At 37.0% G+C, this 57,671-nt stretch carries 45 protein-coding genes, 5 tRNA genes, 10 pseudogenes and 1 riboswitch (1 of these 61 running past the window's edge); of the genes and pseudogenes, 29 read left to right on the plus strand and 31 right to left on the minus strand.

What is annotated here, in order from left to right:
• The 6 genes from H3Z85_20515 to H3Z85_20540 all read left to right on the plus strand — a co-directional run.
• Nucleotides 1-580: the 3' portion of an HPP family protein gene (locus H3Z85_20515; GenBank protein ID QPQ51606.1), read on the plus strand. It extends 29 nt beyond the left edge of the window; the window shows 580 of its 609 coding nt (coding positions 30-609); its start codon lies beyond the left edge, outside the window; it ends in the stop codon at nucleotides 578-580.
• A gap of 13 nt (nucleotides 581-593) precedes the next feature.
• Nucleotides 594-938 (plus strand): hypothetical protein, encoded by a 345-nt coding sequence (locus H3Z85_20520; protein ID QPQ51607.1) that lies wholly within the window; start codon nucleotides 594-596, stop codon nucleotides 936-938.
• A 31-nt stretch (nucleotides 939-969) separates the two neighbouring features.
• Nucleotides 970-1,878 carry a TIGR01777 family protein gene (locus tag H3Z85_20525; GenBank protein ID QPQ51608.1) on the plus strand — a complete coding sequence of 303 codons (909 nt, stop codon included), beginning with the start codon at nucleotides 970-972 and terminating at the stop codon, nucleotides 1,876-1,878.
• 32 nt (nucleotides 1,879-1,910) lie between these two features.
• The gene (gene nudK, locus H3Z85_20530) at nucleotides 1,911-2,492 is read left to right on the plus strand and encodes a GDP-mannose pyrophosphatase NudK (protein ID QPQ51609.1); all 582 of its coding nucleotides are present in this window, start codon (nucleotides 1,911-1,913) and stop codon (nucleotides 2,490-2,492) included.
• Nucleotides 2,493-2,774: 282 nt separating this feature from the next.
• Nucleotides 2,775-3,266 (plus strand): DUF2306 domain-containing protein, encoded by a 492-nt coding sequence (locus tag H3Z85_20535; protein QPQ51610.1) that lies wholly within the window; start codon nucleotides 2,775-2,777, stop codon nucleotides 3,264-3,266.
• A gap of 228 nt (nucleotides 3,267-3,494) precedes the next feature.
• Nucleotides 3,495-3,890 carry a VOC family protein gene (locus tag H3Z85_20540; GenBank protein QPQ51611.1) on the plus strand — a complete coding sequence of 132 codons (396 nt, stop codon included), beginning with the start codon at nucleotides 3,495-3,497 and terminating at the stop codon, nucleotides 3,888-3,890.
• Between the two features lie 61 nt (nucleotides 3,891-3,951).
• Here H3Z85_20540 and H3Z85_20545 read toward each other — a convergent pair whose 3' ends face one another.
• Both H3Z85_20545 and H3Z85_20550 read right to left on the minus strand, forming a co-directional pair.
• A complete protein-coding gene (locus H3Z85_20545; protein QPQ51612.1) occupies nucleotides 3,952-6,414 on the minus strand; it encodes an SEL1-like repeat protein in 2,463 nt (820 codons plus the stop codon).
• Between the two features lie 10 nt (nucleotides 6,415-6,424).
• The gene (locus tag H3Z85_20550; GenBank protein ID QPQ51613.1) at nucleotides 6,425-8,725 is read right to left on the minus strand and encodes a hypothetical protein; all 2,301 of its coding nucleotides are present in this window, start codon (nucleotides 8,723-8,725) and stop codon (nucleotides 6,425-6,427) included.
• A 635-nt stretch (nucleotides 8,726-9,360) separates the two neighbouring features.
• Here H3Z85_20550 and H3Z85_20555 point away from each other — a divergent pair.
• Nucleotides 9,361-10,127, plus strand: a pseudogene (locus H3Z85_20555) (hypothetical protein).
• A gap of 65 nt (nucleotides 10,128-10,192) precedes the next feature.
• On the opposite strand, the gene H3Z85_20560 reads toward H3Z85_20555, so the two are convergent.
• Nucleotides 10,193-10,654, minus strand: a complete 462-nt coding sequence (locus tag H3Z85_20560) for an Lrp/AsnC family transcriptional regulator (GenBank protein QPQ51614.1) — start codon at nucleotides 10,652-10,654, stop codon at nucleotides 10,193-10,195.
• Nucleotides 10,655-10,808: 154 nt separating this feature from the next.
• A riboswitch (cobalamin riboswitch) is annotated at nucleotides 10,809-10,994 on the plus strand.
• Nucleotides 10,995-11,175: 181 nt separating this feature from the next.
• On the opposite strand from H3Z85_20560, the gene metE reads away from it, so the two are divergent.
• The 5 genes and pseudogenes from metE to H3Z85_20585 all read left to right on the plus strand — a co-directional run bounded on the left by metE (nucleotide 11,176) and on the right by H3Z85_20585 (nucleotide 16,382).
• Nucleotides 11,176-13,485, plus strand: coding sequence for a 5-methyltetrahydropteroyltriglutamate--homocysteine S-methyltransferase (gene metE / locus H3Z85_20565; GenBank protein ID QPQ51615.1), 2,310 nt, complete (start codon nucleotides 11,176-11,178; stop codon nucleotides 13,483-13,485).
• 134 nt (nucleotides 13,486-13,619) lie between these two features.
• Nucleotides 13,620-14,688, plus strand: a pseudogene (locus H3Z85_20570) (beta-lactamase family protein).
• Nucleotides 14,689-14,723: 35 nt separating this feature from the next.
• Complete coding sequence (locus H3Z85_20575) at nucleotides 14,724-15,053, plus strand: hypothetical protein (protein ID QPQ51616.1); 330 nt, start codon at nucleotides 14,724-14,726, stop codon at nucleotides 15,051-15,053.
• A 26-nt stretch (nucleotides 15,054-15,079) separates the two neighbouring features.
• Nucleotides 15,080-15,859 carry a hypothetical protein gene (locus H3Z85_20580; GenBank protein ID QPQ51617.1) on the plus strand — a complete coding sequence of 260 codons (780 nt, stop codon included), beginning with the start codon at nucleotides 15,080-15,082 and terminating at the stop codon, nucleotides 15,857-15,859.
• A 76-nt stretch (nucleotides 15,860-15,935) separates the two neighbouring features.
• The gene (locus H3Z85_20585) at nucleotides 15,936-16,382 is read left to right on the plus strand and encodes a KTSC domain-containing protein (GenBank protein QPQ51618.1); all 447 of its coding nucleotides are present in this window, start codon (nucleotides 15,936-15,938) and stop codon (nucleotides 16,380-16,382) included.
• Between the two features lie 449 nt (nucleotides 16,383-16,831).
• Here H3Z85_20585 and H3Z85_20590 read toward each other — a convergent pair.
• The 5 genes and pseudogenes from H3Z85_20590 to H3Z85_20610 form a co-directional block, all read right to left on the minus strand.
• Nucleotides 16,832-20,016, minus strand: a pseudogene (locus tag H3Z85_20590) (efflux RND transporter permease subunit).
• Between the two features lie 7 nt (nucleotides 20,017-20,023).
• Entirely contained in the window at nucleotides 20,024-21,085 is a 1,062-nt protein-coding gene (locus H3Z85_20595) for an efflux RND transporter periplasmic adaptor subunit (GenBank protein ID QPQ51619.1), read from the minus strand.
• 6 nt (nucleotides 21,086-21,091) lie between these two features.
• On the minus strand, nucleotides 21,092-22,459 hold the full coding sequence (locus H3Z85_20600; protein ID QPQ51620.1) for a TolC family protein: 1,368 nt from the start codon (nucleotides 22,457-22,459) through the stop codon (nucleotides 21,092-21,094).
• Nucleotides 22,460-22,546: 87 nt separating this feature from the next.
• Nucleotides 22,547-23,140: a TetR/AcrR family transcriptional regulator gene (locus tag H3Z85_20605; GenBank protein ID QPQ51621.1), complete on the minus strand. Its 594-nt coding sequence runs from the start codon at nucleotides 23,138-23,140 to the stop codon at nucleotides 22,547-22,549.
• Between the two features lie 201 nt (nucleotides 23,141-23,341).
• Nucleotides 23,342-24,166, minus strand: a complete 825-nt coding sequence (locus H3Z85_20610; GenBank protein QPQ51622.1) for an RNA-binding protein — start codon at nucleotides 24,164-24,166, stop codon at nucleotides 23,342-23,344.
• A 138-nt stretch (nucleotides 24,167-24,304) separates the two neighbouring features.
• Here H3Z85_20610 and H3Z85_20615 point away from each other — a divergent pair, with 138 nt between their 5' ends.
• Nucleotides 24,305-24,754, plus strand: coding sequence for a hypothetical protein (locus H3Z85_20615; protein ID QPQ51623.1), 450 nt, complete (start codon nucleotides 24,305-24,307; stop codon nucleotides 24,752-24,754).
• Between the two features lie 183 nt (nucleotides 24,755-24,937).
• Here the strand turns inward: H3Z85_20615 and H3Z85_20620 are convergent, their stop codons facing one another.
• From H3Z85_20620 to recQ, 6 genes and pseudogenes are all read right to left on the minus strand, one after another.
• Nucleotides 24,938-25,777, minus strand: coding sequence for a DUF4476 domain-containing protein (locus H3Z85_20620; protein QPQ51624.1), 840 nt, complete (start codon nucleotides 25,775-25,777; stop codon nucleotides 24,938-24,940).
• 101 nt (nucleotides 25,778-25,878) lie between these two features.
• Nucleotides 25,879-27,282 (minus strand): dihydrolipoyl dehydrogenase, encoded by a 1,404-nt coding sequence (gene lpdA, locus H3Z85_20625; protein QPQ51625.1) that lies wholly within the window; start codon nucleotides 27,280-27,282, stop codon nucleotides 25,879-25,881.
• 126 nt (nucleotides 27,283-27,408) lie between these two features.
• On the minus strand, nucleotides 27,409-27,756 hold the full coding sequence (locus H3Z85_20630; GenBank protein QPQ51626.1) for a hypothetical protein: 348 nt from the start codon (nucleotides 27,754-27,756) through the stop codon (nucleotides 27,409-27,411).
• 103 nt (nucleotides 27,757-27,859) lie between these two features.
• Complete coding sequence (locus H3Z85_20635; protein ID QPQ51627.1) at nucleotides 27,860-28,249, minus strand: cupin domain-containing protein; 390 nt, start codon at nucleotides 28,247-28,249, stop codon at nucleotides 27,860-27,862.
• 11 nt (nucleotides 28,250-28,260) lie between these two features.
• Nucleotides 28,261-29,343 (minus strand): annotated as a pseudogene (locus H3Z85_20640) (glycosyltransferase).
• A 143-nt stretch (nucleotides 29,344-29,486) separates the two neighbouring features.
• Nucleotides 29,487-31,690: pseudogene (recQ, locus tag H3Z85_20645) on the minus strand (DNA helicase RecQ).
• A 157-nt stretch (nucleotides 31,691-31,847) separates the two neighbouring features.
• Here recQ and H3Z85_20650 point away from each other — a divergent pair.
• From H3Z85_20650 to H3Z85_20675, 6 genes and pseudogenes are all read left to right on the plus strand, one after another.
• Nucleotides 31,848-32,807: a KpsF/GutQ family sugar-phosphate isomerase gene (locus H3Z85_20650; protein QPQ51628.1), complete on the plus strand. Its 960-nt coding sequence runs from the start codon at nucleotides 31,848-31,850 to the stop codon at nucleotides 32,805-32,807.
• Nucleotides 32,808-32,815: 8 nt separating this feature from the next.
• Nucleotides 32,816-33,380, plus strand: a pseudogene (locus tag H3Z85_20655) (Crp/Fnr family transcriptional regulator).
• Between the two features lie 96 nt (nucleotides 33,381-33,476).
• The gene (locus H3Z85_20660) at nucleotides 33,477-34,163 is read left to right on the plus strand and encodes a type 1 glutamine amidotransferase domain-containing protein (protein ID QPQ51629.1); all 687 of its coding nucleotides are present in this window, start codon (nucleotides 33,477-33,479) and stop codon (nucleotides 34,161-34,163) included.
• Nucleotides 34,164-34,368: 205 nt separating this feature from the next.
• Entirely contained in the window at nucleotides 34,369-35,196 is an 828-nt protein-coding gene (gene tatC / locus H3Z85_20665; protein QPQ51630.1) for a twin-arginine translocase subunit TatC, read from the plus strand.
• Between the two features lie 154 nt (nucleotides 35,197-35,350).
• A complete protein-coding gene (locus tag H3Z85_20670; GenBank protein QPQ51631.1) occupies nucleotides 35,351-36,982 on the plus strand; it encodes a M1 family metallopeptidase in 1,632 nt (543 codons plus the stop codon).
• Nucleotides 36,983-37,182: 200 nt separating this feature from the next.
• Nucleotides 37,183-39,038, plus strand: a pseudogene (locus H3Z85_20675) (PDZ domain-containing protein).
• A 58-nt stretch (nucleotides 39,039-39,096) separates the two neighbouring features.
• Here H3Z85_20675 and H3Z85_20680 read toward each other — a convergent pair.
• From H3Z85_20680 to pepE, 4 genes and pseudogenes are all read right to left on the minus strand, one after another.
• Nucleotides 39,097-40,212 carry a HAMP domain-containing histidine kinase gene (locus H3Z85_20680; protein ID QPQ53964.1) on the minus strand — a complete coding sequence of 372 codons (1,116 nt, stop codon included), beginning with the start codon at nucleotides 40,210-40,212 and terminating at the stop codon, nucleotides 39,097-39,099.
• 60 nt (nucleotides 40,213-40,272) lie between these two features.
• Nucleotides 40,273-41,645: pseudogene (gene dacB / locus H3Z85_20685) on the minus strand (D-alanyl-D-alanine carboxypeptidase/D-alanyl-D-alanine-endopeptidase).
• 106 nt (nucleotides 41,646-41,751) lie between these two features.
• Nucleotides 41,752-42,615: a hypothetical protein gene (locus tag H3Z85_20690; protein ID QPQ51632.1), complete on the minus strand. Its 864-nt coding sequence runs from the start codon at nucleotides 42,613-42,615 to the stop codon at nucleotides 41,752-41,754.
• Nucleotides 42,615-43,308, minus strand: a pseudogene (gene pepE, locus H3Z85_20695) (dipeptidase PepE). Before pepE ends, H3Z85_20690 begins: the two are co-directional and overlap by 1 nt.
• 189 nt (nucleotides 43,309-43,497) lie before the next feature.
• Between pepE and H3Z85_20700 the strand changes: the two are divergent.
• Nucleotides 43,498-44,058, plus strand: a complete 561-nt coding sequence (locus H3Z85_20700; GenBank protein ID QPQ51633.1) for a hypothetical protein — start codon at nucleotides 43,498-43,500, stop codon at nucleotides 44,056-44,058.
• 63 nt (nucleotides 44,059-44,121) lie between these two features.
• Here the strand turns inward: H3Z85_20700 and H3Z85_20705 are convergent, their stop codons facing one another.
• The gene (locus H3Z85_20705; GenBank protein ID QPQ51634.1) at nucleotides 44,122-44,610 is read right to left on the minus strand and encodes a YdeI/OmpD-associated family protein; all 489 of its coding nucleotides are present in this window, start codon (nucleotides 44,608-44,610) and stop codon (nucleotides 44,122-44,124) included.
• Between the two features lie 208 nt (nucleotides 44,611-44,818).
• On the opposite strand from H3Z85_20705, the gene fsa reads away from it, so the two are divergent.
• Entirely contained in the window at nucleotides 44,819-45,472 is a 654-nt protein-coding gene (fsa, locus tag H3Z85_20710; protein ID QPQ51635.1) for a fructose-6-phosphate aldolase, read from the plus strand.
• A 67-nt stretch (nucleotides 45,473-45,539) separates the two neighbouring features.
• Here the strand turns inward: fsa and H3Z85_20715 are convergent, their stop codons facing one another.
• The 6 genes and pseudogenes from H3Z85_20715 to H3Z85_20740 form a co-directional block, all read right to left on the minus strand.
• The gene (locus H3Z85_20715; GenBank protein ID QPQ51636.1) at nucleotides 45,540-45,806 is read right to left on the minus strand and encodes a hypothetical protein; all 267 of its coding nucleotides are present in this window, start codon (nucleotides 45,804-45,806) and stop codon (nucleotides 45,540-45,542) included.
• On the minus strand, nucleotides 45,769-46,407 hold the full coding sequence (locus H3Z85_20720) for a GLPGLI family protein (protein ID QPQ51637.1): 639 nt from the start codon (nucleotides 46,405-46,407) through the stop codon (nucleotides 45,769-45,771). Before H3Z85_20720 ends, H3Z85_20715 begins: the two co-directional genes overlap by 38 nt.
• Nucleotides 46,408-46,429: 22 nt before the next feature.
• Nucleotides 46,430-46,996 carry a sugar O-acetyltransferase gene (locus tag H3Z85_20725; protein ID QPQ51638.1) on the minus strand — a complete coding sequence of 189 codons (567 nt, stop codon included), beginning with the start codon at nucleotides 46,994-46,996 and terminating at the stop codon, nucleotides 46,430-46,432.
• Between the two features lie 163 nt (nucleotides 46,997-47,159).
• Nucleotides 47,160-48,064 (minus strand): annotated as a pseudogene (locus tag H3Z85_20730) (GLPGLI family protein).
• A gap of 53 nt (nucleotides 48,065-48,117) precedes the next feature.
• Nucleotides 48,118-49,989 carry a hypothetical protein gene (locus tag H3Z85_20735; GenBank protein QPQ51639.1) on the minus strand — a complete coding sequence of 624 codons (1,872 nt, stop codon included), beginning with the start codon at nucleotides 49,987-49,989 and terminating at the stop codon, nucleotides 48,118-48,120.
• A gap of 5 nt (nucleotides 49,990-49,994) precedes the next feature.
• A complete protein-coding gene (locus tag H3Z85_20740) occupies nucleotides 49,995-50,360 on the minus strand; it encodes a BlaI/MecI/CopY family transcriptional regulator (GenBank protein QPQ51640.1) in 366 nt (121 codons plus the stop codon).
• 333 nt (nucleotides 50,361-50,693) lie between these two features.
• On the opposite strand from H3Z85_20740, the gene H3Z85_20745 reads away from it, so the two are divergent.
• Nucleotides 50,694-51,278 carry a hypothetical protein gene (locus tag H3Z85_20745; protein QPQ51641.1) on the plus strand — a complete coding sequence of 195 codons (585 nt, stop codon included), beginning with the start codon at nucleotides 50,694-50,696 and terminating at the stop codon, nucleotides 51,276-51,278.
• A 330-nt stretch (nucleotides 51,279-51,608) separates the two neighbouring features.
• Here H3Z85_20745 and H3Z85_20750 read toward each other — a convergent pair whose 3' ends face one another.
• Nucleotides 51,609-52,055 (minus strand): GNAT family N-acetyltransferase, encoded by a 447-nt coding sequence (locus H3Z85_20750; GenBank protein ID QPQ51642.1) that lies wholly within the window; start codon nucleotides 52,053-52,055, stop codon nucleotides 51,609-51,611.
• Between the two features lie 173 nt (nucleotides 52,056-52,228).
• On the opposite strand from H3Z85_20750, the gene H3Z85_20755 reads away from it, so the two are divergent.
• Together H3Z85_20755 and H3Z85_20760 are read left to right on the plus strand one after the other, a co-directional pair.
• Nucleotides 52,229-52,942: a 2OG-Fe(II) oxygenase gene (locus tag H3Z85_20755; GenBank protein ID QPQ51643.1), complete on the plus strand. Its 714-nt coding sequence runs from the start codon at nucleotides 52,229-52,231 to the stop codon at nucleotides 52,940-52,942.
• Between the two features lie 56 nt (nucleotides 52,943-52,998).
• A complete protein-coding gene (locus H3Z85_20760; protein QPQ51644.1) occupies nucleotides 52,999-53,277 on the plus strand; it encodes a metal-binding protein in 279 nt (92 codons plus the stop codon).
• Between the two features lie 265 nt (nucleotides 53,278-53,542).
• On the opposite strand, the gene H3Z85_20765 is transcribed toward H3Z85_20760, so the two are convergent.
• The 5 genes from H3Z85_20765 to H3Z85_20785 all read right to left on the minus strand — a co-directional run bounded on the left by H3Z85_20765 (nucleotide 53,543) and on the right by H3Z85_20785 (nucleotide 54,059).
• Nucleotides 53,543-53,615: transfer RNA gene (locus H3Z85_20765), tRNA-Met, on the minus strand.
• A 38-nt stretch (nucleotides 53,616-53,653) separates the two neighbouring features.
• A tRNA-Met gene (locus H3Z85_20770) sits at nucleotides 53,654-53,726 on the minus strand.
• A 38-nt stretch (nucleotides 53,727-53,764) separates the two neighbouring features.
• Nucleotides 53,765-53,837: transfer RNA gene (locus tag H3Z85_20775), tRNA-Met, on the minus strand.
• 38 nt (nucleotides 53,838-53,875) lie between these two features.
• Nucleotides 53,876-53,948, minus strand: a tRNA-Met gene (locus H3Z85_20780).
• 38 nt (nucleotides 53,949-53,986) lie between these two features.
• Nucleotides 53,987-54,059 (minus strand) — tRNA-Met (locus H3Z85_20785).
• A 101-nt stretch (nucleotides 54,060-54,160) separates the two neighbouring features.
• Between H3Z85_20785 and H3Z85_20790 the strand changes: the two genes are divergently transcribed.
• From H3Z85_20790 to H3Z85_20810, 5 genes are read left to right on the plus strand one after another with little or no spacing between them, the layout of a single operon-like run.
• Nucleotides 54,161-54,772 (plus strand): threonylcarbamoyl-AMP synthase, encoded by a 612-nt coding sequence (locus tag H3Z85_20790; protein ID QPQ51645.1) that lies wholly within the window; start codon nucleotides 54,161-54,163, stop codon nucleotides 54,770-54,772.
• Nucleotides 54,773-54,806: 34 nt separating this feature from the next.
• Nucleotides 54,807-55,514: a CPBP family intramembrane metalloprotease gene (locus H3Z85_20795; protein QPQ51646.1), complete on the plus strand. Its 708-nt coding sequence runs from the start codon at nucleotides 54,807-54,809 to the stop codon at nucleotides 55,512-55,514.
• Between the two features lie 4 nt (nucleotides 55,515-55,518).
• Entirely contained in the window at nucleotides 55,519-56,277 is a 759-nt protein-coding gene (gene yaaA / locus H3Z85_20800) for a peroxide stress protein YaaA (protein ID QPQ51647.1), read from the plus strand.
• The gene (gene prmC, locus H3Z85_20805) at nucleotides 56,277-57,125 is read left to right on the plus strand and encodes a peptide chain release factor N(5)-glutamine methyltransferase (GenBank protein ID QPQ51648.1); all 849 of its coding nucleotides are present in this window, start codon (nucleotides 56,277-56,279) and stop codon (nucleotides 57,123-57,125) included. Before yaaA ends, prmC begins: the two co-directional genes overlap by 1 nt.
• 51 nt (nucleotides 57,126-57,176) lie before the next feature.
• Nucleotides 57,177-57,536: a DUF4180 domain-containing protein gene (locus H3Z85_20810; protein QPQ51649.1), complete on the plus strand. Its 360-nt coding sequence runs from the start codon at nucleotides 57,177-57,179 to the stop codon at nucleotides 57,534-57,536.
• The last annotated feature ends 135 nt before the right edge of the window (nucleotides 57,537-57,671 follow it).

Below are 57,671 nucleotides of genomic sequence, written 5' to 3' on the forward strand. Positions count from 1 at the left end.
AGTTTCAAAATATGTCATCTATAAAGAGACGCTCGTTGACTATAAAGAACATTTCTGGTCATTTCTGGGAGCATTTTTTGGAATTGGTATCATCGCTTTTATACAGTCGCATTCTTTAGCGCAGACTGAAAATATATTTCTGATCGGTTCTTTCGGAGCATCAAGTGTCTTGATTTACGGGGCTATTCAAAGTCCGTTGGCACAACCCCGAAATCTTGTTGGCGGTCATGTTCTTTCGGCGTTGGTTGGAGTTACCGTTTATCAGATTGTTCCTGATATCATCTGGCTTTCGGCACCACTCGCTGTGGCATTTTCTATTGTATTGATGCAGTATACCAAGACTCTTCATCCGCCGGGAGGTGCTACGGCCCTCATTGCGGTAAGCTCAACCGGAAAAATTCCGGAATTAGGATACTGGTACGTTATCTCCCCTGTTCTGTCGGGGTGTATTATCCTGCTGCTTGTGGCCTTATTTTTCAATAATATAACGCCCAACAGAAGCTATCCGTCTCACAGCAGGTTTAAAAGATTGCTAAGAAAAAAGCATATACACGGTCATACAAATCCACATAAAAAATGAAAAAATAAAAATCATGAACTGTCTGGAATGTGGCGAAAAAATAATCGGGAGGTCTGATAAAAAATTCTGCAATGACGCCTGCCGTAATGCCTTCAATAATAAGCAGAATAAGGATTCCAGTAATCTGATGCGAAATATCAATAACAAGCTTCGTAAAAACTACCGTATTCTTGTGGAAGTAAATGTAGAGGGTAAAGCAAAGGTCACCCGGGCTAAGCTTGAAAGTCTTGGCTTTGATTTTGATTATTTTACTAATGTGAAAGTCTATAAAAATGGCTCAGAATATAAGTTTATTTACGATTACGGTTATAAACTTTTGGAAGATGATTTCGTTCTGATTGTCAAAAATCAGGCTTAACATCGTCTATACACCACTAAAATCTATTATTATGAAAGAAGTTGTTCTGATTACCGGCGGCGGCGGCATGATCGCCAAAGAACTGGCTAAAAGAATCGGGAATGAGTATGAGCTGAGGTTCCTGACCCGCAAAAAAAAACATGCCCATGAATTTGAATGGGATATTAAAAAGAAAACTGCTGATGAGAAAGCGTTTGAAAATGTTTCTCATATTATTCACCTGGCAGGTGCCAATATTTCTGAGAAACGCTGGACGGATGAGCGAAAAAAAGAACTGATATCAAGCAGGATAGACTCTGCCGCTTTGCTTCGAAATATTTTAGCTAAGAAAGAGATTAAACTGAAATCCTTTATTTCAGCTTCGGGAATCAATTTTTATGGTACCCGCACAAGTGAGAAAATTTACACTGAAAGTGATCCTCCGGGACATGATTTTTTAAGTGAGGTCGTGGTTTTATGGGAAAATGCAGCGGATCATTTCAAAGAACATAATATTGCAGAAAGAGTAGTAAAAATTCGTACCGCAGTCGTGCTTTCGGAGACAGACGGAGCCCTAAAGAAAATGATTACTCCCATTCAGTATTATATCGGATCACCTTTGGGAAGCGGAAAACAGTATATGCCGTGGATTCATATTGAAGATATTTGTTCAATCTATGAATTCGCTTTAAAAAACCCGGGTATACACGGTGCTTACAATGCCGTTTCTCCACAACATATCACCAATGCAGAACTGACAAAAGAAATTGCCAAAGTATTACAAAAACCCTTATGGATGCCTAATGTTCCTTCTTTTATTTTAAAGTTGATATTTGGAGAACTTTCTACCGCTGTATTGGAAGGATCAAGAGCTTCGTCACAAAAAATCCGGGAAGCAGGATTCCGGTTTACATTCGGTGATCTCCAAGAGGCTTTACAGGATTTACTTAGAAAAAAATAAATATTAATATCTAAATACAGAATATCGCTCTTATGCACAATCCTACTATTACTATTCTCAAAACAGAAATATTATCAGACAACTGGTATACTTTAAATAAAGTAACCTATACTATTCAAAAAAAAGACGGAACTACGGAAACCCAAAGCAGAGAAGCCTATGACAGAGGCAATGGAGCGGTTATCCTTTTGTATAATACCGATTCCCAAACGGTTATTCTGACAAGACAATTCCGGTTACCAACCTACATCAACGGAAATAGTACAGGAATGCTTATCGAAGCCTGTGCCGGACTTCTTGATCATGATAATCCCGAAGATTGCATAAAACGGGAAACAGAAGAAGAAACGGGATATAAGATTTCAAAAGTTGAAAAAGTATTCAATGCCTATATGTCTCCGGGTTCTGTCACAGAAATTCTTCACTTTTTTATCGCTGAATATTCCAATGAAATGAAAGTTGCAGAGGGTGGCGGGCTTGAAGAAGAAGGAGAAAATATTGAAGTCCTGGAATTAGATTTCGAAAAAGCTCTTGCTATGATAGACAGCGGGGAAATCAATGATGCCAAGACCATTATACTGTTACAGCATTTAAGAATTAAGAGCATTTTATAAAGGTATCACGATATGAAAATTCAAATCAGGATTATTCCGGGAGATTAAGATACTGCTGCTAAAAACCGATAACCGATGACCAAATCTCTGGCAATAAAGATCATTCAGATTATAGCGGTATGCTTAGTGATCTTCTTCAGTATTATAATGCTGAAAACGATTTCTCAGTATACTTCTTTTGAAAAAAATGTGGGCTTTCTGATGTTTAAACAGCAAGTGGTTAATCATCCCTGTTGGCTAACTTTTTTTTACATTCATATTTTTTCCATAACGTTTTGTCTTTTGGCAGGTTTAACGCAGTTTTCGAATCGGTTTTTATATGAAAACAGAAGTTTGCATCGGTTGATCGGGAAAATATATGTTTACAATATCCTGATCATCAATGTTCCGGCCTGTTTTATTCTTGGAATATTTTCCAATGGCGGCCTTATCGGGATCACGGGATTTCTTGTGCAGGATATTCTTTGGGCTTACCTTACCATAGCAGCCGTTACTTCCATCAGGAAAGGAAATATAAACAGACACAAAAACTATATGATTTCAGGCTATGCAGTAACAACGACAGCCATTACATTCAGAATTATTAAAAATTTGTTTTATAATGAAGAATACCATGATTACGAATTATTCTATGGTATTACCGTATGGCTTTCGCTATTTATAAACCTTTTGATCGCCTATGGGTTGATCATGAAAAAAGACAATTTCTTATCGTTGAAAGCTAAGGTTAGCAACAACCATAATAAAAGCAATACCCATGATCACGGAAAATGAAATGATAAGTATTAAAAAATTCAGAAGATGCTTGTATCTGCTGTTTTCAGTCCATCTTCTGCACAGACGCATAATAAGGTAAGAAATTGCGGCAAAAATAGCCAATGTAGAAACGAAAAAAATTAAATCCCAATTCATGTTATTAGTGTATCCTGTATTATTTTAAACTAAAATACAATATTTACTGTAAAATGATGTATTTGAACTTCAAATTTAAATAGATTATATATGAAAATTAAAAACCTGGACCACCTTGTACTCACCGTTGCAAGTATCGATAAAACGGTCGAATTTTACACCCAAATACTGGGATTTGAAGTAATAACTTTTGGAGATAACAGAAAAGCGCTGAGCTTTGGGAATCAGAAAATCAATCTTCATCAAAAAGGGAATGAGTTTGAGCCCAAGGCAGAGTTTCCTACCTGTGGTTCTGCCGATCTTTGTTTTATTGCACAAACTGATATTCATGAGGTTACAGCAGAGCTGCGAAATAAAAGCATCCTGATCATCGAAGGACCTGTAGCCAGGACCGGAGCTTTGGGAAAAATAATGTCAGTATATTTCCGGGATCCTGATCAAAACCTCATCGAAGTAAGTAATTACATAGATGTGCCCTCGCAATAGCGTACTTTTGACCTGTCATTTCTTCAGCAAAAACTATCCCGTTATTGGGATAGTTTCGTTATCATTCCATATCATTTTCCTCACCATATCTTTTCCAATATTGATATTTTTCAGGATCGGCAAAGGCAGGATCTTCTTTATAATAATATAATAATCTTCTCAAAGCATGGTCATACGTAGAATAGGCCAGAGCTTTTTCAAAATGTTTAATTGCTTTTTTGGGATTTTGTTTAACGCCCAATCCTTCGTCAAAAAGGATTCCGTAGTAAATATTGGAATAGGTGTTTTCGGTATCCTTCCTTAAATAGCGCTGAAGGTTTGCAAAATCACTTTGCTGATAATAAATTTCAGCAATCTTATCCGGATTGAAATATAATTTCTTTTCTGCCTGTTGATAATATTCCAACGCCTTATTATAGTCTTTGAGAACATAATCTCCATAAAAATACAGCAGTCCCAGATTCTGCATCGCCAGCCCATCTCCCAGCTCTGCCGATTTTTTGAAGCATTGTAAAGCTTTTCTAATATCCTGCGGATATCCGATACCCTGCTGATAATGATATCCCAGATTGTTCCACGCAACAGGCTGACCTTGTAGAGATGCTTTTTCGTACAAAGTCAGCGCTTTACTGAGATCGTAAAATTCGGGATAATCATCGTGAGCATAAATATAGCCAAGTTCAACCATCATGTCTGCATTACCACGACTAACGCCTATTGTATACAACCGTACTGCTTCTTGTATGTTTTCTTCCTTTACATATTCTTCTGCACGTTCTGTAAGTGTTTTGTCATCAAAGTATTCTTCGTATCCGGAACCTTTTTGTTCAACCCATTGATTGTAGAAATTTATAAAGAACTGCAGATCTTTTCCACGAAGATTATATTTTTTGCTAAATACGGCCCCCATCTGATAATCGGACACCTGATGAAGCCTTCTTTCAATATCCAGAATGAACATCTCATTTCCTTTAAAAAGACATAATAAATCTTCGGTATAGTCTATTCCCTCACAGATATAATCATAGATTGCACTATGAGCATCTGATTTCTGGTCATAATAAAACATACCTCGGTCTGTAGTAATACGAAAAACTTCAAGTTTACATGATTCTACTTTTTTATGTGCTTCAGAAAGGGGAAGAAGCCATCGGTCCCGGGCAGACTGATACAAACCCCAGCCTTTTCCATCAGAAATCATGAATACATCACGCATATATTGGGTAAACCAATCTCTGTGAATATTTACTATTTTATATTCTTTTAACCTGAATTCTCCGGATTGTATATCATAAATAAACCATTCTTTATCTTTTCGGTACGTAAAAGAGGTATATCCATAATCGCCAAGCGCCATTACAAGGTCTATTTCTTCATCCAGAAGGGTTCCGTCCGGTTTAATGATGTTTGTCTTTTTCTGAAATTTATTGGGTTTGGCAAAATAAAACCCGTTTGAAATAGCAGATAAAACATCTTCAGGATACTCACCCATGAAAATACCATCAAGACTGTAATAAGCTCTTTTTGAAGTTCCTTTCAGGTGACGATAAAGGAGTCCGGAATAATCATAATGAAAGGGTTTGTCCGAATGATCTGCGACAACCTGTTTGCCTTTTATATTAATTACACAATACACTTCGTCTTTTTTAGCATTGAAGAGTCCGGTATATCTTAACAATTCAAGCTCATCATATTCGCAGGAAATAATCAGTTCTGTGGTAGTAATATCTAATAAACCTGCTTTGTTGCCAATAAATACAGGTCCGTAATTTTTTTCTTCTATGAAATAAGCATCATTGGCATCATCATATACACATTCTGTGAGAGTCTTTCCGTCGTTTGACAGATATCCGAATTTGCCGTTTTTTTGTACCACAGCTACTCCATCCTCATTTGCTTCGAAAATTTCTTCATACACTGGCGGAGCTAATATATCACCTTTATAGCTTTTTAATCCCCAGAGTCCGTTCACTTCATACACCCCTGACGGATTTTTACAGAGTTCTTCATTCCAATATCCAAGTCCGTATTTAACCCAGTCTGTTTCCAGTAGTTCTAAAAAAGAATCATATCCGTGCCTTGAAAAAAGTGCTCTTTCAAGCTTTGCCAGGTCTCTGTTGCGGATTGCCTTCTGATATAGTTTGCTTTTCTCTTTGATTTCCAGCACCCAATCTTTTGCCTGATCACTATGTTTTTCCTCACTCATATTGAAGACATCCCTTGCGTTCATTACAAAAGTATCATAAGGAAGTTCATTTAAAATTTCAAACATTTTATTGACAGGCTCATAGAATACCTTTTTATAAGTCAGCCGATAATGCTCCCCTAACAGATCATAAAAACTTCTCAACATTGAAATTCCGCTTTCTTTGTCAAAGACCAATGCTTTTCCTTTTGATCTCGGATTACCTGAAAATAAAGGAAGTAACAGCTCCGGGATCTCATAATTCCATTCCCCAAGATAATGTGGAAACTCATCCAGAGTAGTAGAATCAACATTATAAGTGTAAATACGATGTGCCATATTCTATCTCTTAAAATCCAAACTTAGAAAACAATCCCGGCTTCTTCCATGAATTTTTATATTCATCTGCGAGAGGATTATAATCTGAAAACGAACGTATATATTCTAAAACTGCGTGAGCTTCTTTAAGATTTCCCGAATGATACAACACCCCTGCCTTGGCAAGTTCAACATCTTCCATCAGACTGTCATATCCCCACTCTGCATTTTGGTAGATGCCGGAAAATCTGTCAGCAAGCAATAAGGTCTGCTCTTTATTATTCAATTTTTCAAAGATCTGAACACCATAGCGCAGCCAAAGTACATAATCTTCAGGATTCATTATTTCACCACTTTCAGCATCACATTCACTGAATAATGAGGCCGCATCCGCATATCTTCCGTTCAGATAATCACTTTTAAGAATCATATACAGAGTCTTGACTTTATCAAAAGGATCTAAAAGGAAATTCTTTTTGTTGTCAAGATAACTTTTTGCTGTTCTGGCAACCCCTTCATAATCTTCATTTTCGTTAAAAATCTGCATCAGGACATATTGTGGATTAGGCTCCAGAGGGAATTGTTTGGCTATATTTTCATAATAGGATTGGCGGGTTATGCTTTCTTCGGTTTCAAAACGCTCGTAGAGAATTCTTTCTAAAGTATTCTTGGCCGACTCGAGGTCCCTGTAGTCGTCTTCATCTATTTCAGAGTTGTCTATTGTATGCTTATAAAGAGAAATAAGCATTTCTTGGGCATCAGCATAGATATCATAGGTTCCTAAAATACCGTGTACCTCAAGCTGCCGTGCCCTGTTATAGAGATTTTTATAATAAAAATCTTCGCATTCATCGTACAGATGGAAATAATTCTTCAATGCCACCGCTCCGTTTTCATAATCTTCACCATCCAATAAGGCATCGATCAGGACAAGATGCAACTCTCCGAACTCTGAATACTGCAAACCTTCAGAAGCCGTGACAGCCGCAGCATGGGCGTCTCCCGACAGGGAATATCTGATGGCCAGATTATTACAGCACATCGCCCTGGTATGAAGATCATTATAATAATCACTTTCAAACTTGCCTTCTTCATAATACCTCCTGAATGCATGGTAGGCCCTCTCATATACCTGGCGGCTTACGTCCACCCATTCTGTTGTCTCTTTATCATTCTCTATTTCATCAATAAAGTCTGAAATAAAAACACCTTCGTTATAGATATCGGATGGATAATCTGTGAAAGCCGGGACTTCAGCAGGCACCGATCCGTAAAGGTAATATTCTGATTCCACTTTCCTTCTCCAGGATGTTGCATTGAAAGATAGCTGCACGGCTTTTTCCAGTAAAGGAACCGCTTCCGAATATTGTTCTTTTTCATACAAATACGTCCCTGCAAAATGATAGCCCGAAAAATTTTCCGGATGGATATTGATGACTTCAAGAGCATGGTGGTAGTAGAAATCTTCAGTAATATTCAACAGATCAGGATAGCTTCTTTCGATAATCAGCTGGTAATAAAAAACATCCGGATGATTAAACCCTTTTTGAACCATCTCTGTAAAACGATGGTACCAATCTACCAGTTTTTCTTGAATATGCACAGCAGAATTCTCTCCTTTAATGGCTTTCAGCATCATTTTCAAAGAAAGATCCCCGGCACCGTTTTCATAGGCAATATCAGCAAGATTCATAAAATCATATTCATTTCTGCTTACAAATGTTGTATGATCTCTTTCAATCATGGCCGTAAGGTCAGCTCCTGAAATCATTTTCTCGCGGTCAAGCAGATATATTTTCTTAATCCAGAACAGGGATGTATTTCGATCCCTCAGTTCCCGATTATCTGCAAATTCTTTTTGAAAAAAGTAAATGCCGGCTTCCAGACTATTTAAAAGGGCTTTATTATGTTCTAGAGACTCATAAATTTTAACCAGAAAATCATATCCGAAGACTGCATTTTCAGAATCGTCGAGCATCTGTTCAGCATATGAAATAAATTCTTCCTTATTGTCTTCAGTAATATGCTTTTTTCTTTTACCGATCTGCGCCAGCGTATATTGATTATCCAAAGGATAGCTCAAAATACTGTAAAGTGTTTTCTGATGATTGGGATTAAGTTGTAAAACTCTGCGGAAGTAAGGAAGCATTTTTTCCTGTATAGCATCAAAAACGGCCTCATGACCATCATAATAAACGTTATCATGACTGGCTATTGCCATTAAAAATAAAATTTCTTCATCATCAGGATGAGATAATAAGTATGCCTCTCCTTCTGCAATACACTGCTCCAGTTCACCCCTGTAAAACAGTTGTTCTAATTTGTCGTACATATTAATATTTGTTCTGTAATTTTTTGGTTACATTCACTGACCCGCTATCTGAAGTCAGTTTAAAATTTTGTGGTGTGCAAAATAAAACAAAACAAAATTAAAAACATACTAAAAAGCTTATAAAATCAGGAAAATTTGTAATACACTCCTTTTCTGCAATTGTCTATTTTGGAAACAAAAGCATCATTTTAATTCGAAATAGGCAATACAGATCAGCATATCAAAAAAATCTGCATTTCTTACTTCACTTCATCGGAAAAAAAAATAATTGATATTTCTGGCGTTCGGCTTTTACCTGTACAAAAGTTTCGGGATGCAATACCAGGTTGTATAGGACCTGTTGTTTTTAAAAGTTGTGTCATAAAAAACTTTCCGGCTGATAGCGACAGAAAAAGTTGAATCAATGGTATTTGCTACATCCTCTTTAAAATTAAATCCAGATATAACAAAGCGCAAACTACCTCATAATACATTAATTTTCAATAAAATATCAAACCTTACAAGATGGTCTCATTGAAAATATTATCACATTGAGAAAATAAATACATAAATTTGGTCTAATCCTTTAATTTTCAAATTTAAAGCCTTAATTTTGAACGAAATTTAAACATTCGGATTCTTCAATTACTATGTACATGAAAAAAATGATGGTCGGGCTTTCGTTAGCTCTATCTGTTACTACCATATGGGGGCAGAAAGCTCCTGCAAAAAACACCAGTCTGACCCTTTATAATTATCAGACTTTCAATTGTGACAACAAAGGATATTTTGACGCTGCCAAATACAAAAAGAGGAAATAGACGGCGTGAATAAGCTGTTGTATCAGTTCAATGGAGTACAGTTTGATATCCAGCCGGTGTTTAAGCTTTCCAATCTTGAAGAAATACGTAAAAATAAAGAGGAGTACCTGAAGCAGCTGGAACAACAATATCAGGATAAGAAAAAAGAATTGTACAGCCTTGAAGTAATTAACCTGCCGATGTGGAAAAAGCTGCAGCAGCAAACCATCGAATCTTTTGAAAATGAGTATCAGCTTAACAAAGAAGAAATTCTTGCCTACTCCGACCCTACCACATTAAAAGACAGCAAATTCTACTCTACCTGCAGAGAGCATATTGATGCGATATCATCTCCCGACAGGGAAAAAATGTTTGAAGCATGGAAAAATTATATTGAACTGAAAAGTAAAAGCAATGCCGACCCTAAAGGTGTTATGGCAAGATTCAATACAAAATTAAACGATCCTCAGAAGGAAGATTATGCCCTGATCGATATGATTGGATTGAGCTTCCACAACTGCGCCAACAGCAGCTTCAGACAGAAACGCGATGCTGAAACCAATATGTATAAAGACTTTGATAAAATATTTACAAAGCTGAAAAGAACCTGTGATGAGCCGTAAGCTTGTCGCAAGAAGTAAAAAATATTGACAGTACCTAAGTAGGGTACTGTTTTTTTAGTTTTATTTTATATCGTCACGCCATGTGTGTTCTTGACCTCAGCCATTACAAAAGTACTGTGTGTACTGCCGATAGAATCTACTGATCCCAGTTTATTGAAAACAAAATCCTGATAGTGCTTCATATCCCGTACCTGAACTTTAAGCAAAAAATCAAAATCACCGGAAATATTATAACATTCTGCCACTTCTTCAATCTCCACAATATCCTTCACAAACTGATGTCCTACAGACCGGTCATGAATTTTCAATTTAACCTGGCAAAACACGGTAAATCCACGATTCAGTTTTTCAGCTTCTAAAACAGCTGCATAATGTTTGATATATCCTTCCTGTTCCAGCCTTTTTACTCTTTCAAAAACGGGAGAAGGTGACAGGTTTATTTCTTTAGCAAGCTCCTTTACGGTCAGTTTTGCATTCTTTTGCAGGATTCTTAGCAGTTGAAGATCCTTTTCATCAAGTCTTTCCACAGGATATTATTCTTTTTACAATTGATATTTTCAAAAATAAAGAATATTTACCTTTTAAAATAATCAAAAACAAAATTTTATCCTTAAATTTTAAAACAACACCAACCAAACACCTTAATTATCTATCTTTACGCCATATTTTGTTCTTTAAAATACTTCATCAACCGGAAGAGGTTTTACCTAATGTAAATTAATAGGGAATCGTGTGAAAATCACGAGCTGTCGCGCAACTGTAAGTAACATCCAAAGGTTTTTATCCCAGAATATCCACTGCCAATAGCGGGAAGGATGATAAAAACTGTTACAAGCCAGGAGACCTGCCTGTTCTGAATTGACAATGCTTTCGCGGTCTGAAGCTTTTGGGTCATACAGATGATACATTGAACGTATTTCACCGTTAACAGGAAAATTACGTCCTTATTGTACCTCTCCCACAAAGATTCTTCTCACTTTCGAAAGTATTGTGAAGCATTCAAAAGAGCTTTTAAAAACCAGAGTTTAATTTAAAAGTTGAAAAGAAAATGCAAACACACATTCTTGGCTATCCGCGTATTGGTAGCAACAGAGAGCTAAAAAAGGCCTGCGAACAGTATTGGGCAGGGAAAATTTCTATTAATGAATTAGAAGAAGCAGGGAAAACCATCAGTGAACAAAACTGGAAATTACAACAGGAAGCAGGTATTGATCTTATTCCGTGCAATGATTTTTCATATTATGATCAGGTATTGGACATGACTTTAGCAGTGGGTGCCATTCCGGAGCGCTATCAGGACATTGCCACCGATCGTAAATATTCAGAGCTTGATCTGTATTTTGCGATGGCAAGAGGACATCAGAAAGATGGCCTGGATATTACTGCTATGGAAATGACCAAATGGTTTGACACCAACTATCATTATATCGTTCCTGAATTCCAGAAAGATCAGCAATTCCGGTTGTTTTCAAACAAAATCATTACCGATTTTATGAATGCGAGACAAACAGGGATCAATGCCAAACCCGTTATTATCGGTCTTATTACCTACCTTCTTCTGGGGAAAGAAAAAGAAAAAGACTTTGATAAATTAGACCTGGTTCAAAATCTTCTTCCTGTTTATCTTGAAATCATTAAAGAACTGGAAAACCAGGGAGCAGAATATATCCAGTTTGACGAACCGTTCCTTGCCTTAGATCTTAACGAAAAGGCAAAAGAAGCCTTTGAGTTAGTATACAGCACAATCAGAAAACAATTTCCAAAGTTGAAATTGATTGTCGCGACTTACTTTGAAGGATTAAATGATAATCTTTCTCTAGCCGTTTCTCTTCCCATCGATGTTTTGCATATTGACCTGGTGCGGGATCCTGAACAATTGGATGAGGTATTATCGACAATTCCTGATACTTTAAGTCTTTCTTTAGGAATCGTAGACGGAAGGAATATCTGGAAAAATGACTTCGAAAAATCATTACAATATATCAGAAAAGTCATCAACAGGATCGGGTCTGAAAGAGTGTTTATTGCTCCGTCGTGTTCATTACTTCACTCGCCTTTTGATCTTGATTCAGAAAAAAATGAGGATATTTTATCTCCCGAAATCAAGCAGTGGCTGGCTTTTGCGAAACAGAAAGTCCATGAGATTGTTGTATTAAAAAAATTAGCCTCTGAAAATCCGGATTATCCTACTTTACAGCTATTGGCTGAAAATAAAAAAGCCCTGGAAAACCGTAAAACCTCAACATTAATACATAGTCAGGAGGTAAAAAACCGTGTCGAACTAACGACAGAAAAAGATGCGCAGAGAAAAAATCCTTTCAGTATCAGAAAAGAGGTTCAGCAAAAAGTATTACAGCTTCCATTATTTCCAACCACCACGATCGGATCATTTCCACAAACGAAAGAAGTAAGAAGCTGGAGAGCTAAATTCAAAAAAGGGGAACTTACTGCAGAACACTATGATCATTTATTGAAGAAAGAAACTGAAAGAACCATCCAATGGCAGGAAGAAATCGGGATTGATGTATTGGTACACGGGGAATTTGAACGCAATGATATGGTGGAATATTTCGGAGAACAACTGGCCGGGTTTGCCTTCACTCAAAATGGCTGGGTACAAAGCTACGGAAGCCGTTGTGTAAAACCTCCGGTGATCTATGGGGATGTTCACCGCCCTCATCCGATGACGGTTTATTGGTCACAATATGCCCAATCACTGACCAATAAATGGGTAAAAGGAATGCTGACAGGACCTGTAACGATTCTTCAGTGGTCTTTTGTACGGGATGACCAGCCTCGTTCCTTAACCTGCAAACAGATTGCCTTGGCAATTCGTGATGAGGTTACAGATCTTGAAAAGGCAGGTATCAGAATTATACAAATCGATGAACCGGCGATCAGAGAAGGTCTTCCTTTAAGAAAATCAGAATGGCAAAACTATTTACAGTGGGCGGTAGAAGCTTTCAGAATTTCGGCGAGTGGTGTTGAGGATTCTACACAAATCCACACCCACATGTGTTATTCCGAATTCAACGATATTATCAAGAATATTGCTGATATGGATGCCGATGTGATCACGATTGAATGTTCCAGAAGCCAGATGGAATTATTAAATGCTTTCGCAGACTTTAAATATCCGAATGAAATCGGTCCGGGTGTTTATGACATCCACTCTCCAAGGGTACCATCCAAAGAAGAAATGGTTGAGTTGCTGAAAAAAGCACAGGCTGTAATTCCTGCTCAGCAACTTTGGGTAAACCCTGACTGCGGATTGAAAACCCGTCACTGGGATGAAACGGAGAAAGCATTAAAAGCAATGGTGGAAGCTTCAAAGGAAGCCAGCCTTGCCTTCGCATAAATTCACTTAGTTTTTAATTATATATTTCTTGAAGCAGGAGTTCTCTCCTGCTTTTTTATTGGATACTATTTGCCGCTATTTCAGGTTGATCTGCAAAAATTTGATGTACATTTGTGTTGCAAATAACCCATCCAATGAAATCTATTATCCTCAGCATTAGTCTTCTGTTTAGCTTTTCGAGCTTATGGGCTCAAACTGGCAAAACAGAGAAGGAGATCACGAAACCGGCATCTTCATCAGAACAGGATTATAAGCTTGAACAATGGTTAAAAGAAAGTAAAATTCCTACCCTTGGACTCGGAGTCATCAGGAATGGAAAGCTCGAAAAAGCAAAAGTATACGGAGATTACCAAAAAGGAATACCCTCACCTGATAATACGCGTTTCAATGTTGCTTCATTAACTAAACCCGTTACCGCAATGATTGCTCTAAAACTGGCCAGCCAGGGACAATGGGATATCGATGAGCCTCTTTATCATTATTGGACGGATCCGGATATTGCTGAGGATCCAAGGAATAAAAAACTGACGACCAGAATTGTGTTAAGCCATCAGACAGGTTTCCCGAACTGGCGCATTTTGAATCCCAACGGAAAATTAGGTTTTCAGTTTGATCCGGGAACAAAATATCAGTATTCAGGGGAAGGTTTTGAATACCTGAAAAGAGCTTTGGAAAATAAGTTTCAACAACCACTCAGCCAACTCGGAGAAGAACTTATTTTCAAACCTTTGAAAATGAAAGATACTTCTTATATCTGGGGACCCAATACCGACCCTTCCCGTATCGCTACCGGCTATGATAAAGATGGAAAACCCTATGATCCGGTAAAAGAGAAACCGCCAGCGGTGCGGATGACCTCATGACAACAGTGTCAGATTACGGTCATTTTCTCATCAGTGTAATGAATGGTGAAGGTCTTTCAAAAAGATCTTTGCAGAAATGCAAACTGGTCAGGTCGCATCAGAAAAAGGAAAATATTTTGGATTAGGTTTTGAGATCTACAACCTTGGAAATGGAAACATCGCCTTATCTCACGGAGGCTCAGATGATGGGGTACGCACGCTGTTTGTTATTATTCCCAAAACAAAACAAGGACTGGTGATTCTTACCAATACTGACGAAGGAGCTAAAGCCTATGAAAAACTGATCATTGATTATCTTGGTGAGGAGGGAAAAAGAATTGTTGATATTGAAATGAAGTAATTAGCCAATCGAATAAATAATTAATATTAAGAATTATGACAGCTGAAGAGTTTGTAAAAAATTTCTATTTAGAAAAACAAAACATTGTCGATTCAACTTTTGAAACTAAGTCAGACCATAGAACTCTTATTTCAAAAAAAATTGAAGAATTAAAATTAAATAAAATACAAACCGAACAATTAAAAGCAATAATTTCTGATCTTGTAACAGATACTTTTTATACTATCTTACTAGGTTTGGACGGTTCTGCAAGTATTGGAAATTCACAAGAGAGTTTTAAAATATTTGACGAAGAAAATAATCTAATCGCTGAAAGTGGAGATTTAGAAGGATTTGCTTATGATTATTTTCACGGAAATCACTAACCTTAAAAACTTAAATAAAACAACAAATGAAGAAAACTATTCTGGTTATTATTCTAGCATTAACTCAAAATATTTATAGCCAAAACAAGCTTTTAAAATCTGATAAGATAACGACAACAGACTCCGTAAAAATAATTGGAATGTATGTTAAATGGGATAAAAATAAAACTTATGAAAAGTTTAATTTTTTTATTACAGATAAAAAAGTCGTGGATTCCCTATTCGAATCTGTTGAATATGGTGCCAGTTCCGAAAACGAATGGGAGCACAACAACTTCAACATTATCTTGACAAAAGCGAATAAACAATTTCATCAGGTTTCCATCAGTCCGGCTCTTCACAACGCTCATATTAATGGTAAAAGCTATAAGTTTGATGTTTCAATTTTAGAAAAATTGGCGAAGAAATATCCTTTAACCTATAAATGGTATGAAAAGGAATTTAAAAGTGAACAGGAATTCAATAAATTCAATTCAAAAATTTTAAAACAAGAAAAAACTTTATACGTAAACAAACCCACTTTTCTTTATGAAGGATCTTTTGAATTACAATTTCCAAAAAATGATACCTTTCTTCATCCTAAGGCTATCGATGGTTATTTAAGACCACAAATTGAAAAAATTGTTAAAGGAAAAGAGTTCAGTATTTCTTATGCTGCAAATACTTTCAATTTACAAAATCGTGATCAATATACAATGACAATCAATGGCCCTTATACTTTATTCAAAGACTTAAAAGATAAGAACAGTAAAAAAGGGGATTGGGTTCCTGCTAAATTTATTGCTATCATCTACGAAAAAGAATAATAAATTAATAATCAAAAACTTATATATTCTCAATTAAAAACCTTAATTTTGCACCCCGAAAATAAGGATAGACCCTATGAAAAAAATTGGCGAGCACAGAACACTTCTTGGAGTAGATAAAAACGTTACTTTAAAAGAATTAAAAACGATTTACAGAAATGTGATGAAAGATACACATCCTGATAAATTTATCAATGACGAAACAGGAAAGCAGGAAGCTGAAGAAAAAAGCAAGTCTGTGATTGAAGCCTATCATTTTTTGGTAAGCATTAATCCTGAGACCCAGGAAAAGTATAAAGAAGAATATACTGAAACCATTACAAAATCTAATATTCAGGATTTTTACCTTGAAAAATCGATTTTGACGGTTCAGCATCTGAACGGAAATATGTATGAATACATGGGAGTTCCGAGAAATACCTACATTAAAATGGTCAATGCTGACTCACCAAGCCGTTTTGCAAGAAGACATATCTATGGAAACTTCATCTACAGAAAGTCCGGAGAGGCAATGGCAGATTAATTTTTTTCATATAAAAATATACAGAGACTTTCGGCTGATTCCGGAAGTCTTTTTTTGCAACACAAGAATAAAATTAGACATTAGTACGGGAATTTATTAGTATCCGAGTATTAGCGGCTAGCAAAAATTTCTCAAATTTTCTTGGAGTTTTTGGTTTGTTCCGAAAGCTTTTTTCATTAAAAAATGACACAATAGTATGTTTAGGCTAAAGCCAATATCCATGCTATTTTATTAAGCGGTCTAAAATCCGCTCCTATTGATATGACATTGCATTATAAAACGTTGTGAGTTTTTTTGTAATTTGTCTTCATAAAATATTACAAATTCACAACTCATATCTTTTCAGCCAATATTTACAGGTCATCTTTTGTCTTTTTTATTCTACAACACATACTAAAAAGCGCCTCAGAAAATCTGAGGCGCTTTCGGTTAATTAATAAGGTTTGATTTTATTTGTCTAAATGTTTAGGAGTAAATCCGTCTTCATTTAATTCTCTGTGTACGTAATCGGCTTTCATTTCAGCTTCATAGTCTACTTTATTGTCTTTACCCATTCTTCTTAAAATAGAGTCAAACAGGGAGTATACTACCGGTACAATAATCAAGGTCAGGAATAAAGACGATGTCAGACCACCGATAACTACCCATGCAAGACCTTTATTCATCTCCGCTCCTGCTCCGGTTGCCAATGCGATCGGTAACATACCGAAGATCATCGCAATCGTTGTCATCAGGATCGGACGAAGACGGGCGTGGTTGGCCTGGATCAATGCATCATGAGTGGTTGCACCTGCTGCTTTTCTTGCATTGGTAAAGTCAACGATCATAATTGCGTTCTTCGCTACAAGACCGATCAACATGATCATCCCCAGCATGGTAAAGATGTTCAATGAATTCGCAGTCAGGGCAAGGATTACCATTACTCCGATCATTGCCAGCGGAATAGAGAATAATACCACAAACGGATATACGAAACTGTCATACAGTGACACCATTACCAGGTAAACCAATACGATAGCCGCCATTAATGCAATCCCTAAAGTACCGAAACCTTCCTGCTGGTTTTCCATATCACCACTCCAGATGTAATCTACACCGATAGGTTTTTTACCTTTCATAAATTTGTCTGCCCATTCGTTGGCAACATCTCCTACAGGTCTACCTACGGCTTTAGCTCTTACTTTTACGGAAGGAGATTTATCTCTACGTTCAAGCAAACTCGGTCCTGAGCCCATTTTAACATCAGCAAACTGGGTCAGACGAACCTGTTGCCCCTGTGCATTGGTAAATATCAGGTTTTTAACATCATCAATAGATTGTCTGTTAAGATCTCCGAAACGGATATTGATATCATATTCATATTCTCCGGCTTTGAATTTTCCGTCGGTATTTCCGTTGAATGCTGTTTGCATCGTCTGTCCTACGCTGGAAACATTCAGGCCTAAAGAAGCCATTTTATCTCTGTCAAGCGTTACCTGTACTTCCGGGTTACCAGAGTCTGTAGATAATTCCGCATCCACTGCTCCTGGAACTTTTTTCAGCAATTCAAGAATTCTTGTCGCTTCTTTTACAGCGGTTGCATTATCAGGTGCTGTTACTACCATTTCAATCGGAGCATTCTCCGCTCCCATGATACCAATTGGAGCTGTCTTGAACTCGACACCTGTGAATTTCTCTTCTAAAGCTCTTTTTACTTTTGCAGCTTTGATGTTTGTACTTTCAGAACGCTCAGACTTATCAGTTAAGTTTACCTGAACCTCCGACTGATACGTTGTAGCCTGGGCTCCACCAAAACCTGTTGACTGCTGACCAACTGTAGTAATCAAGTCTACAACATCTTTATCATTTCTTAAATACTTCTCAACATCTAATGTCAACTGGTTAGTTTTCTCAATTGTGGCATCTTTTGAAAGCTCCATCTGAACCAAGAACTGACCACGGTCAATCGGTGGGAAGAACTCTCCTCCGATGAAACCGAAGATCACCAACAGGAATGAACTTATCAGAATAATAAAGGTAACAATCACTGTTGTAACTCTTCTTAAGGTTGTTTTCAAGCACCATTCAAGGATGTCAGTAATCCAGTGAGTAAATTTGTCGATAAGGCTTTCAAACCATAAGATAAATTTCTCAAACCAGTTTTTACCGGTTAAATGCTCCAGTTTACCAAATCTTGATGATAACCAAGGAATAATGGTAAATGATGCTAACAATGAAAGTAAGGTTGCAATGACTACGGTGACGCAGAACTGAGCCAGGATATTGGCAACAAGCCCTGAACTCATCGCAATCGGTAAGAATACCACCACAATTACAAGAGTAATCGCCGCTACGGTAAATCCGATTTCCGAAGCTCCGTCGTAGGCTGCCCTGATCTTACTTTTACCCATCTCCATGTGACGGTAAATATTCTCCAGTACTACAATCGCATCATCCACAAGAATACCCACCACAAGGGAAAGCCCCAATAAACTCATTAAGTTCAGCGTATATCCCATCAGGTGCATTCCAATGAACGCCGCTACCAATGATGCCGGGATGGAAACCATTACAATAAATGCGTTTCTGATACTGTGAAGGAACAATAACATGACGATAGCCACAAGGATAATCGCTAAGAATAAGTCGAAAATTACGTGGTTTGCTGATTCCAGGGTAAAATCTGTCGTATCGTTTACGACTTTTACTTTTACTCCCTGAATTTTATATGCTTCTTCTACAGTTTTAATGGTTTTGCGAACACTTTCAGATACTGCTACGGCATTGGCGTCAGACTGCTTTTTAACCTGCATTAAGATCGTCGGAAACTGATTGAATCTTGCTACTTTTTCAACATCTTTCTGAGAGTCAAAAACCGATGCCACATCAGATAAACGGACCTGAGCCCCGTTTTTATTGGAAACCACCAGGCTGTTCATTTCTGCAATCGACTTATATTTTCCTGACAGTCTGATCGTAGATTTCGTCGTTCTGGTTTTCAAACTTCCTGTAGGGAAATCTAAGTTTGAGGAAAGAATTGCCTGTTGTACATCACCAATAGAAAGGCCGTACCCCTGTAATTTTTTCTCATCAAGATTCACCTGAATTTCTCTTTCCTGACCTCCTACAAGATCTACTTTTGCTACTCCGTTTACACGGGAGAAAATAGGTTCGATCTTTTTATCCAACAGGTCATAAAGGTCTTTACTGTTCAGTTTATCGGATGAGATACTCATGGTAATAATCGGTAAATCATCCAGTGAGAATTTATTCAGTGACGGTGCTTTTACGTCTTTAGGGAAATCTGCCAGAATAGCATTTACCTTACGTTGTGCATCATTCAAAGCAAAGTCAACATCTGCACCATTGTTCAGCTGAACCATGATCACGGATAAACTTTCGTAGGAAGAAGATTCTACTTTTTTACATTTTCCAGAGAACCCACGGCATCTTCAATCTTTCGGGTAACCGAAGTTTCCACCTCTGCTGGTGAAGCTCCGGGATACACTGTAGAAATGGTTACCATATTGGTTTCAAATTTCGGAATCAATTCGTATCCCATGAGCGTATAACTCAGGATACCTCCCAGCGTCAGAATTGTAAATAATACAATTACCAGCGAGGGTCTTTTAATCGATATTTCTGCTAACTTCATAGACCTTCTACTTTATAATGTTCACTTTAGATCCGTTATCCAGGTTGATCTGTCCGCTGGTTACTACCTGTTCGCCACCGTTCAATCCGCTTAATACCTGAACTTTATTTCCGTAGATTTTTCCTACGGTTACTTTGATCATCTTAGCAACTCCGTTTTCAACGATAAACAGCTGTCCTGAGCTTACCCCATTTACAAAAGCTTCTGCCGGCACTGTCAGCATATTCTGAGTTTCCGCACCATGGTTTGTCTTAAATGTTGCTGTGGCATACATTCCTGCTTTTAAATTTCCTCTGTTCTGAACTTCAATTTCAACCGGGAAATTTAAAGAAGCATCACTTTTAGGAGCGATAAATGTAATTCTTCCCGAAAAAGAATCTTCAGGTAACACATTCACTTTAACAGGTACTTCCTGCCCAAGTTGTATTCTTCCGATCTGGCTTTCATCCACAAATACAGAAAGTTTTAAGCTGTTGATATTCACAATTTCAAACATCGCTGTCCCCGGAGAAACCACTGTTCCGGGCTCTACCATCTTTTTGTTGATCGTTCCGCTGATCCCTGCACGGATGCTTGTGTCATTCACTTTTACTCCCTGAGCTCTTACGGCAGCCTGCATATTTTTAAGCTGCAATCTCGAGTTGTCAAGTTGTTGTTTGGTAACTCCACCGGTTTTATAGGCGTTTTCGTAACGTTGGTTATCAATAATAGCGTTCTGCAAATTATTCTGAGCCTGAGCCACATCTACTTCAATCGCATCTCTTTTGATGGTAGCCAATACCTGGCCTGCGCCTACTCTGGAACCTTCTTTCACCAACACGTTAACGATACGGCCGGAAATCTCAGAAGCCTGGTTCATTTCCTGTTTGGGAAGAAATGTTCCGTTTGCGGAATAGTCGGTGTCAATATTTTCTCTTGAAACGGTTACGATATTGACATTGATTTTATCTACCTGCTTGGCAACTTCTTTTACTTCCTGAGTCTGTTTTTCTTTGTTACCGGCAATTTTATAAGCAGCTAAACCTACGAGTACAGCGGCTACGATGATATATATTAAAGTTTTTTTCATTGTTTATTATAAGTTTTGTAGTGTGTTTAACTCTCCTTTTGCTTTAATGACTTTGATCTCAGCCTGCTTATAGTCCAGTAGTGCATTGGCATAGTTCTGTTTTGCCTGGGTAAGTGCATTTTCAGTATCCAGGACCTCAGTAAGTGTTGCTAAACCGTACTGGTAGTTAGACTGAGTATTTTTCTGTACTTTTTCCGCCAGATCCACATTATCCTTCATGCTCTGGATATTGATAATGGCATTTTCCATATTGGTAATGGCATTTTTATAATCCAGGCTCAGGTTAAGCTTTTTGTTTTGGATATCCTGATCCAGATCCTGAATATCAATTTCAGCCTGTTGGATCTGAGCTTTGGTAGCACCACCCATAAAAATCGGGATCTTAATAGCGACTCCGATTGATGCATAATCTCCCCAGTTTGTTCCCTGGCTTGATCCTGTTGCATAGGGGAATTTATTTCCTAATCCCTGCCATCCGTAATTTGCTGAAAGGCCTACAGTAGGATAAAGATTGGCTACCGTTGCTTTTTTGTTATATTCTAAAAGCTCTCTTTGTTTGTTTAAAACTTTTAACTCAGAACGGGTTTCCAGATTCACGTTTGTGCCTAACAGTTCAGGATTGGGTACAATTTCTTTTTCCTCCAGCTCAATTGAGTTCTCAATAGGAACACCCATATAAAACTTCAACGAATTTTTTGAAACTTCAACGGCATTGATCAATTGCTGCTTATTGGATTTAATATTGGTAAGCTGAACATTGGTACGGTCGAGATCAATTGGCTTAGCCAAACCGTTATCTACCAGACTTTTAATAACATTTCTTACTCTTTCCGTATTGGCATAACTTTCTTCAACAGTTTTAAGATTCTCTTCCTGAACAAAAACCTGATAATAAGCTGTGGCTACATTTTCAATGATTTGCTCATTCGTTAATTCAGAGTTTAAAAGGTAAAACTCTCTTGTTGATTTTGCGGCTTTAAGGCCAATAAAAACCCGCTGATCAAAAATATTCTGATTAAGAGTTACCACGTTTACAGATTGCCATTTTGTACCGAAAGCAACCGGAATAAGCTCACCCGGCTTTCCTATAATCTCTCCCGGAAGAACAGATTTCTGCAAAATGGGGTTGTAAGTGTTACTGATGGTAGCACTGATCTGAGGTAAAGCCCCGGCTCTGGCCTCATCAATCTTATATTCAGCTTTTTTAACCTGTAAGGCCGCTTTTTTAGCTTCTGCCTTATTCTGAAGTGCCTGTTTGATTGCTTCCTGCAGAGAAACCTGCTGCTGAGCAGACACTGATGAAAAGCTGAAAATCATAAATGCTGCAGCTATCCCAATTTTTAGCTTTTTAGCAGTTATACGTTTTCTTTTCATAATTTTATACTTCGTTTATTTTCTTATTCAGTTCAGTCTTTATTTTTTTCTAAATGACGAATCATTTTCAGAAATACTTTAGTTTTTTTAATTTTTAAACAACATATTGATGATAATCTCTTTTCTTTCCGAAATAATTTTATCATATTCCTGATCACTGATCATCAGATTTTCCATAAACAAGGGTCTTATAGCACTTGGAAAGACTAATAATGAAACCATATTCAGAACAAACTGAACGGGTGCCATTTTCTCTACATTTCCCAATTCCATTTCTTTTTCAATATCGCTGTACAGCTCTTCCAGAACATCTTCTTCAATTTCTCTGCTGTGGCAGGTCCCTTTATTAATCTGTGAAACGATATAGGTTTCCAGATATGGGTACTGAAGACTTGTAGCAAGGCTGCTTTCTATAAATTTGCTGATCTTTTGCTTAAACGGCAGATCGGATCTCTGAATAATAGTAGACTTTTCCTGTTCTACTTTCTGGGCTTCATCAAAGATGATCTGAATCAGCTTATCTCTTGATCGGAAATAATAATTAATCAGAGTTCTATTAACTCCCGCTGCATCGGCAATCTCCTGCGTAGTAGCATCAAATTTTCCTTTCACAAAGAACAAATTCTTCGCTGTCTCCTTGATCAATTCCTGTGTTTGGTCTTTTTTTGCTTGATTTGACATTTTTGTTAAACAAATTTGTGCAAAATTACACTTTTTTCATTTTTGACAAAATTGTTAAACAAAAAAATTAAACAAATTTGTTATGATTTGCATCATGTTTTTGTTTTTATGTACAACCATAGGTTACGAAAAAAAAAAGAGACTGCTGTGGGCAATCTCTTTTTATAAATATCTTTAAATTCCTGTTTGTAAGCAATATGACTATAACAACCTGATCTTATCGTCTGAAATATCAATAATTTTATCTTTATAAAGTCCTCCGATGGCTTTTTTGAAGTTCTTTTTACTCATCTGAAGTTCGTCTTTGATTTCTTCAGGAGAAGATTTATCCGATACGTACAAAAGGCCGTAATTTTCTTCCAGTTTATTAAGAATTTTCTGTTTGAATTCATCAATATTTTCAAAACCGTCGGGTTGTAAAGACACGTCAATCTTGCCGTCTTCACGAATGGCTTTAATGTATCCTGATTCTTCGGATAAAGGGTACAGCTTTTTGAATACATCAGATGCGTAGATAAGGCCGATATATTTTTTATTAATGATAACGTTCCAGCCCAGCTCACTTTCATTCATCATAATGAGATCTACTTTATCTCCGGTCTGAAAAGGAACATCCTGATACTGAGGATTTCGCTTGAACTTTGTGGTTCCAGTAATCAGGTCCATATCCTTATCTACATAAATGTAAACCAGGTATCTTTTCCCTTCAATAATTTTGGTTTTCTGCTGTTTGTACGGGATAAATAAATCTTTAATGATTCCCCAATCCATAAAGGCCCCGCTTGGAAGACTCTGCACACAACTCATTACAGCAAATTCCCCTACTTCGGCCAAAGGAATTTCGGTGGTAGCCTTTAATTTATCATCATCCTGATAAACGAAAACCTCAACATACTCACCTACTTCTTTTTCTTCCTGAATGAAGATTTTAGGTAAAAATGCCTTTTCACCGGATCCGTCGGTAAGGATCCATCCTGAATTAATTTTTTCTGAAATTTCTAAACTTTGGGTTTTTCCGAGTTGCATTGATGATAAAATTAGCTGACAAAGGTACGGAAATTTGAAGATTTCAACCTATTTAAACATGACCTAATCTTTTCAAAGCTATCATTAATCTTTCAACAAGCCGATAAAACCTGTACATTTGAATAAAAATACTAACACATGAAAAAATTGTGGATCGCAGCATTCATTCTTTCTGCATGGGCTTTACACGCTCAGATTTTTGAAAAAACAGCCTTTAATCTAGGCTACCGGTACACAGGAAGAAATGTGATACAGGCCGGATTAGACTTCAGAATCGGAGATTCAAGATATAAATCTGTCATCCTTGGTCCTTCTGTCCTTTATACCCGCATCAACCATAACGATACATTTATCCCTGAAGCCCACATTTATTATAGCAACAATGGTCAGCTGTATGGCGCATCAATTAATCAGTATTCGATAGAACCACGAATTGGCATTTCGCTATTCAATATATTTTTTCTCAATACGGGATATGCCATTCCTATTCATGATGATAGATATTTTAAAGGAGTAACCTTCGGCATACAATTCAATATTGCACCGGTAAAAAGTTCAAAATTTTATGATCATATGAAAATGATGTAGATTTTCTGTTTGCTTTTCAACAATATACATTACATTTTATTTGTACATCATTGGTATCTTTTTATTTTTAGTGAAATATACAGATACTTTCTTAGCTTTTTTGCTACGAATGCACGAATAAATCTGCCTTAGTTAGCTGCTAATGGTACTATAAGGATATGACTCTATGCCTGTGGAAACTGCCTATAATCTGGAAATGTAATCCATCAGTTCCCGTTTGCTGTTTTCAAAATCAAAAGCGTCATATACCACAAAATATTTGTTTGTATCTACACAATTACGATACATTGATTTGGCTAATGCCAGCTTATTTTTATCAAAACTCATTGATTTTACCAGGTCTCTTATCTGTGCAGACGTAAACATGGAAGTACGCATTTGTTGATTGATCATGGCTATTTTACCTTCATCAAAACTCTCTTTTCGCTTTAACGTCTCAAAAAATTGCCTGAATGTTCCGTTATCCATTACATTTCCTGAATTGTTCCAGTTTCCGGAAGAATTTCCGTACAGATTATTCCAGACGTCATTCCAGTCATTAAAACTGTATAGTCCCTGCACAGGGTAAGAATCTAACAGGTACAATCCTTCATTAGTAAAGAAATCGAGCACCATCCGGTTGTTATTACGAAGCATCAATGTTGTTCTGTACATCAGGAAGCCGTTTGCATAGATGGAGATAGGCATCCTCCCCGATTGCAAGTCAAAAAAACGATATTTCCCGGAACTGTTTGCTATCATCTGATCCCCTATTTCAACAGTGAAAAAGCCTTGTTCAGGAATGCGTAAAAAGACTTCAGCATAACCGTAGTTACGGTTCCATTGATATCCGGGGTTCTTATTTTTATTTCGTGGATCTAAAGAATTACGATCCTGACTTCTATTTTTCATCCCGGGTGTTTCAGGTGTTCTCATAGCTGTGGCAGAAGCTTCATTTCGCAGCAATTCTCCTGCCTTTCCTGCTTCCTGTGCCATTATAGTAACAGCCGCTATCATCATTAAACTTATAAATATTTTCTTCATGTCTTTTTTCGTAGTTGGCCGTCCATTTTTATGCCAAAAAAAAGAGAAACCATAAATGATTTCTCTTTTGTATTTAAATGATTAAAAAATGTAATCAGATCTTAAATATGAATAGGTCTTTTACCCGTAGCATCCAGTGCAGCTTCTTTAATGGCTTCTGCATAGGTTGGGTGAGCGTGAGAACTTCTGGCGATATCTTCAGCACTTGCACGGAATTCCATAGCGATTACTCCTTCTGCGATAAGGTCAGCAGCTCTTGCTCCTACGATGTGCATTCCAAGAACCTCATCTGTTTTTTCATCAGCAATGATTTTAACAAAACCATCAACATCACCACTTGCACGGCTTCTTCCTAATGCTCTCATCGGGAAGTTTCCAACTTTGTAAGCTACTCCTTCTTCTTTAAGCTGCTCTTCAGTTTTTCCAACTCCTGCAACTTCCGGCCATGTATAAACAACACCAGGAATTAGGTTATAATTGATGTGAGGTTTTTGACCTGCTAAAATTTCAGCCACCAAAGTTCCTTCTTCACTTGCTTTGTGAGCAAGCATAGCACCTTTGATAACGTCACCGATAGCATAGATATTGGCTACATTAGTTTGCAGGTGATCGTTTACTTTTACTCTTCCTCTTTCATCAAGCTCTACACCTGCCTTTTCAAGACCAAGACCGTCAGTGTAAGGTTTTCTTCCTACAGAAACTAAACAGTAATCTCCTTCGACCACTACTTCTTCTCCTTTTTTATCTTTAGCGGTAACTTTTACAGTATCTCCGTTTCTTTCAACACCTGAAACTGCTGTAGAAAGCATAAACTTCATACCTTGTTTTTTAAGAACTTTAGTCAATTCTTTGCTTAAAGCTCCATCCATTCCAGGGATGATTTTATCCATGAACTCAACTACCGTTACCTGAGCTCCCAATCTTAAGTATACAGATCCTAATTCAAGACCGATTACTCCACCTCCGATCACCACTAAATGCTTAGGGATTTCTTTAAGGTTTAACGCTTCAGTAGAAGTAATGATTCTTTCTTTATCAAGAGAGATAAAAGGTAAAGAAGAAGGCTTAGAACCTGTTGCTATGATTGTATATTTTGATTCAATCGTTTCAGAAGAACCGTCATTTTTTGTAATTTTGATTTGAGTAGCTGATTCAAAACTTCCTACTCCTTCAAAAACAGTGATTTTGTTTTTGTCCATCAAATAGTTGATCCCTTTCGTAGTCTGATCTACCACTTCGTTTTTACGCGCAACCATTCTTTGAATATCGGCCTGCGGGTCATTAATCAGAATTCCGTGGCTTGCAAAATTGTGTTTTGCATTCTCAAAATGCTCAGAGCTATCTAGAAGTGCTTTTGACGGAATACATCCAACGTTAAGACAAGTTCCGCCTAAAGTTGAATATTTTTCAATAATTGCTGTTTTGAAACCTAACTGTGCTGCACGGATAGCAGCTACATAACCTCCAGGACCAGAACCTATTACGGTAACATCGAATTGACTCATGTTTTTTTATGAATTTGTTTATTATTATCTAACTTAACTCTCACAAATTTACATATAAATTACCAAGCACCAAAGTGAGTTTTATCAATTTTGAGTTCAAAAAAATTAAATACCTTAAGGCGGTTATCAACCTAACCTCAATGGTCCGTTTCCTATGGAACCCAAACTTTCAAAAAACGATCCTCCATAGACATACCATTCAAGATTTTCCAGATATTCCACAGCGTTTTCCGGGGTTATCTGTGCACGGTCCTTTTTCGAAACAATTCCTTTATACCATCTTCCTGATTTGGAATAATGTTCATATTCGACAAAATAATGGACCCATATTCTTTGGCATAATTTACACTGCTGGATACTTACTTCTCCATATCTTCCGTTGGTGTGATCAATACCCAGTTCCGAACTTCTAAATTCAGTATAATTGTAGTCTGGTGTTTCACAGGCGCATCCTATTTTTGGAATCGTTTTCATTTTATCCTTTTTTTTGAAGGGCAAATATACTAAAAACGCATCAGCCAGAATTTATCCTCAAAAGTATAAATAAGGCAAAATGACTATTCAACATTATTCTCAACTATTGATTCAAAAACCGGATATTTTCTTCTTGACCTTTTTTCAAATAAATTGCTGTGAAAACTAATGGTTTTTCTTTTGAAGCATTGTCAAAATGAAGAATATTGACATTTTTAGGCTCATAGAAAGCATCGCCTTCATGAAGGACAACACTTTCCTTTCCTTCTATCTGAAAAACTGCTTCTCCGGATTTTATAATTCCCACGACAGGACACGGATGCACATGTTGGGGAGCCGTCTGCCCTCCTGCCATTGTTATTTCCTGAATTTCAGCAGTGGTGACTTTCCGGTTCACAGAAGCTTTCAGCAATTCTTTTCTTGCAATCCGGCTTTTCTGGGCCATTGCCGTTATAGAAATCAGCATAGAAACAATGAATATCATTTTCTTCATAGCCTTTGTGGTTATTTTTTAATTAGATCCAGTAAAACCTTCTCATATTCATCCAAAATAATGTTCTTTGAAAACCGGGATCTGATCGAATTTTTTTATCGCATCACGATTATAATTCTCATGCATTACTTTTATAATTTGCTGTGCAAAATCATCATAATTTTCAATATTGGCAATTTCGCCGTTTACATTATGCTGGATAATCTCGTTGATTCCTCCCGGGCAGTTATTGGCTAAGGAATAGGTTCCACAAGCTCCGGCTTCCAGCAAAACATTCGGAAAGCCCTCATACCTTGAGGAAAGAATAAACAGATCCGCATATTTTAAAAACTGATAGGGATTATCCTGTCTGCCATGAAAGACCACATTCTTCAATCCTAGAAATTCTTTCATCTGCAGCAGTACGTCTCTATCTTTTCCATCTCCTAAAATATGAAGCATGATATTTTCATTTTTAAGTCTTGAAAATACCTTTAATAAGTTATCAAAACCTTTTCTGGCCGAGAGGTTACCAATGGCTACCACATTTTTATAGTTGTATTTAAAACCTTCAGGCTTTAGGGAAGTTCTCAGTTTTTCGTCAATAAAATCAAAATCTACCGGATTGTTGATCTTGACAATTTTCTTTTTTTAATATTAAAATTATCAATCAGGTCTTTCTTCATATCGTCACTCTGTGCAATGATTTTCTGATAGTTATTGTAAAAATTATAGAAAAACTTGATTTCCCTTCTGGTAACGTGTTCCGTGACGACATTGGTTTCTCTGGCAATAAATTTTGTTCTGGGAAAAAGTTTGATAAACAAAGCCAGGTAAGCATTGACCTCTCCGAAACCTGAAAATACAATATCCGGTTTTCTTCTGTAGATCTCTCCCAGTATCGGTTTCAGCGAATGTCTGATTCTCTCTGTATTGATGTCAATGATCTCAACATCTTTCTTCAGGAAATTAAGGTAACCTCCACGTTTGCGCAACAATAAAATCTTAGGCTCAAAGCGGTCCCTCGATAAATGATTGGCAATCGTAGTAACAATTCTTTCCGCTCCTCCTGTCTCCAGATCAGGCAGAATAAATATGACAGAGATTTTTTTCATCAGTTAAAGTTACTAAAAAGTTTAGTTACGAGTCAAATATTCCTTTTATTGATACTCTTTTTTGGTCCTGTAGACGAATCTAAAATAAACAGGCCATCTCAGTTTGAGACAGCCTGTTTGTGCATTTTTTCTTATTTCAGTCTTTAGTTTGCTACGTCGCTGATAAATTTAATTCTCAGCATTCTTACTTCTTCATCAGAAAGTTCGTCTCCAAATTCATCCAGCAATACTTTCATGCTATCGCTTTCAGATTCGTTCATAAACTCCATAAATCCGTCTACAATATCTTCATCGAAATTATCTTCAATATAATAATCAATATTCAATTTTGTTCCCTGATAAACGATCCTTTCCATTTCCTTCAGGAGTTCATCCATCGAAAGGTTTTTGGCTCTTGCGATATCTTCAAGATCGATCTTTTTATCGGTGCTCTGAATAATGAAAACTTTGTGGCTCGATTTATTGGCGACCTGCTTCAACACCATATCCTGAGTACGTTCTATATTGTTATCCTCAACATAGGTCTTAATGTAATCAGCGAATTCTTTACCATATTTTTTAGCCTTTCCTTCTCCTACACCATAAATTTTGGTAATTTCATCTACCGTAATCGGATACTGAACCGTCATATCTTCTAAACTAGGATCCATAAATACGGTGTATGGAGGGATGCCATATTTCTTGGCTACTTTTTTCCTCAGTTCTTTTAAAAGACCAAACAGGTTCTGATCCATACCGCCACCTGCCTGCTGCTGTATCTGATCACTTTCAGCTTTAGACTGTGTAAGATCAAATTCTCTGTCTTCGGCTATTAAAAATTTGTCTTTTGATTCTCCTTTTAGTACAGCTCTTCCTTTTTCAGTAATCTTTATAACACCATAGGTTTCAATATCTTTCTGCAAGAAATTCTGAACCGTTGCCTGTCTGAGAATAGTCTTCCAGTAATTGTCCTTTTCGTGTTTACCAAAACCAAAATGATCGTTTTGCTCAAGTTTATATGATTTCGTCACCGCTGTTTCTTTTCCAACAATAACAGAAATCAGGTCTTTGGCTTTAAATTTTTCTCCTGTATCACTAATCAGTTCCAAAGCTTTATTCAGATCGGCTGTTGCATCTTTCAATTTTGGAGGATTTGAAGAGTTATCACACATCTTTGCCCCATCACCGTTGACAGGATCAAAAGATTCACCAAAATAATACAGGATGTATTGTCTACGACTCATTGAAGTTTCGGCATACCCTACCACTTCGTTCAGGAGCTGCAGGCCAATTTCTCTTTCAGAAACGGGCTTTTGCGCCAGGAACTTTTCTAGTTTCTCTATGTCTTTCGGATCATAGAATGCCAGACAATGACCTTCTCCTCCATCTCTTCCTGCTCTTCCCGTTTCCTGATAATAACTTTCCAGGGATTTAGGAAAATCATAATGAATCACAAAACGTACATCTGGTTTGTCAATTCCCATCCCAAAAGCAATGGTTGCCACGATGACATCCACTTCTTCCATGAGGAATTTATCCTGATTGGTTACTCTCACTTTTTGATCAAGACCGGCATGATAAGGAAGTGCATTGATTCCGTTGACCTGCAGAAGCTGGGCAAACTCCTCAACTTTTCTGCGGCTCAGGCAATATACGATCCCTGACTTTCCCTTGTGCTGATTGATAAATTTTACGATCTCTTTATCTACATTTACTTTCGGACATACCTCATAATATAGATTAGGCCGGTTGAAACTTTCTTTAAAAACCAATGCGTTGGTCATTCCCAAAGTTTTCTGGATATCATCCTGAACTTTAGGAGTTGCTGTTGCCGTCAAAGCAATCACCGGTACATTGGCAATCTTGTCTATGATCTGTTTTAAATTTCTGTATTCCGGTCTGAAATCATGTCCCCATTCTGAAATACAGTGTGCCTCATCAATGGCAAAGAAAGAAATCTTAACATCTTTCAGAAAGTCCAGATAGTCATCTTTAATCAATGATTCCGGAGCTACATACAAAAGTTTCGTTTTTCCACTTTTAATATCGTCAAAAACCTGTTTTGTCTGTGTCTTGTTTAATGATGAATTTAATACATGTGCTACCCCATCATCCGATGAAAGGCCGTTGACTGCATCCACCTGATTCTTCATTAACGCGATTAAGGGTGAAACGACTATCGCCGTGCCTTCCGAAATAAGAGCAGGAAGCTGATAACATAATGATTTACCACCCCCGTAGGCATCAAAACAAATATGTCTTCCCCATTTAAGAGATTTCCTATGATTTGTTCCTGCTGACCCTTAAATGTAGAAAACCCAAAATACTTTTTCAATTCGCCTGATAAATTGGCTTTTTTTGCGCTCATCTAATTTTCTATTGCTAAATTTGCATGTAACCCAAAGTTATAAAAATTCTGCTTAAAATAAAAGCGAACGAATTTATAAAAAATAAAATTTATATTAAATATTCTTTTTAAAATATAACGTTTTTTAAGAACTTTTTTGTATACCTATCAAAGTAAAATGGAGAGAACCAACATTATATCAATTGCTAAAACTACTTTAGAAATTGAGATTGCAGAGCTTGAAAAATTAAAAAACAGAATTGATGATCAGTTTGCACAGGCCGTAGAGATCATTCATTCGGCAAAAGGGAAACTGATTGTCGTAGGAATAGGAAAATCTGCCCACGTGGGGAATAAAATTGTCGCCACGTTAAACTCTACAGGAACTCCATCACAATTTCTTCACGCCTCAGAGGCTATCCATGGAGATTTGGGAGTTATTCAGAAACAGGATGTGGTTTTATGTATTTCTAATTCGGGAAATTCTCCTGAAATTGCCAACCTTGTTCCTTATTTAAAAGACTATTCTTCCGCATTGATCGGAATGACAGGCAATAAAAACAGTAAGCTTGCTGAGTTTTCTGAAATTATCCTGAATACTCATGTTGATGTAGAGGCCTGTCCCAACAAGCTCGCTCCTACCAGTTCTACCACCATTCAGATGGCATTGGGAGATGCTCTGGCAGTAGCGCTGATGGAACTTAATGATTTTAAAGCCAATGATTTTGCCAAGTTTCATCCGGGAGGCAGTTTAGGAAAGAACCTTACTTCAAGAGTTGAACAGTTTTTATCTTCACAGAAACCTCAGGTAGCTGAAGAAGCATCTATCAGAGATGTTATTATTTCGATCAGTGCCTCCAGACATGGAATCACCGTGGTAACCAAAGATGATCAGATCATAGGAGTTATTACCGATGGTGATTTAAGAAGAATGCTGATGAAGGGAGAAGATATCACTAAAGTTCTGGCTAAAGATATTATGTCTGCTCATCCGAGAACCATTGAAAAAGAAGCTTTGGCCAAGGAAGCGATGAAGATTTTGAAAGAAAATAATATCGGGCAGCTGGTGGTTACCGAAAATGGTAAATATTTTGGAATCATCGACCTGCATAAATTACTTGATGAAGGAATAAATTAATCCTGCCCATGAGCCTTTTTCTGCAAACGCATATCCGGGAGATCATCTCTATCAGTGATGATGAGCTTGAAATGATACAAAATCTTTTCGACAAAAAGAAATTCAGGAAGAGGCAGTTTCTGATACAGGAGAATCAGCCTGTAAACGAGATTTATCTCATAGAAAAAGGTATTGTTAAAAGCAGTACCATTGATAGTACAGGGAAGGAGCATATCCTGCAGTTTGGAGCTCCTCATTGGTGGATTTCAGATTTTGCCGCTTTTTTTTAAACAGGAAATCTCTTCATTGGCTGTTGATTGTATAGAAGACTCTGAAGTATATGCTATTTCGTATGAAAATTTAAACGCTCTTTGTTTACAACTGCCTGCAATGGAACATTTTTTCAGGGTAAAATCCAACTTCGGATATGTTGCCTTACAACAGAGAATCCTTTCATTGATGAGCAAAACAGCTAAAGAGCGATATGAAGATTTTGTAAAACAGTATCCCGGTTTTATGGATCATTTGCCCAAACAGCTTATCGCAAGTTACCTTGGTGTTTCAAGAGAGACATTAAGCAGATTATATTCTTAGGTGTGACCCAGGTCACATCTTTTTTTTGACCTATATCCTTATTCTGACCAGTATAAAAATGCAATCTTTGTATTATAATTTTTAAAACAAAAACAAATGAAAAAGAAAGCATTAATAGTAGTGACCAGTGTAGAAAAATATCCTGATATGGATAGAGCAACCGGGCTATGGCTGGGTGAAGCCGTTCATTTTTATGAGAAACTGCATGAAAAAGGATATGAAATTGACTTTATAAGCCCGAAAGGAGGTTATACACCGCTGGACCCTATCTCTTTACAAATGTTTGTGCAGCCGGTAGACTGGAAATATTATGGGGACAACGTTTTCAGAGAAAAATTGGGAAATACTTTGAAGCCGGAAGACATTATCCCGGAAGACTACAGTGTCATTTACTATTCCGGAGGGCATGGTGTTGTATGGGATTTTCCTGATAATAAAGACTTACAGGATATAGCCAGAAAGATTTATGAAAACAACGGAATTGTTTCTTCCGTATGTCACAGTGCTGTAGGGCTTTTCAATATTAAACTTTCTGACGGAGAATTATTGATCAAAGGAAAAACACTGACCGGATTTTCAAATTCTGAAGAAATCGCAGCTGAACTTGCTGATCATATGCCTTATCTTACAGAGGATGTTTTGAAAAGCAAAGGCGCCCATTATGTAAAAGCTGACCAGGATTTTGTTCCTTTTGCCGTAGCAGACGGAAGGCTGATCACGGGGCAGAATCCTCAATCAGGAGGTGATGTAGCAGAAAAAGTATTAGAGATCCTCGAAAAATAATACACAACCTATTATTTTAAAAAATTTATACAACCGGGCGAGAAATTTGTACGGTTGTCTAGATTTTTAAACAGTACAAAATTTCATTATCTCAAAACTTAAAAAACATAAGTAATAAATTCTAAATACTGATTATTATTTCATAATTTCGCAGACTTAAACTGCTTATCCCACAACGGTCGGCATTTTAAATAGATTCTATTATATGGACAATAATAAAGAAATGTCCTTTCTTGGGCATATTGGAGAATTAAGAGGGCACCTGGTCCGTTCGATTATTGCTATCGTAATTGCAGCTTTTGTGGTTGGATTTAATATCAACTGGATTATGGACCACATATTTTTTGGTCCGACAAGAAATGATTTTCCTACCTTCAAAATTGTAAATCACTTTTCAAGAATGATTCTGGGAGAAGACAGCATTCACCTTCCTAAGGATTTTCCTGTACGTGTACAGAGATTGTATCAGCAGTTCAATGTCATGATGGCTGTTTCTGTTTTTGGAGGAATGGTTTTGGCATTTCCGTATATTGTTTGGGAATTATGGCGATTTATCGGTCCGGCTTTACATCCGAGAGAGAAAAAGAATTCAATCTATATCATCAATGCCGTGTGGATGCTTTTCATGACGGGAGTATTATGCGGATATTTTCTCATTCTTCCGTTCGCAGTCAATTTTGGAGTTATTTTTAAAATTTCAGACATTATTGTTCCTCTTTATGATTTAAGTGATTATACGACGTTGTTTTTACAGGTTGTTTTAGGGATGGGGGTTATTTTCTTATTTCCTATTCTGATTTATTTCCTTACCAGCATCGGAATTCTGACGCCGAAGTTTATGAAAACATATCGTCGTCACGCTATTGTTTTAATTATGGTGGTAGCGGCAATTATCACTCCGGCAGATGTTTTAAGTATGCTGATGGCTGCATTCCCATTACTTATTCTTTATGAATTCAGTATTATGATGTGTAGTTTCACTTATAAAAGGGTACAGAAAAGCAACGGAAATCTTCCCGCAGTACAAGAGTAATTGATCAAAATAAATATCAGGCCCGGCATTTCTGCCGGGCTTTTTTATGCTTTATACGATACTTTTTCCGGACTTATTTTAGATTTGTACTCTTTCTCAATTTTGCTGTTAATTAAATTTTCTATTTTTGAAAAGATTATTAATAATGTTTAAAATGAAAAAGCTGTCATATACACTTTTATTTGTTTCCGCGGTTGCATTCGGTCAATTCTTTGAAAAAGATAAAGTTTTTACTAAACAGGATACTTTAAAAGGTTCCGATACTCAGTTCAGAAATTTCTGGGATGTCAAAAAATACGACCTTTCCGTAGAACCTGATTTTGCTAAGAAAAGTATTAAAGGAAATAATACAATCAGCTTTGAAATCATTAAAGACATTACCAATCCTGTTTTCCAGATTGACCTCCAGCAACCGATGAAAGCCGATAAGGTAACCGGAAACTTCCCCATTGCAAACTATAAACAAGAAGGCGACTTCATTTTTGTTACTGCCAATAAAAAATTCAAAAAAGGAGAAAAATATAATATTGATGTCATATATTCCGGAAATCCGTTAATTGCCAAAAGAGCTCCATGGGACGGTGGCTGGGTTTTTGACAAAGATGAAAACGGAAATCCGTGGATGAGTGTTGCTGACGAAGGGATCGGAGCTTCCATCTGGCTTCCTACCAAAGATATATGGAGTGATGAGCCGGATAACGGAATCACGATGAAAATCGTTACTCCGAAAGATCTTGTAGGTGTGGGTAATGGAAGACTGATTGATAAAAAGACAGAAGGAAATAAAACAACCTATACCTGGGAAGTAAAAAATCCTATTAACGCCTACTCTATCATTCCTAATATCGGTAAATACGTAAATTTCAAAGATACTTTTGACGGAGAAAAAGGAAAGCTGGATTTAGATTACTGGGTATTGGATTATAATGTAGAAAAGGCAAAAAAGCAGTTCCAGCAGGTAAAACCAATGCTTTCTGCATTTGAATATTGGTTTGGCCCTTATCCTTTCTACGAAGATTCCTACAAACTGGTAGATTCTCCGTATCTGGGGATGGAACACCAGAGCAATGTAGCCTATGGTAATAATTATCAGAACGGTTATCGCGGAAAAGATTTATCCGGAACGGGAGTCGGCCTGCATTGGGATTATATCATCATTCACGAGAGCGGACACGAATGGTTTGCCAACAATATCACGGCAAAAGACCAGGCAGATATGTGGATCCATGAAAGTTTCACGATGTATTCAGAGGTTCTTTTCACAGAAAAATATATGGATAAAAAGTCGGCTGATACTTATATGATCGGTCTGAGACATGTTATCCAGAATGATGTTCCCATTATCGGGCAATACGGGGTAAGAAATGAAGGAAGTGGAGACATGTATCCCAAAGGAGCTAACATGCTTCATACCATGAGACAAGTGATCAATAATGATGAAAAATTCAGACAGATCTTACGAGGACTGAGCAAAGAGTTTTATCATCAGACTGTTACTACAAAACAGATTGAGGATTACCTATCTTCGCAGTCCGGAATTGATTTCTCAACCGTTTTTGACCAGTATTTAAGAACAACTAAAATTCCTACTCTTGAGTACACGCAAACCGGAAATTCGCTGAAATTCAGATATACGAATGTGGTAAAAAATCTGAAACTACCTGTTATCATTCCGGGAGAGCAGACCATCACTCCCACAGAAGAATGGCAGACTGTCAAGCTTAAAAGCACTAATCCTATTGAATGGAATAAAAACTATTACATCAACTACCAAAGTGTTGAATAAATAAATCCGAAGGGCAAAACTACATTTTGGGAGTTTTGCCCTTTTCTGTTTTTTTGATATCATATTCTCTGTTCATAATTTTCAGTACAATTGTATCGACCTTTCCTGATTGTACCTTTCAAATTTTAAGAAAAGTTTAATACTCCATCCCGTAACAAAATGAGTAAAAGAACAACTATTTAATTATAAAATAAATCTTAATGAGAAAAATAGCACTTAGCTTAGGCCTTTTTGCCGCTTTTTTAGCGAATGCCCAGTCTATAAAAACAACGATTGACCTCGTTAACGTAAAAGATGATAAAGTAGCCGTTACGATGGAATTTCCGAAAATGAAATCCGGAGATATAAAGTTTCATTTCCCTAAAACGGTTCCGGGTACCTATTCTGAAGATGATTACGGAAGATTTATAGAAGGAATTAAATTCTATGACAATAAAGGCAATGAGCTTACCTATACAAAAGTTAACGACAATACATATGCACTGAAAAACGCTCAGAACCTCAGTAAAGTTTCCTATCTCGTCAACGACAGTTTTGATGAGGAAACGGATACCTCAAAACATAAGGCGGTCTTTTCTCCTTCAGGAACAGACATTGAGCAGGGAAAAGTTTTTATGATCAATACCCATGGTTTTGTAGGATATATTGAGAATATGCAGGATGTACCTTATCAGCTGATCATCCAAAAACCTACCGACTTCTATGGTACAACTGCGCTGGTAGATCAGGATAAGTCGGAATCTACGGATACTTTTACACTTGCTAATTATGCGAAAGTTACCGATTCCCCGCTGATGTATACAAAACCTGATTATATTACCTTCAACGCTGGAGGAATGGAGCTTGTACTGGGAGTGTATTCACCTACCGGAAAATATAAGGCTGCAGATTTCAAGGATAATCTGGAAAAAATGGTGATCGCTCAAAAAAATTCCTTGGCGATATGAACACCAACAAAAAATACGCAATCATGCTGTATCTTTCCGGTGGTGACGGACCTCAGATCAAAGGGTTCGGAGCATTGGAACACCATGAATCCACAAGTGTGGTGCTTCCTGAAATGATGCCAAAAGATGCCATCGACAAAACCATTACCGATGTTGTTTCTCATGAGTTTTTCCATACTGTAAATCCATTGAAAACGCATTCTGAAGAGATTCATTATTTCAATTATGCAGATCCTAAAATGTCTCAGCACTTATGGATGTACGAAGGAGGAACTGAATATTTTGCCAATTTGTTCCAGATTCAGGAGGGGTTGATCAATAAAGATGAATTCCTGGAGAGGATCGGTGAGAAAATTGCCAACTCAAAAAATTATGATGATACCATGCCGTTTACGGTAATGAGTAAAAATGTGTTGAAAGAACCTTATAAAGATCAGTATAGAAATGTCTATGAAAAAGGAGCTTTGCTGGCCATGTGCCTGGATATTGAATTGAGAAAACTATCCAACGGTGAAATGGGCTACCGTGATATGATCCGAAAGCTGTCTCAGAGATTCGGAGAAAATAAACCGTTCAAAGATGATAAACTTATAGATGAGCTGGTAACGGTAACGGGATATCCGCAGGTAAAAGATTTTTACAACAAATATATTGCAGGAAATCAGCCAACCCCTTATGCAGAATATCTGAATATGGTTGGCGTAGAGATCCAAAAACAGGAAAGCCGACCTATTTTCTGGTTTATCAAAAATCCTAATCAAACCGGATTTGATGATAAAAACAATGCCTTTGCTTTTGATGAGAATTCAACATTGTCTCCATTTGCAAAAAGTATAGGATTTAAAATCACGGATCAGGTTCTTGCTTTAGACGGAAAAACGGTAGATATCAAAAAGGTTCAGGATTTCATCGGGTATACTCAAACCATTAAGGAGGGACAAGATGTTACGGTAACCATCCTTAGAGACAATGCCGGCAAGAAAGAGAAAATGACATTGAAAGGAAAAGCTGTCCTGGACAAGATGACCATGGAAACGCCTAAATTCAAGGCCAATCCAAGTCCGGCAGAATTGAAACTTCAAACTCAGTGGCTCACTGGTAAAAAATAATAAAAGCGGGGAAATTTCCCCGCTTTTATTTTATCTGATTTTACTGGATTATACTATTTTATGCTTTTCTGACAGTGATTCTAAAGGTACTTCCCTTTCCTATTTCTGTCTGGGAAATCTTAATATCACCATTGTGGTATTCATGAATGACCCTTCTTGCCAGTGACAATCCCAGTCCCCAACCTCTCTTTTTGGTTGAATATCCGGGTTTAAAAGCATTTCGTGCCTGCTGCTTGGTCATTCCGCTCCCGTTATCCTTTACTTCGACCAAAATATTTTTATTTCGTTCAAAGACCGACATGACAATGGCACCTTCTCCTTTCATAGCATCTACAGCATTTTTGACCAGATTTTCGATCACCCAGCTCATCAGGATTTTATTATGAGGAACCAGAACTTTATAGTTAGGAAGGTTTAAGGTAAAATTAACTTTTCTGGAAATCCTGGTTTTCAGATAATCATAATTCTTCTGGATCGTTTCATTAAAATCCAGGTCATTCAGTTCCGGGACAGATCCTATTTTTGAAAAACGTTCGGAAATAGTCCTCAGCCTTTCAATATCTTTTTCCATTTCATGTACTCCTTCAGAATCCGGGGTATCCAGCTTCATGATCTCCATCCAGCCGATCATGGAAGATAAAGGAGTACCGATCTGATGGGCAGTTTCTTTCGCCAGGCCAGCCCATAAATATCCTTCATCCGTTTTTTTTATCGTCCTGAAAAACCAGAAAGAAAAACCAAAATACAGCAGGATAAACAATCCCAGGATATAGGGTGAATATCTTAAATTATTAAGCAGCCGGGAATTATCGTAGAAAACAAACTGATTATTTCCGTCAGGTACTTTGATCTCAATCGGGTCGTAGTTTTTCTCCATATTCATGATCAGGCTTTGCAGCTTTTGAGGATCTTTTATGGTACTTTCAGGAATATTTCTGTAATATCCCAGATCAAGAATCGGGTTCTTGAATTTATCGGTGACGATGAACGGAATGGTATTATTGATATTGAGGATATCGGGCAGCAGATCAAGGACATCCGTATCCGGACTTTTTACTTCCTGCTGAATTCTTATCGCCTTAGAAAGAAGACTGATTCTTTTGATTTCTTCTTTTCTGAGAAAATTAATCAACGATGTGGATGCCACTATAATAGCGATGACCAGAGTAGTCATCACCACAAAAATAATCCAGTTATTGAGTCTGGTAAGTATTGATTTTCTCAAGCTATTTTTTTATTTTAAAATATTAAGGATTTTCTGTAGCTCTGCACTTCCGCTTCCCTGATAATTATTGATGATAATGGAAAACACATATTTTTTACCGTCTTTTGCCGTGTGATATCCTGCAAAAGATTTGGTATCTCGCATGGTACCGCTCTTCATCTTCATTCCGTTGTCCTGCATCGGAAATCCGTCATAGTAAGCATCAAACCACGATTGTTTCTTAGCGTACAGCAATGCCTGAACCTCTGCCTTGGCAGAAACATAATTTTGTGGTGAAAGTCCGCTCCCGTCGGCAAAATTGATCATATTAGGGTTGATACCTTTTGCTTTCCAAAATTCTTTCAGATAGCTGACACCACTTTTGAAGCTGGAATTTCCCTTTTTTTCTTTTCCCAACGTTTTGATCAGGGTTTCACCATACATATTGATACTTTTTCTTAAAAACCAATATACTATTTTGTCTAAGGTCGGCGATTCGTAATGGAGAATGATATTATTTTTCGGAATCTCCGGTACAGGTTTTCCGTCCATTTCAAGCTGTGAACAGGTAAGTGTTTTTCCGGAAATTTCAATTCCTGACTCTTGCAGCCATTGTTTTACTTCGACGCCCAACTGCAGCGGAGGATTCGGGACAGAACCGGAAACCGTTACCGTTTTTCCTCCCGGAAGCATCCCGTTGATTAAAGCAACTCCAGAATGAGGAGCTGTAAAAATCAGGCTTTGATCAGAGCTTCCGCCGGCTTTCAGATCATTAAGCCATTTTACACCTTCCAACGGATATGAAAAGCTTTTAAAATCTGTTCCGTTAATATTGATATCAAATTGATTTTCCCTCCAATTGATTCCCCAGACCCCGGCACCATAATAATTTCCTGAATCATCCCACGGCCATCCTCCCGGAATCGTCTGATGATCAAAATATGAATCGTCAATTACAAGATCTCCTGATATTTTTGTGATGCCGGCTTTTTTAACGGCTTCAATTAATTTCTTTTTAAAATTTTCAGGTTTATAGGCATCATACCTCCAGCTTCCTAATGTAGGATCTCCATTTGAACTGATAAAAAGATTTCCGTTCAAAGTCCCACCAGACAGACTTCCTGAATAGCTGGAAGTTGTTTTGAAAGTATAATTTTTCCCTAAGGTTTCCAAAGCAGCTCCTGCCGTAAAAATTTTTGGGTAGAAGCCGTAGACAAACCTTTATTTCCCTGATATTCGTAGATAAAATTTCCGTTTTCGTCTGATACATAAAATGATAACGCAGAAGCAATGGCTGAAGAAGAATCCATAAGATCCTTAGTTGCTCTGTCCAATTTCTGGGCAATATTCTGAGCCGATACCATCTGTACCGAAAGAGTGAGAACTGCAAGTGTTTTTTTCATTGCATTGTTGTTTTGTGCTAAACTTTTGCTTGTATACCTGAACAATTACCTGTTTTGAGCAGCTATGTTTCAGGTTTACTTATTTTAAATTCTACATCAAATATAGTTAAAATAAAAGCTTTTTATATTCGTCCACATCAGTTGGTGTAAAAAGGATCCTGTGATTGTGAACCTTCTCAAATGAACGGTCACAGGTAAAAAGCTTTTCATGATCATCTTCATCGATGAAAAGATCTATTTGACATTCTTTTATATAATCTGATTTTCCGCTGTAATCTTCGATATGATATGGATACGCTCCCCAGGGCTCATGATGGCAACGTAAACAAGATGTATGATGAAGAGCTTTATTTCCGCAGATTTCACAATCTTTCAGGTTTAGGAACAAATCTGAAATGCTGCGCTGCATATCTTCCGGAAATACATGCCGGGGAATAATTTTCAAAAGCAGATAATAATTGGGTTCCTGCCATGAAAAACTAAACAGATCATTTTCATGAGGATATTCTTTCGTGTAAAGAAATAGTTGTTGAAGATCAAATCCGACCTCGGCTTTTACAACTTCATTTACATTCAGAATAATCTTATTGTTATAGCTGACATTAAGCTTTTCATCAATTTCCATTACCGGCTTCTGATCAAAATAGTGATTCATACACAAAGTCGTACGCCAGGAACCTGTTGTTCTTGTTTTACCTTCATGGCCACAAATCTCACATACTTCCCGGGATAAGTTCAAATATGTATTGGTGATCTTTTTAAAAGCGATATTCAATTCCTCATGTTCAGAATAAATAGCGCATCGCAATTCTCCGGATTCTTCTTTTCCAAATACATCATGATCTATATTCCATCCTGCATGAACCAGCTCAGCCAGCATTTCCCCGATCAGATCATTCCATCCGGTGCTGTTGACTGAAAAATTCTTCAGGTTGCGTTCTATAAAACGGCTGATGCCTTCCTCCTTCATTATAAGCTGCTTCCCGCTTCTATTTCATAAGGCTCTTTATCCTTTTCAAAAAACCCTGGTAAGTTCGCTTCCTTCGACGGTGATCGTATCATTGATTCTCCTGATCCAGTTTCCTTCTCTGAGACCTACAACCTTCGTATCATTTTGTGTAAGGAACTCTTTGATTCTTGTTTCTCTTGTTTCCCCGTTGTGCTTCAGGTCCGGATTCGGATCAAGGTAATGAGGGTTAAGATTGAAGGGAACCAGTCCCATACAGTCAAAGCTCGAAGGATAAACGATCGGCATATCATTCGTCGTTTTCATATTCTGTCCGCCGATATTACTTCCTGCACTGCATCCGAGGTATGGTTTGCCATGGGTTACATTTTCCTTTAATACAGACATCAAACCCTCTTCGTGTAAGGTTTTAACCAATAAAAATGTATTTCCGCCACCGGTAAAAAATCCTTTTGCCTGATGTAAAGCTTCGATTTTATCTTCAAACTCATGAAGGCCTTTCACTTTGATATTAATGGTTTCGAAGAAAGAGCGGGCTTTGGCAGTGTAGTCTTCGTGTGAAATTCCGCCGGGTCTCGCAAACGGGACAAAAACGATTTCGTCAATTCCTGCATATAATGAAATAAGTTCGTCTCTTAAATATTCCAGATATTCTCCACCGAAAAGTGTAGAAGTTGAAGCTAATATGATATTCATTGGAAGATTTTAAATTTAAAAAAGTTGAATGAACAAAGATAAAGCTCAATGGTAAACGAATCAAAAATTACATTAAAAAAAACTGGAAACCCGTTAATATTTTCTAAAAAAACCTAAAGCTTCTAAAATTTGAGGTTTTATGGAATTATTCTTGAACTTGAAAATTCAGAATTTTAAAAATATACGATTATGAAAATGCCGAAAGTTAATATTAAAAATCTTTTTGTAGGTTTAATACTTGTAGGAGGTGCAGGATTTGCCACTGCGCAAACTACTCAAACGGATACCACCGCTAAAACAGCAAATACTGCAGCAACAGCTCAAACAACCCCTACGACTATTGAAGGTCTTAAAAAGCAAATTGAAGCCAATCCTAAGGATGCTGAGTCTTTAGCAAAACTGGCTACAGCATACCAGGAAGCTTCAGACTGGACGAATGCGATCGATACCTGGAAAAAAATATCTGTGTTACTACCAGACTGGGCACCGGCATATTACAGCCAGGCCTATGCTTACCAGTCTGCAAAAGATGATGCCAACGCAAAACTTGCTTATGAAAAGTACATTGCAACGGTAAAACCTGAAGAGGTAGAGCAGAATAAGAAAAACCTTGCATACGCTTATTTCTATTTAGCCTTTACGGAACAGCAGACTGATCCTAACAAAGCTAAAGAACACATTGCTAAATCAATACAGTATGATCCATCTAATCAGGATGCTGTAAAACTTAGCAAAGCTTTAAATTCATAATAAGCAAAATCCGGAAAAATTTTCCGGATTTTTTTATTGCTGAAATCAGTATTAACTTATTTTCTAATCAACCATTTTTCCAAAAAAGTCGGTTTCCCCGTGAAGATGCCGCACAATTTTTTCAATATTTCGCCGGATACTTACCTCGGTTTTTAAGTTGTTGATGTACCGGACCAATTCATTTTGTCTTGAAGGAGTCAGTTTTTCAAAATTTGCGGTCGCAAGAGTACTGTTTTTAATGGCTTCCTCCAACCCGGGATGAATAGAGATACTCCTGTCTGAATCATCATATTCAAGGGTTACCTCAATAACTTCGCCTATTCTTTTGGGTGAGTTTTTAAGCATTATGGTATTAATGTATAATCTCCATTCGCCTACATATTTCATTAGGTTCTGTTGAAATGCCTGTCCGTTAACCGTTCCTTTCACAGGAATCGGACTTTTACTTTTCCCTGCATCTTCAAATATTCTGGTCAGAATCTCTTCAGGAATAAAAACAAAGGGATTGATCCCAATGATATCCAGCGTCGCCGTGAAAGATTTATTTTTCATAATCTCGTTAAAGTTACAGGTAAAATTAGCAAATAGACTTTATATACTGAAAAATTTCTTTCACAACCCGTCAAGTTTAAACTCTTCGATCCGTTGACACATCAACTCTGAAAATCGTGCTCTCCTTAACACTCATTCCCAAAAATTCATGCCACAGAACTCAATTAATTCCATTATCTTTGTACCCATAAATCTTTAATGTAACGAAATGAAATTTTTTATTGACACAGCTAATTTAGAGCAAATCAAGGAAGCCAGAGATCTTGGAATCTTAGATGGTGTAACGACTAACCCGTCATTAATGGCTAAGGAAGGAATTCAGGGAGCTGAAGCAATCAAAAACCATTATAAAACAATCTGCGAGCTTGTAGACGGAGATATTTCTGCAGAAGTACTTTCTACAACTTATGAAGAAATGATTAAAGAAGGCGATGAACTGGCTGCTATTCACCCGAATATCGTAGTAAAGATCCCCATGATCAAAGACGGTATCAAGGCTTTAAAATATTTTTCTGATAAAGGAATCAAAACGAACTGTACATTGATTTTTTCAGTAGGACAGGCACTTTTGGCAGCTAAGGCAGGAGCTACCTATGTTTCTCCATTCTTAGGAAGATTAGATGATATCTCTACAGACGGATTAAACCTTATCCAGGAGATCAGATTAGTTTTTGACAATTATCTATTTGAGACTGAAATCCTTGCAGCATCTATCCGTCATTCAATGCATATCATTGACTGTGCTAAAATCGGAGCTGATGTTATTACGTCTCCACTTCCTCCGATCTTGAGCTTACTGAAACACCCGTTAACAGACAGCGGATTGGCTCAGTTTATTGCAGATTCTCAGAAATTGGCATAGAATAATTTTCAATCAGATATAAAAAACCCGGAACGAACTTCCGGGTTTTATTTTATGATCCGTTTCCTTATTGCAACAGATCTAATTCAATAATATTATTTTCTTTTTTCAGGTTATCCTTCATCATTTTTTCCCGGTCATTTGCTCTGCCTTTACGGTCTGTCAGTTTTCCGGATTCATCTATTTCCTGAACAATAATTCCCTGTGCCATCATCTGCCTTTCACTTTTCATAGGATCAGCAAGATAATCCTTAAAGACTTTTTTATATTTTACTTCATTCAACGTCACCAGCTGATTAAACCTCTCTTTCTCTTTTTGTACTTTGCCACACATAGTTTGCGGGAAGTTTTTTACTCCCTTTTAATTCAAAAGAATGGGTCTTGGTAGCATCTTCAAGTTTTACGATTAGTCCCGGAAGACCATAAAATTTATACGGTCCGTCCTGAATGGGTAAATCTGTTGTAAACCAGGCAGTCCATTTCCTTCCTCCAAAGTCACAAAGTGCTTTCTGCGCAATGAATCCCCCTACTTTTTGCTTATCTGAAAGGATCTTCCAATCCTGTTTTCTGCTATCCTGAACCATATATTCATCAGCAGCCAGGTTGTTGAAAAAAATCACCGAATAATCCGGATACATTTTTTCAACACTATAATAAACTTTGCCTTTACTTTTAATTTTTGAAAAATCAATCTCAGAGCTTTCTGCCTTAAGTTGTTTTTCCATGGTAGCGGCCATAAGGGAATCTGTTTCAAAAGAATCTTTACTGTAGAATTTCGAGCCCTTGGGCGAAATATCTAAAAGCATCATTTCAGTTTCAGGTTTATTTTTAGCCGTAGAATCTAAAATGTATTTGTACTCATAAATAAATCTTTGATTCTGAGCATTCATTACCAGAGCTAATAGCAGTATAAAAACGGTGACTGATTTTTTCATATTTATTTTGGTTTCATGGTTTTTAGATTTCTCCGGTACTATGCTTTATGATTTTACAAGGGTTTCCTACGGCAACAACATTGTCAGGAATATCTTTGGTAACGACACTACCCGCGCCTATCACAGAATTATTTCCGATAGAGACTCCGGGTAATACAACGACGTTCCCTCCAAACCAAACGTTATTTCCTACCGTAATGGGATGTGCATATTCCAGGCCTTCATTTCTCTGTTGAACGTCCAGCGGGTGGCCGGCGGTATAAAAACTGCAATTGGGGCCAATAAAAACATTGTCTCCGAATTTTACTTTTGCGCAATCCAAAATAATCAGATTATGATTGGCATAAAAGTTCTCTCCTACTTCAATATTGTAGCCGTAATCACACCAAAAGGAAGGTTCAATACAGATATTCTCTTTTATATTACCTATAATTTTCTCCAGCGCTTTTCTTCTTCCGTCTGCATCAGAATTTTTCAATCCGTTATACTCCAGACACAAATCTTTACAGGCAATACGTTCATTGATTAATTCTTTATCGTAATTGGCATTATACAGCAATCCTTGCGCACATTTCTCTTTTTCCGTCATAATAAGAAGTTCTAGTTTAATATCCTCCGAAAGGTACAAGTTTTCTGTGAATCAATTTGATAATCATCTTTTAATAAAAATATTCCACTGTATGTCTGATACCTATCTAAACAAAAAGAGAAGTCATGTTGCTGACTTCTCTTTTCGTTTAATACCAATATTTTTAGTTCACCAGATCCGGTTCAATCGGGTTATTGTCCTTCTTCAACATTTCTTTCGTTCTTTTTTCCATTTCCCTGAATACCTGGCTGGGGTCAGAGATTTCTTTCCCGTCTGATGTTTTTACTTTAAAAGCGACTTTAGTTCCCGGCTCACCGCCATTTTTCATCATAAGTTCCCTCATATTTTTGGTTGGATCATTCACATAAGCTTTCCAGGCTTTTCTGAACTGATCTTTGGACACCTCAATTTCTTTTCCGCCGAATCCCAAAACTTTCACATTCTCAGGCATCTGCAATTCCTTCTCTGTAGCCGGAGATTTTACCATTGTATTTCCTACCAGCATCATGCTGTGAGAGCCGGTGGTATCTTCCAGCTTTACAATAAGTCCCGGAAGACCATAAAAAACGTATGGACCATCCTGAAAAGGAATATCTGTTGAAAACCAGGCTATCCAATCTCTTCCTCCAAAATTTGCGGATGCCTTTTGGGCATTGTATGCCCCTATTTTTTGTTTATCAGGTAATATTTTCCAGTCCGGTTTCTTATCCTCACGGATTTTGTAGTGATCCATAGAAATACTTCTGAACAGATACGTTTTGAAATCCGGGTATTGTTTAGTGACTTTATAAGAGATCTGTCCCGGTTTTTCACGTCTGTTGACGCTTATATTTCCTCCTCCGTTCTGCAGTTGTTTTTCAAGTTCTGCTCTGCTGATGGAGTCTGCTACAAATTTGTCATGGCTGTAATAGTTTGATCCGTTTTTGTCAATATCCAGCAACATCATTTCCTTTTTACTTCTTCTTTATGATCAGAATCGGGGATAAACTTGTACTCGTAAAAAAAACGGTTGACCTGAGCCCCTGCAAAGCTTCCCAATAACAAAAAAAATAGAATATTATTTTTCATATGCTGTAATAAAAAGCTTTGCCAATGGTATATTGACAAAGCCTGATGAAACTTTATTTCTTTGTCTGAATTCTTATCTCGTCATCTGTACCTTTTGCAAGATTCCTTTTGTTAACATTAATACTTGCAATTATATCCGGGTTTAAGGCATTGGCTTCTTCTTTAGAAACCGGTCTTCCATCAATATAGTATTTTATATTATCCGGTCCGATTACCTTGAATTTTTTAATTCCATTCAAGCCTACATTTCCATTCCCGTCTTTTTTAATGTAATCCGCCTGCATAATCATTACTCTGGGAGAGCTGTTAGTGGTCGTAAAACTCATATTTTTGAAATTGCTTACACTTTCTTTAGCGAGTTTTTCTGCTTCCACCCTTGCCTTTTCAGCTTCTTTTCTAATATGATCAGCATCGATTCTGATCCTGTCACTTTCGCCTCTCATTTTGTCTGCTTCCTTCCTGGCTTTTTCACTTTCTTTTCTAGCTTTCCGGCTTTCTTTCAAAGCTATTTTAGCTTGTTTCATTGCTTTTCGTACCTCTTCTTTTTCCTTTGAACTCAGATCATTAAAATTAGATACATTCTTAGTATTAAAATACATCACTTTTGGGCTTTTGGGAGCAAGAGGAGCAGCTGGAGGTGTAGAAGAAGTATTTTCTGGAGCTACGGGAGGATCAGGGAAATCAACATCTATATCGATATTGGAAAGATCCGGAATTTCGACCTTCATATTCTCCAATGCCTGCATTTTATATTTCCATTCAGGAGATTTGAAATATTCAGTGGTCGCTTTCAGAGCTTTATTATCTGCCAGTTTTCCTATTTCTGAGGAGAGTTCATTGATTTCTTTAATTTTTTTGTTAAAGGCAACACTTCCCGGCTTTAATTTATCGAGTTCTTTACCTTTTCTATCAATTTTCTTTTCTATTTCTGCCAGCTTTTTCTCATCACCCGGATTCATTGCCTTTGCATCAGGGATTTCCTGTATGGTTTTAACAGATTTTACAGTATCTTTCTGTAGCTGTGATACGGCTTGTTTAATAGAAAGATTAGTTTTTTCAATCTCTTTGTTTTTTGCATTGACCAGATAAGCAAAAGCAATCGTGAATACAACCGGTAAGGCAAAAATTCTTCGCGCATATCCGAATTTGGTTTTTGGTTTTTGTAACATCTTAAGTCTTTTTTTAAGGTTTGAACTTAGAAACGGACTGGCGGCAGGCAACTGTGTTCCGGAAAAGTGGCTTGCCAAAAGCATCTGCGCAAATGCTTTAGTGTCCGAATGTTTTACGGCTTTTTTATCAGCCAGATATTCATGTATTAAGTTAATTTCTTTTTTAATTAAATAGAAAAACGGATTGAACCAGAAAATGGAGGTAATCACTTCAATAAAGATTTTATCGAATGAGTGTTTCTGCTCAATATGTACCATTTCGTGCTTTAATATCTGTTTTCCTACTTCAGAATTCAATAGGATTGTATTCTTCCAGAAAAGATTTTTAAAGTATGAAAAAGGGGCTTCATCCAGGTTTGTACGGTAAAAATTGATTCCGTCAAAGCTTTCTTTCTGAAACTGTTTTTTAAACTGCTGGATTTTAAAAATCCCGAAGATCAGCTTTCCTAGCAGATAGAAAGAAACCAGTCCCAGAGCTGAAATAATAATGTTAAAATAAAGGTTACCATTGTTTAAGTTTTTTTCTGTATTAAAATTCTGAATTTTATCAAGAAGCATATACATCTCATTATTTACCTCTATCGTAAAATCTTCTACTTTGATAAGCGGCAGCAGCAGCGATATGAGCATGGCAGACAACAGATAAAATCTGTTATAATGATGAAACGTCTTGTCTTTTAAAGACAACTGATAATACAAAAACGTTACACCCGAACATACAATTACTTTTCCAAAATACAGAAATAAGGCTTCCATGGTAATTAATCTTTGTTTTTAAGTTCATCCAATAACATTTCAAGATCTTCAACCGTCATTTCATTCTTTTCTACCAAAAATGAAACGGCACTCTTGTAGGAACCTTTAAAATAGTTTTTCACAAGACTTTTCATTGTTTTCCCCGAATATTGTTCTTTGGAGACCAGCGGAAAATATTCGTGTTGTCTTCCATGTACCCTGAAGTCTACAAATTCTTTGTCCTTCAATACCTTTAAAATGGTAGAAACGGTGTTTGTATGAGGCTTGGGCTCCGGGAAAAGATCAAGAATATCTTTAAGAAATCCTTTTTCAATTTTCCATAAATACTGCATAACCTGTTCTTCTGCTTTGGTTAAAGTCTGAATTTTCATATCTTGTTCTTTATGTATAACGATGTAAAATCAATTAATTTTTATATCACTAATAAATTAGTTATACAAATGTAGAAATAAATTCCAACTGAACAACTATTTTTTTAGTGATAAAACAAACTAAAAACATAAAACATTGATAATCAGTTATATAAATTTAAATAAAATATGTTGATTTTATAATATACTGAAATCATTACCTATCTAATCAGTAGTAAAATAACTATTTTCAGTTCAAATTCTTAAAACTTGTTAAATTTTATTAAATAAAATTAAAATGAAATTTGTTTTAACCGGGAAATTATATTTATTTTAGTGCTTTAAAAATTTCTCATGAAAAGATATAATTTATTGATTGTACTATTACTGCTCATTTTTAACGTTACAACGGCACAAAAGAAAAGCGCTTCTCCTGCTGCGGATCTTAGCATATTAAAGGATACAAAATCAAAAATCGAAGCTACGGTTCCATTGGTTATTAAGCATCTTCAGGCTATTGCCACTAAAGAAGGAGACAATAATATCGTCAACAATGGGAAAATTGCCGTAGGTAAAGAATATGGCATTTTAGAATCCGAATGGTATTTATACAGAAACAACATGAAAAACTGTATTTTAAACAATTCTTCAAAAAAAGCTAAAAAATGTATGGAATACCATACTCAGTATTTAAGAAATACCTTTATCAATTACAACAATTATATTTCAAACCTTACAAGAAAGAATGGATATCTGGGAGTGGAAGGAGATACAAAATTCGATTTTAAACCTGCAGATCTTACGACAAAATTAAGTGAAGCTTACGCTAATGCCAGTGATGCGGCGGGAAGAATGAAAGCAGATCAGAAAAGAGAATTCCTGGGACAAACCATGTCTGATGATAACAAGCTTACCCCATATGCTCAGCTTGCTCAGTAAAATCAACTGACAACAACATAAAAAGAGAACTGCATCTGCGGTTCTCTTTTTTATATAAAGCAACAAACCTCCGCCAAAAAGCAGTTTTGTGGTACTAATCATAAAACTTCGGGGAAAAAGTAGAAATCGGCGGAGATTTTATTGCAAGCCCTCACAGGATCAAACTGTCCTACCCATGACCTGTAAGAGCGATACAAAAATAGAATAAGTGTTCTACTTGTAGGAAGAACGGCTGTAGAATTAAATGTTATGAGTTGTAGAACTAATACTACTTAAGAAGCAAAATCCAGGCATTCCAGGCAGAAAGACAGGAAATTTTTCATCTTAAGGCTATCTCCACCAGTGGTAATAATTGTGCAACCCGTCATATTCAAATCCACAACGAGGATATAATGAATTTCCTATATCATTGGTTTTCTCTGTCTCCAACATCAATCCACAGGCCCCTGTTTCTTCACACCATTGCTTACTGCGGTCTATTAATGCAACAGATAATCCTTTTCCTCTGTGATCCGGATGTACAAACAGATCACTCAGCAGCCATTGCTTTTGTAATTTTGTATAATGGAACAGTTTATAGAGCTGAACAAAGCCTACTGCTTTTCCGTCTGCTACAGCCAGAAAAATATCAGACTCGCTGTTTAAAAACCTTTCTTTGAGAAAAGCTTTTCCTTTTTTCACATCAGATTCCTGTCTGTAAAAAATGCGGTAAAGATTAAATAATTCTGCGGTTTCATCAAGATCCTCAAGGCTTGCTTTTTTAATACTGTAATTCATCGTTATATTTATTTTGTTTAACCCTGCAAAAGTACCCGTAATGAGGGCTCTCCAGATCATCCAGATTAAAGCTATATCAATAGTCCAGCACTTTACAGCAAGCTAAATACCGCAAGTTTCGGATTTTATTTCTGAAAACGGCTGACGATCTTTGCAGGATAAAAACAAAGTAAATGACATCAATAGCTGATAAAATAAAACATGCCGGTTGGCCAACTATCACGGAAGAAATGCATCAAAACGGATATTCTGTCATTTCCGGATTATTATCTGACGATGAATGTGATTCGCTGATCGCAGCTTATCATCAGCCTTTTCTATACCGTAAAACAGTCGTTATGGCCAGGCATCGTTTCGGTCTGGGTGAATATAAATACTTTAATTATCCCCTTCCTGATCTGATTCAGAACCTGCGGACCCACCTATATCCTTATCTCGCATCTATTGCCAATGCATGGTTTAAAGCATTACACCTGGACATTCATTATCCTCATCAACATTCGGAATTCTTGCAGGAATGCCATTCAGGAAACCAGGAAAAAGCTACTGTTTTGATTTTAAAATATGAAAAAGGAGGCTTCAATACTTTGCATCAGGATTTATACGGAGATATTTATTTTCCGATTCAGATTGTAATAATGTTAAGTGACCCCGATAAAGATTTTACCGGTGGGGAATTTGTATTAACCCAGCAGGTTCCGAGGGCACAATCCAAAGCAATTGTTTTGAAACCTAAAAAAGGCGATGTTCTTATTTTCACTACACATTTTAAACCTGAAAAAGGAAGCAAAGGATACTATAGGGTCAATATGAAACACGGTGTCAGCGAAGTTAAACAGGGAAACCGCTATGCCCTGGGAATTATTTTCCATGATGCAATGAGCTAGGCATACGATCTATCTGAGTACTTTTTTATCAGAAATTTAAAAATTAAATATCAATCATGGTCCATCATTCTGAACTATCTGCCAAAAGCTTAAGAAGTAAAATCCATAACCGTGAAATTTCTTTTGGAGGAAATAAAAAACTCAAGATTTACGGACGACTGAGTTGCCGATCGGGAAAAAGAATGAAAATTGAAAACAGGATTTTCTTCACAGATGAAAAAGAAGCTGTAAAAAACAATTTCCGTCCCTGCGCACACTGTATGAAAGAAGCATATGATAAATGGAAATATATAATGGATCAGTCTCCAAAATCGGGAAATCCGGAATATTTATAACCATATCATTTACATATCATGCAAGGTTCAATTTCTTATGTTAAACTTTAAGGAGGCAAAGATAGGGATCAATTGTATTGATACTTTCTAAGTTCATGCATATCCATGCAGCTTCATCATTAACTTTGCGGCTTTCTTAGCTCCTTTATCAATAAAAAATCGTATCTTATATTTTTGCGCCTGATCTCTTTTGAGACAAACCCCATCCATATTTGAATATTGGAATAAAAAAGAGAAGCAATATTGTATTGCTTCTCTCGTATAGTAGCGGGAACCGGACTCGAACCGATGACCTTCGGGTTATGAGCCCGACGAGCTACCTACTGCTCCATCCCGCGGTGTATTTTTAGAGTGCTTACCGAAAGCACTTGCTTAGTAGCGGGAACCGGACTCGAACCGATGACCTTCGGGTTATGAGCCCGACGAGCTACCTACTGCTCCATCCCGCGGTGTATTTTTAGAGTGCTTACCGAAAGCACTTGCTTAGTAGCGGGAACCGGACTCGAACCGATGACCTTCGGGTTATGAGCCCGACGAGCTACCTACTGCTCCATCCCGCGGTGTATTTTTAGAGTGCTTACCGAAAGCACTTGCTTAGTAGCGGGAACCGGACTCGAACCGATGACCTTCGGGTTATGAGCCCGACGAGCTACCTACTGCTCCATCCCGCGGTGTATTTTTAGAGTGTTTACCGAAAACACTTGCTTAGTAGCGGGAACCGGACTCGAACCGATGACCTTCGGGTTATGAGCCCGACGAGCTACCTACTGCTCCATCCCGCGATATTGGATTGCAAATGTACGACTTTTTTTCGAAAATCCTAATTTTTCTTTTAAATAAAGGACTTTTATGAAAACTATTTTATTATTTGTATCTTTGTTCTATGGCAAAAATATTAAAAATATACCCCGACAACCCACAGGAAAATCTTGTGAATGAGGTTATTAAAACTTTAAATAATGGAGGCTTGATTATCTACCCTTCAGACACTATTTACGCGCTTGGCTGTAATATTTTTGATATAAAAGCCATGGAAAAACTGGCTCAATTAAAAAAAATGAAACTGGAAAAAGCAAAGTTTTCTATCATCTGTAATGATCTGAGCCATCTTTCGGACTTTACAAGACCTATTGATACTTCGGTTTTCAGATTTTTGAAGAGTCATCTTCCCGGTCCGTTCACATTCATTCTTGATGCCAATAAGAGTCTGCCTTTAGCTTATAAAGGTCATAAAACTATTGGTATCCGTGTTCCTGATCATCCCATTCCCCAGCTTATTGTTGAAAAACTGGGTCATCCTATCGCATCAACGTCCATCAGAGATGATGATGAAATCATTGAATATTCTACTGATCCTGAGCTTATCGCAGAAAAATATGACCATCTTGTAGACATTGTCATTGATTCTGGATATGGTGATAACGTGGCTTCGACGATTGTAGATCTTACTTCCGGGGAACCTGAAATTATCCGTCAGGGAAAAGGAATAATTTAAAGCAAGATTAGCATTCACGGTATACTGAGAAGACATGGCAATAGGAATTAATGGGAAATATTCTATAGGAATTTTATCCACGTTTATACTTCTGGCAGCTACAATGCTGTATGTTTTTCCTGCCATTTACATGATTACGGGAATAAAAAGTATTACAATACTCAGTTTTTCAATCAGCAGAATCGCATTGTGGATTATTTTGCTGCTTATATTTTTATACAGTTACTGTATAGAAAGAGGCTCTTTCTTACTGAAGGAAGAGAGGCCGTATAGCATATTGTTCTCCATAAAAGCTATTGTAAGCTTATATCTTATCTGTATTATCGGCGGGGCGTTTATCAATGCGGCGGTTCAGTTTCTGGCCCAGGAAAAAATAAGTGACAAGCTTTTTGAACTTACTTCTCTATTCAGAAATAATTATTTTTTAATTATTTTTACATGCTTTACAGCAGGTGCTGTGGAAGAGTTTTTGATGCGGGGGTACGTACAACCCCGGATTGAGAAAATATACAGGAGTCCTCTTGCCGGAGTTTTGGTATCGGCCGTTCTGTTTGGAATTCTTCACAGTACGTACGGAACCATAGGCCAGGTTGTCATTCCTTTCTTTATTGGAGTCGTTTTTGCTGTATTTTATAAAATCTATTCAAATATTAAAATTCTGATCATCTGTCATTTTATGATTGACTTTGTGTCGCTGATGATTATGAATAGTCTTGATATTAAACACTTATCTGTATTTTAACATTATGAAAATTGTAACATCACCTGCGAAATTAATGAATGTAGAAAACTCAACAGACCTGTTGAAATCAACTACCCCGAAGTTCATTGAAGACGCAGCATTTATACAGTCTTATTTAAAAGAAAAATCACCTAAATATCTTTCTGAGCTGATGGAGATATCTCCAAAGCTGGCTGATGAAAACTGGGAAAGAAACCAAAAATGGAAATCCAAACCTACGGCAAAAGAATCTGCACCGGCAATGTTTGCCTTTACAGGAGAAGTTTACCGTGGATTGGACGCCAAGACCCTTGATAAAGACGCAGTAGATTACCTGCAAAAAAATTACAGAATACTTTCCGGGCTCTATGGATTGTTGAAGCCATCAGATAAGGTGATGCTTTACAGATTGGAAATGGGGCGTCCTTTTGAATTTGATGAATATAAAAATTTGTATGCTTTCTGGAAAGAAAAGGTTACTGAACAACTGAATTCTGAAATGAAAAAAGGCGAAATTCTCCTCCATCTTGCCAGCAATGAATACGGAAAAGTCATCGACAGAAAGAAGCTGAATCATCCCGTTGTCGACTTTGATTTTTACGAGTTGAAGGAAGGAAAATTAAAAACCATCGTAGTGTACACCAAACACGCCAGAGGGCTGGTTGTAAGATATTGTGCAGAAACCAATGCCAAAACTTTAGATGATGTAAAAGGATTCAACTACGAAGGTTATCGAATTGATGAGGAAAAATCTACGGACACAAAACTGGTTTTTACAAGATAATGACAATTTCAACTTTTAAAAAATATTTCAAAACTGAACTTTCCGACCTTTACACTGAGTCGGAAAGCGCTTTTTTGTGCGCTATATTCTTACATAAAATCGTAGGTCTGGATACTTTCCAACAGAGAAGATTTTCAGATCAGGAGCTTTTGACGGATGATGAAAAACAGCTGCTCCATATTATTTCCGATCTGAAGACCGGCCGACCTTACCAACAAATCCTGGGCGAAACTGAATTTTACGGCATGAAATTCTTTGTAGACCAACATGTATTGATTCCACGTCCTGAAACAGAAGAGCTGCTAGAGATCGCCATCCGTGAAGTTCAACGGTTAAAACCCGCTACTCGGGAGATGAAAATTCTTGACATAGGTACGGGAAGCGGTGTTATTCCTCTTGTTTTGAAAAAACAATTTCCCGGTGCCAGCGTTTCTTCTATAGATTTTTCTGCCGAAGCTTTACAGACTGCTCGGAGAAATGCTGAGCATCATAAGCTTGACATCAATTTTATTCACGCTGATTATCTGAGTTTCGAACTGCAGGAGCAGTATGATATGATTATCTCCAATCCACCTTATATCGGGATCGAGGAAGAGATTGAAATCGCTGATTCAGTCAAAGAATTTGAACCTAAAATGGCATTATTCTCTCCTACTTCCGATGCCTTGATTTTTTACCGGAAAATTGCGGAAGATTCTGAAAAGCATCTACATGACGGAGGTTTTTTATTTTTGGAAATCAACCAGAAACTAGGCTCCGAAACATTAGAGCTGTACCGGAACCTTCCCATGGCACAACTCTTAAAAGACTTGTCTGAAAATGACAGGTTTATTTATGCGAGAAAATAGGATCCACTATGCTTACAAATTATTATCTTTAGGACCTCAAACGAATTCACCATGGTCATCAAATCACACGAGATCAACAATATAAGAATAGCGGAAGTAATTTCCGATGAAGTCATTATACAATCTGCTCAGGACGGGCTTGATCTGATGGGAAATATTTATTATCAGGGATTTGATAAAATTGTCCTGTATGAAGAAAATATTACCCCTGATTTTTTTGACCTGAAGACAAAAATTGCGGGTGAAATTCTCCAAAAGTTTTCAAACTACCGTATCGGACTGGCCATTGTAGGTGATTTCAGCAAATTTGAAAGCAAAAGTATGAGGGATTTTATTTTTGAAAGCAATAAAGCCCAACATATTAATTTTGTGAATATGCTGGAAGAAGCATTAGAAAATTTTTCAAGATAAATCAATTATATTTAGCTGAAATAAATTATAAAGACTATTTTTTTCGAATATCCCCATAAAATGTTTTTATGGTTTTTTTATTTTCATTACCCATAAATAAAACAGTATCAATATCTTATACTCCAACAGCAAATA

The organism is Chryseobacterium indologenes, assembly GCA_016025055.1.
GTDB lineage: Bacteria > Bacteroidota > Bacteroidia > Flavobacteriales > Weeksellaceae > Chryseobacterium > Chryseobacterium indologenes.

Coding starts and splice junctions, on each gene's coding strand:
- H3Z85_20660 (QPQ51629.1), top strand. CDS start 33,477: ATGAAAAAGAAAGCATTAATAGTAGTGACCAGTGTAGAAAAATATCCT.
- lpdA (QPQ51625.1), bottom strand. CDS start 27,282: ATGAGTCAATTCGATGTTACCGTAATAGGTTCTGGTCCTGGAGGTTAT.
- H3Z85_20750 (QPQ51642.1), bottom strand. CDS start 52,055: ATGAATTACAGTATTAAAAAAGCAAGCCTTGAGGATCTTGATGAAACC.
- H3Z85_20615 (QPQ51623.1), top strand. CDS start 24,305: ATGAAAAAATTGTGGATCGCAGCATTCATTCTTTCTGCATGGGCTTTA.
- H3Z85_20575 (QPQ51616.1), top strand. CDS start 14,724: ATGACAGCTGAAGAGTTTGTAAAAAATTTCTATTTAGAAAAACAAAAC.
- prmC (QPQ51648.1), top strand. CDS start 56,277: ATGACAATTTCAACTTTTAAAAAATATTTCAAAACTGAACTTTCCGAC.
- H3Z85_20680 (QPQ53964.1), bottom strand. CDS start 40,212: ATGACTACTCTGGTCATCGCTATTATAGTGGCATCCACATCGTTGATT.
- tatC (QPQ51630.1), top strand. CDS start 34,369: ATGGACAATAATAAAGAAATGTCCTTTCTTGGGCATATTGGAGAATTA.
- H3Z85_20600 (QPQ51620.1), bottom strand. CDS start 22,459: ATGAAAAGAAAACGTATAACTGCTAAAAAGCTAAAAATTGGGATAGCT.
- H3Z85_20610 (QPQ51622.1), bottom strand. CDS start 24,166: ATGCAACTCGGAAAAACCCAAAGTTTAGAAATTTCAGAAAAAATTAAT.
- H3Z85_20705 (QPQ51634.1), bottom strand. CDS start 44,610: ATGAAAAATAAATCTTTCACGGCGACGCTGGATATCATTGGGATCAAT.
- H3Z85_20725 (QPQ51638.1), bottom strand. CDS start 46,996: ATGACGGAAAAAGAGAAATGTGCGCAAGGATTGCTGTATAATGCCAAT.
- fsa (QPQ51635.1), top strand. CDS start 44,819: ATGAAATTTTTTATTGACACAGCTAATTTAGAGCAAATCAAGGAAGCC.
- H3Z85_20795 (QPQ51646.1), top strand. CDS start 54,807: ATGGCAATAGGAATTAATGGGAAATATTCTATAGGAATTTTATCCACG.
- H3Z85_20635 (QPQ51627.1), bottom strand. CDS start 28,249: ATGAAGAAAATGATATTCATTGTTTCTATGCTGATTTCTATAACGGCA.
- metE (QPQ51615.1), top strand. CDS start 11,176: ATGCAAACACACATTCTTGGCTATCCGCGTATTGGTAGCAACAGAGAG.
- H3Z85_20585 (QPQ51618.1), top strand. CDS start 15,936: ATGAAAAAAATTGGCGAGCACAGAACACTTCTTGGAGTAGATAAAAAC.
- H3Z85_20605 (QPQ51621.1), bottom strand. CDS start 23,140: ATGTCAAATCAAGCAAAAAAAGACCAAACACAGGAATTGATCAAGGAG.
- H3Z85_20745 (QPQ51641.1), top strand. CDS start 50,694: ATGAAAAGATATAATTTATTGATTGTACTATTACTGCTCATTTTTAAC.
- H3Z85_20595 (QPQ51619.1), bottom strand. CDS start 21,085: ATGAAAAAAACTTTAATATATATCATCGTAGCCGCTGTACTCGTAGGT.
- H3Z85_20630 (QPQ51626.1), bottom strand. CDS start 27,756: ATGAAAACGATTCCAAAAATAGGATGCGCCTGTGAAACACCAGACTAC.
- H3Z85_20670 (QPQ51631.1), top strand. CDS start 35,351: ATGAAAAAGCTGTCATATACACTTTTATTTGTTTCCGCGGTTGCATTC.
- H3Z85_20760 (QPQ51644.1), top strand. CDS start 52,999: ATGGTCCATCATTCTGAACTATCTGCCAAAAGCTTAAGAAGTAAAATC.
- H3Z85_20520 (QPQ51607.1), top strand. CDS start 594: ATGAACTGTCTGGAATGTGGCGAAAAAATAATCGGGAGGTCTGATAAA.
- H3Z85_20690 (QPQ51632.1), bottom strand. CDS start 42,615: ATGAAGGAGGAAGGCATCAGCCGTTTTATAGAACGCAACCTGAAGAAT.
- H3Z85_20540 (QPQ51611.1), top strand. CDS start 3,495: ATGAAAATTAAAAACCTGGACCACCTTGTACTCACCGTTGCAAGTATC.
- H3Z85_20700 (QPQ51633.1), top strand. CDS start 43,498: ATGAAAATGCCGAAAGTTAATATTAAAAATCTTTTTGTAGGTTTAATA.
- H3Z85_20715 (QPQ51636.1), bottom strand. CDS start 45,806: ATGTGTGGCAAAGTACAAAAAGAGAAAGAGAGGTTTAATCAGCTGGTG.
- H3Z85_20740 (QPQ51640.1), bottom strand. CDS start 50,360: ATGAAAATTCAGACTTTAACCAAAGCAGAAGAACAGGTTATGCAGTAT.
- H3Z85_20810 (QPQ51649.1), top strand. CDS start 57,177: ATGGTCATCAAATCACACGAGATCAACAATATAAGAATAGCGGAAGTA.
- H3Z85_20525 (QPQ51608.1), top strand. CDS start 970: ATGAAAGAAGTTGTTCTGATTACCGGCGGCGGCGGCATGATCGCCAAA.
- H3Z85_20790 (QPQ51645.1), top strand. CDS start 54,161: ATGGCAAAAATATTAAAAATATACCCCGACAACCCACAGGAAAATCTT.
- H3Z85_20620 (QPQ51624.1), bottom strand. CDS start 25,777: ATGAAGAAAATATTTATAAGTTTAATGATGATAGCGGCTGTTACTATA.
- H3Z85_20735 (QPQ51639.1), bottom strand. CDS start 49,989: ATGGAAGCCTTATTTCTGTATTTTGGAAAAGTAATTGTATGTTCGGGT.
- H3Z85_20580 (QPQ51617.1), top strand. CDS start 15,080: ATGAAGAAAACTATTCTGGTTATTATTCTAGCATTAACTCAAAATATT.
- H3Z85_20650 (QPQ51628.1), top strand. CDS start 31,848: ATGGAGAGAACCAACATTATATCAATTGCTAAAACTACTTTAGAAATT.
- nudK (QPQ51609.1), top strand. CDS start 1,911: ATGCACAATCCTACTATTACTATTCTCAAAACAGAAATATTATCAGAC.
- H3Z85_20720 (QPQ51637.1), bottom strand. CDS start 46,407: ATGAAAAAATCAGTCACCGTTTTTATACTGCTATTAGCTCTGGTAATG.
- yaaA (QPQ51647.1), top strand. CDS start 55,519: ATGAAAATTGTAACATCACCTGCGAAATTAATGAATGTAGAAAACTCA.
- H3Z85_20755 (QPQ51643.1), top strand. CDS start 52,229: ATGACATCAATAGCTGATAAAATAAAACATGCCGGTTGGCCAACTATC.
- H3Z85_20545 (QPQ51612.1), bottom strand. CDS start 6,414: ATGGCACATCGTATTTACACTTATAATGTTGATTCTACTACTCTGGAT.
- H3Z85_20550 (QPQ51613.1), bottom strand. CDS start 8,725: ATGTACGACAAATTAGAACAACTGTTTTACAGGGGTGAACTGGAGCAG.